This is a genomic window from Mycolicibacterium rhodesiae (genome assembly GCF_002086695.1).
In the GTDB taxonomy this organism is placed as follows: domain Bacteria; phylum Actinomycetota; class Actinomycetes; order Mycobacteriales; family Mycobacteriaceae; genus Mycobacterium; species Mycobacterium rhodesiae.
Genome location: NZ_MVIH01000022.1, coordinates 1 through 57671 on the forward strand (window position 1 = coordinate 1; position 57671 = coordinate 57671).

52 protein-coding genes (1 of these 52 running past the window's edge) are annotated in these 57671 nt (G+C 65.8%); 19 read left to right on the plus strand and 33 right to left on the minus strand.

Features of this window, described 5'->3' with window-relative positions; genetic code table 11:
- The 4 genes from BST42_RS26300 to BST42_RS26315 form a co-directional block, all read right to left on the minus strand.
- On the minus strand, positions 1 to 3831 hold a 3831-nt coding region (locus BST42_RS26300; RefSeq protein ID WP_083122652.1), incomplete at its 3' end, for a type I polyketide synthase.
- A gap of 50 nt (positions 3832 to 3881) precedes the next feature.
- Positions 3882 to 5492 carry a PfaD family polyunsaturated fatty acid/polyketide biosynthesis protein gene (locus BST42_RS26305; RefSeq protein ID WP_083122653.1) on the minus strand — a complete coding sequence of 537 codons (1611 nt, stop codon included), beginning with the start codon at positions 5490 to 5492 and terminating at the stop codon, positions 3882 to 3884.
- Between the two features lie 339 nt (positions 5493 to 5831).
- Positions 5832 to 6092 carry a hemophore-related protein gene (locus BST42_RS26310; RefSeq protein WP_237159599.1) on the minus strand — a complete coding sequence of 87 codons (261 nt, stop codon included), beginning with the start codon at positions 6090 to 6092 and terminating at the stop codon, positions 5832 to 5834.
- Between the two features lie 210 nt (positions 6093 to 6302).
- Positions 6303 to 7166 (minus strand): ion transporter, encoded by an 864-nt coding sequence (locus BST42_RS26315; protein WP_110918794.1) that lies wholly within the window; start codon positions 7164 to 7166, stop codon positions 6303 to 6305.
- A 102-nt stretch (positions 7167 to 7268) separates the two neighbouring features.
- On the opposite strand from BST42_RS26315, the gene BST42_RS26320 reads away from it, so the two are divergent.
- The 5 genes from BST42_RS26320 to BST42_RS26335 all read left to right on the plus strand — a co-directional run bounded on the left by BST42_RS26320 (position 7269) and on the right by BST42_RS26335 (position 11915).
- Entirely contained in the window at positions 7269 to 8591 is a 1323-nt protein-coding gene (locus tag BST42_RS26320; RefSeq protein WP_083122655.1) for a flavin monoamine oxidase family protein, read from the plus strand.
- 44 nt (positions 8592 to 8635) lie between these two features.
- Complete coding sequence (locus BST42_RS26325; protein WP_083122656.1) at positions 8636 to 9964, plus strand: APC family permease; 1329 nt, start codon at positions 8636 to 8638, stop codon at positions 9962 to 9964.
- A gap of 76 nt (positions 9965 to 10040) precedes the next feature.
- On the plus strand, positions 10041 to 10268 hold the full coding sequence (locus BST42_RS26330; RefSeq protein ID WP_083122657.1) for a hypothetical protein: 228 nt from the start codon (positions 10041 to 10043) through the stop codon (positions 10266 to 10268).
- Positions 10269 to 10295: 27 nt separating this feature from the next.
- On the plus strand, positions 10296 to 10442 hold the full coding sequence (locus tag BST42_RS29735; protein ID WP_165760936.1) for a hypothetical protein: 147 nt from the start codon (positions 10296 to 10298) through the stop codon (positions 10440 to 10442).
- A gap of 57 nt (positions 10443 to 10499) precedes the next feature.
- Positions 10500 to 11915: an MFS transporter gene (locus BST42_RS26335; protein WP_083122658.1), complete on the plus strand. Its 1416-nt coding sequence runs from the start codon at positions 10500 to 10502 to the stop codon at positions 11913 to 11915.
- Here the strand turns inward: BST42_RS26335 and BST42_RS26340 are convergent.
- From BST42_RS26340 to BST42_RS26350, 3 genes are read right to left on the minus strand one after another with little or no spacing between them, the layout of a single operon-like run.
- Complete coding sequence (locus BST42_RS26340; protein WP_083122659.1) at positions 11860 to 12537, minus strand: pyridoxamine 5'-phosphate oxidase family protein; 678 nt, start codon at positions 12535 to 12537, stop codon at positions 11860 to 11862. The two genes, BST42_RS26335 and BST42_RS26340, sit on opposite strands and share 56 nt — an antisense overlap.
- Before the next feature lie 4 nt (positions 12538 to 12541).
- Positions 12542 to 13711 (minus strand): lactate 2-monooxygenase, encoded by a 1170-nt coding sequence (locus BST42_RS26345; RefSeq protein ID WP_083122660.1) that lies wholly within the window; start codon positions 13709 to 13711, stop codon positions 12542 to 12544.
- Between the two features lie 19 nt (positions 13712 to 13730).
- The gene (locus BST42_RS26350) at positions 13731 to 14633 is read right to left on the minus strand and encodes an LLM class flavin-dependent oxidoreductase (protein WP_207569583.1); all 903 of its coding nucleotides are present in this window, start codon (positions 14631 to 14633) and stop codon (positions 13731 to 13733) included.
- Positions 14634 to 14731: 98 nt separating this feature from the next.
- Between BST42_RS26350 and BST42_RS26355 the strand changes: the two genes are divergently transcribed.
- Both BST42_RS26355 and BST42_RS26360 read left to right on the plus strand, forming a co-directional pair.
- Positions 14732 to 15145, plus strand: coding sequence for a VOC family protein (locus BST42_RS26355; protein ID WP_083122714.1), 414 nt, complete (start codon positions 14732 to 14734; stop codon positions 15143 to 15145).
- Positions 15146 to 15218: 73 nt separating this feature from the next.
- On the plus strand, positions 15219 to 16268 hold the full coding sequence (locus BST42_RS26360) for a cupin domain-containing protein (protein ID WP_083122661.1): 1050 nt from the start codon (positions 15219 to 15221) through the stop codon (positions 16266 to 16268).
- 83 nt (positions 16269 to 16351) lie between these two features.
- On the opposite strand, the gene BST42_RS26365 is transcribed toward BST42_RS26360, so the two are convergent.
- Positions 16352 to 17476: a TDT family transporter gene (locus BST42_RS26365; RefSeq protein WP_237159600.1), complete on the minus strand. Its 1125-nt coding sequence runs from the start codon at positions 17474 to 17476 to the stop codon at positions 16352 to 16354.
- A gap of 92 nt (positions 17477 to 17568) precedes the next feature.
- Between BST42_RS26365 and BST42_RS26370 the strand changes: the two genes are divergently transcribed.
- A complete protein-coding gene (locus tag BST42_RS26370; RefSeq protein WP_083122663.1) occupies positions 17569 to 17961 on the plus strand; it encodes a VOC family protein in 393 nt (130 codons plus the stop codon).
- Here BST42_RS26370 and BST42_RS26375 read toward each other — a convergent pair.
- The 9 genes from BST42_RS26375 to BST42_RS26415 form a co-directional block, all read right to left on the minus strand.
- Complete coding sequence (locus BST42_RS26375) at positions 17958 to 18431, minus strand: Rrf2 family transcriptional regulator (RefSeq protein ID WP_083122664.1); 474 nt, start codon at positions 18429 to 18431, stop codon at positions 17958 to 17960. The two genes, BST42_RS26370 and BST42_RS26375, sit on opposite strands and share 4 nt — an antisense overlap.
- A 36-nt stretch (positions 18432 to 18467) precedes the next feature.
- Positions 18468 to 19574, minus strand: a complete 1107-nt coding sequence (locus BST42_RS26380) for a hypothetical protein (RefSeq protein WP_083122665.1) — start codon at positions 19572 to 19574, stop codon at positions 18468 to 18470.
- A 223-nt stretch (positions 19575 to 19797) separates the two neighbouring features.
- Positions 19798 to 20910: a hypothetical protein gene (locus BST42_RS26385; RefSeq protein WP_133057516.1), complete on the minus strand. Its 1113-nt coding sequence runs from the start codon at positions 20908 to 20910 to the stop codon at positions 19798 to 19800.
- A gap of 386 nt (positions 20911 to 21296) precedes the next feature.
- Positions 21297 to 21896 (minus strand): cysteine hydrolase family protein, encoded by a 600-nt coding sequence (locus tag BST42_RS26390; RefSeq protein ID WP_083122667.1) that lies wholly within the window; start codon positions 21894 to 21896, stop codon positions 21297 to 21299.
- A gap of 9 nt (positions 21897 to 21905) precedes the next feature.
- The gene (locus tag BST42_RS26395) at positions 21906 to 22634 is read right to left on the minus strand and encodes a 3'(2'),5'-bisphosphate nucleotidase CysQ (protein ID WP_083122668.1); all 729 of its coding nucleotides are present in this window, start codon (positions 22632 to 22634) and stop codon (positions 21906 to 21908) included.
- Positions 22631 to 24481, minus strand: coding sequence for a sulfate adenylyltransferase subunit CysN (gene cysC, locus BST42_RS26400; RefSeq protein WP_083122669.1), 1851 nt, complete (start codon positions 24479 to 24481; stop codon positions 22631 to 22633). The genes BST42_RS26395 and cysC overlap by 4 nt, the downstream gene beginning before the upstream one ends.
- Positions 24481 to 25410, minus strand: coding sequence for a sulfate adenylyltransferase subunit CysD (gene cysD / locus BST42_RS26405; protein ID WP_083122670.1), 930 nt, complete (start codon positions 25408 to 25410; stop codon positions 24481 to 24483). Before cysD ends, cysC begins: the two co-directional genes overlap by 1 nt.
- Before the next feature lie 186 nt (positions 25411 to 25596).
- Positions 25597 to 25842, minus strand: a complete 246-nt coding sequence (locus BST42_RS26410) for a hypothetical protein (RefSeq protein ID WP_083122671.1) — start codon at positions 25840 to 25842, stop codon at positions 25597 to 25599.
- A 115-nt stretch (positions 25843 to 25957) separates the two neighbouring features.
- Entirely contained in the window at positions 25958 to 26164 is a 207-nt protein-coding gene (locus BST42_RS26415) for a hypothetical protein (RefSeq protein WP_133057517.1), read from the minus strand.
- 125 nt (positions 26165 to 26289) lie between these two features.
- Between BST42_RS26415 and BST42_RS26420 the strand changes: the two genes are divergently transcribed.
- Genes BST42_RS26420 through BST42_RS26435 form a run of 4 tightly spaced genes read left to right on the plus strand, consistent with a single transcriptional unit; the run spans position 26290 to position 31736 of the window.
- Positions 26290 to 27267 (plus strand): oligopeptide ABC transporter permease OppB, encoded by a 978-nt coding sequence (locus BST42_RS26420; protein WP_083122715.1) that lies wholly within the window; start codon positions 26290 to 26292, stop codon positions 27265 to 27267.
- A 29-nt stretch (positions 27268 to 27296) separates the two neighbouring features.
- Positions 27297 to 28193: an oligopeptide ABC transporter permease OppC gene (locus BST42_RS26425; RefSeq protein ID WP_110918797.1), complete on the plus strand. Its 897-nt coding sequence runs from the start codon at positions 27297 to 27299 to the stop codon at positions 28191 to 28193.
- Positions 28190 to 30040 carry an oligopeptide ABC transporter ATP-binding protein OppD gene (locus tag BST42_RS26430; protein WP_083122674.1) on the plus strand — a complete coding sequence of 617 codons (1851 nt, stop codon included), beginning with the start codon at positions 28190 to 28192 and terminating at the stop codon, positions 30038 to 30040. The genes BST42_RS26425 and BST42_RS26430 overlap by 4 nt, the downstream gene beginning before the upstream one ends.
- Positions 30041 to 30089: 49 nt before the next feature.
- Complete coding sequence (locus tag BST42_RS26435) at positions 30090 to 31736, plus strand: oligopeptide ABC transporter substrate-binding protein OppA (protein WP_435406071.1); 1647 nt, start codon at positions 30090 to 30092, stop codon at positions 31734 to 31736.
- Here BST42_RS26435 and BST42_RS26440 read toward each other — a convergent pair.
- Positions 31726 to 32997: an alpha/beta hydrolase gene (locus BST42_RS26440; protein WP_083122675.1), complete on the minus strand. Its 1272-nt coding sequence runs from the start codon at positions 32995 to 32997 to the stop codon at positions 31726 to 31728. The genes BST42_RS26435 and BST42_RS26440 overlap by 11 nt on opposite strands.
- 482 nt (positions 32998 to 33479) lie before the next feature.
- On the opposite strand from BST42_RS26440, the gene BST42_RS29740 reads away from it, so the two are divergent.
- A complete protein-coding gene (locus tag BST42_RS29740; RefSeq protein ID WP_165760937.1) occupies positions 33480 to 33623 on the plus strand; it encodes a hypothetical protein in 144 nt (47 codons plus the stop codon).
- Positions 33624 to 33787: 164 nt separating this feature from the next.
- The gene (locus BST42_RS26450; protein ID WP_083122677.1) at positions 33788 to 35152 is read left to right on the plus strand and encodes a wax ester/triacylglycerol synthase domain-containing protein; all 1365 of its coding nucleotides are present in this window, start codon (positions 33788 to 33790) and stop codon (positions 35150 to 35152) included.
- A gap of 22 nt (positions 35153 to 35174) precedes the next feature.
- Here BST42_RS26450 and BST42_RS26455 read toward each other — a convergent pair whose 3' ends face one another.
- From BST42_RS26455 to BST42_RS26495, 9 genes are read right to left on the minus strand one after another with little or no spacing between them, the layout of a single operon-like run.
- Complete coding sequence (locus BST42_RS26455; RefSeq protein ID WP_083122678.1) at positions 35175 to 36476, minus strand: M20/M25/M40 family metallo-hydrolase; 1302 nt, start codon at positions 36474 to 36476, stop codon at positions 35175 to 35177.
- A complete protein-coding gene (locus tag BST42_RS26460) occupies positions 36473 to 36937 on the minus strand; it encodes a RidA family protein (protein WP_083122679.1) in 465 nt (154 codons plus the stop codon). The genes BST42_RS26455 and BST42_RS26460 overlap by 4 nt, the downstream gene beginning before the upstream one ends.
- 49 nt (positions 36938 to 36986) lie before the next feature.
- Positions 36987 to 37733, minus strand: a complete 747-nt coding sequence (locus BST42_RS26465; RefSeq protein WP_207569582.1) for a cyclase family protein — start codon at positions 37731 to 37733, stop codon at positions 36987 to 36989.
- A 52-nt stretch (positions 37734 to 37785) separates the two neighbouring features.
- On the minus strand, positions 37786 to 39348 hold the full coding sequence (locus tag BST42_RS26470) for a purine-cytosine permease family protein (RefSeq protein WP_083122680.1): 1563 nt from the start codon (positions 39346 to 39348) through the stop codon (positions 37786 to 37788).
- A gap of 10 nt (positions 39349 to 39358) precedes the next feature.
- Entirely contained in the window at positions 39359 to 40588 is a 1230-nt protein-coding gene (locus BST42_RS26475; RefSeq protein ID WP_083122681.1) for an NADH-ubiquinone oxidoreductase-F iron-sulfur binding region domain-containing protein, read from the minus strand.
- 4 nt (positions 40589 to 40592) lie between these two features.
- Positions 40593 to 40964, minus strand: coding sequence for a (2Fe-2S) ferredoxin domain-containing protein (locus BST42_RS26480; protein WP_083122682.1), 372 nt, complete (start codon positions 40962 to 40964; stop codon positions 40593 to 40595).
- Positions 40951 to 41268, minus strand: coding sequence for an MmoB/DmpM family protein (locus BST42_RS26485; RefSeq protein ID WP_083122683.1), 318 nt, complete (start codon positions 41266 to 41268; stop codon positions 40951 to 40953). The genes BST42_RS26480 and BST42_RS26485 overlap by 14 nt, the downstream gene beginning before the upstream one ends.
- Positions 41265 to 42509: a ferritin family protein gene (locus tag BST42_RS26490; RefSeq protein ID WP_083122684.1), complete on the minus strand. Its 1245-nt coding sequence runs from the start codon at positions 42507 to 42509 to the stop codon at positions 41265 to 41267. Before BST42_RS26490 ends, BST42_RS26485 begins: the two co-directional genes overlap by 4 nt.
- A 41-nt stretch (positions 42510 to 42550) precedes the next feature.
- Positions 42551 to 44017, minus strand: a complete 1467-nt coding sequence (locus BST42_RS26495) for a YHS domain-containing protein (protein WP_083122685.1) — start codon at positions 44015 to 44017, stop codon at positions 42551 to 42553.
- Positions 44018 to 44303: 286 nt separating this feature from the next.
- Between BST42_RS26495 and BST42_RS26500 the strand changes: the two genes are divergently transcribed.
- Positions 44304 to 45218, plus strand: coding sequence for a cupin domain-containing protein (locus tag BST42_RS26500; RefSeq protein WP_083122686.1), 915 nt, complete (start codon positions 44304 to 44306; stop codon positions 45216 to 45218).
- Between the two features lie 17 nt (positions 45219 to 45235).
- Here BST42_RS26500 and BST42_RS26505 read toward each other — a convergent pair whose 3' ends face one another.
- Both BST42_RS26505 and BST42_RS26510 read right to left on the minus strand, forming a co-directional pair.
- Positions 45236 to 47857: an AAA family ATPase gene (locus tag BST42_RS26505; RefSeq protein ID WP_083122687.1), complete on the minus strand. Its 2622-nt coding sequence runs from the start codon at positions 47855 to 47857 to the stop codon at positions 45236 to 45238.
- Positions 47854 to 49005: a metallophosphoesterase family protein gene (locus BST42_RS26510; RefSeq protein ID WP_083122688.1), complete on the minus strand. Its 1152-nt coding sequence runs from the start codon at positions 49003 to 49005 to the stop codon at positions 47854 to 47856. The genes BST42_RS26505 and BST42_RS26510 overlap by 4 nt, the downstream gene beginning before the upstream one ends.
- 140 nt (positions 49006 to 49145) lie before the next feature.
- Between BST42_RS26510 and BST42_RS26515 the strand changes: the two genes are divergently transcribed.
- Positions 49146 to 49622, plus strand: a complete 477-nt coding sequence (locus BST42_RS26515) for a SixA phosphatase family protein (protein ID WP_083122718.1) — start codon at positions 49146 to 49148, stop codon at positions 49620 to 49622.
- On the opposite strand, the gene BST42_RS26520 is transcribed toward BST42_RS26515, so the two are convergent.
- Positions 49619 to 50137: a DUF3558 domain-containing protein gene (locus BST42_RS26520; protein WP_435406072.1), complete on the minus strand. Its 519-nt coding sequence runs from the start codon at positions 50135 to 50137 to the stop codon at positions 49619 to 49621. The genes BST42_RS26515 and BST42_RS26520 overlap by 4 nt on opposite strands.
- Positions 50138 to 50163: 26 nt before the next feature.
- Positions 50164 to 50721 carry a DUF3558 domain-containing protein gene (locus BST42_RS26525; protein ID WP_083122690.1) on the minus strand — a complete coding sequence of 186 codons (558 nt, stop codon included), beginning with the start codon at positions 50719 to 50721 and terminating at the stop codon, positions 50164 to 50166.
- A 166-nt stretch (positions 50722 to 50887) separates the two neighbouring features.
- Between BST42_RS26525 and BST42_RS26530 the strand changes: the two genes are divergently transcribed.
- From BST42_RS26530 to BST42_RS26540, 3 genes are all read left to right on the plus strand, one after another.
- Positions 50888 to 52642: an ABC transporter ATP-binding protein gene (locus BST42_RS26530; protein WP_083122691.1), complete on the plus strand. Its 1755-nt coding sequence runs from the start codon at positions 50888 to 50890 to the stop codon at positions 52640 to 52642.
- Positions 52639 to 54546 (plus strand): ABC transporter ATP-binding protein, encoded by a 1908-nt coding sequence (locus tag BST42_RS26535; RefSeq protein WP_083122692.1) that lies wholly within the window; start codon positions 52639 to 52641, stop codon positions 54544 to 54546. Before BST42_RS26530 ends, BST42_RS26535 begins: the two co-directional genes overlap by 4 nt.
- A gap of 114 nt (positions 54547 to 54660) precedes the next feature.
- Positions 54661 to 55827, plus strand: coding sequence for a hypothetical protein (locus BST42_RS26540; protein ID WP_133057518.1), 1167 nt, complete (start codon positions 54661 to 54663; stop codon positions 55825 to 55827).
- Between the two features lie 7 nt (positions 55828 to 55834).
- Here BST42_RS26540 and abmR read toward each other — a convergent pair whose 3' ends face one another.
- Together abmR and BST42_RS26550 are read right to left on the minus strand one after the other, a co-directional pair.
- Positions 55835 to 56404: an ATP-binding transcription factor AbmR gene (gene abmR, locus BST42_RS26545; protein ID WP_083122694.1), complete on the minus strand. Its 570-nt coding sequence runs from the start codon at positions 56402 to 56404 to the stop codon at positions 55835 to 55837.
- Between the two features lie 212 nt (positions 56405 to 56616).
- Positions 56617 to 57671: the 3' portion of an adenylate/guanylate cyclase domain-containing protein gene (locus BST42_RS26550; RefSeq protein WP_083122695.1), read on the minus strand. 70 nt of this gene lie beyond the right edge of the window; only the last 1055 of its 1125 coding nucleotides appear in the window; its start codon lies off the right edge, out of view; the stop codon is at positions 56617 to 56619.

Here is a 57671-nt window from a genome sequence, read left to right on the forward strand (position 1 = left end):
ACCCGGGAACTTCGCCTGCAACGCCGCCAAAATCTCGACCTGCTTGATCGAATCGATCCCGAGCTCAGCCTCCATCTCCATGCCCAACCCCAGCATGTCCACCGGATAACCCGTCTTCTCCGAAACAATCGACAGCACAACATCACCCGCAGCCAGACCAGCAGGCGCGGTCACAACGGCGACAGCCGGCGCGGCTGCCGAGGCGGGCGCCGCAAACCCGGCCACCGCATCCACCACGTCCTGCAACGTCCGCAAACCCGACAGCTCCGACGCCGGAATCTCCGGGGCACCCGGGAACTTCGCCTGCAACGCCGCCAAAATCTCGACCTGCTTGATCGAATCGATCCCGAGCTCAGCCTCCATCTCCATGCCCAACCCGAGCATGTCTACCGGGTAACCCGTCTTCTCCGAAACAATGGACAGCACAACATCACCCGCAGCCGGACCCGCAACCGCAGGCGCAGCCACCGGCGTAGGCGCGGGCGCCGCGACCGGCGCAGCAGCCACCGGAGCCGGTGCGGCCACTGGTGTCGCGACCACCACCGGTTCCACGACTGGAACCGGCGCCATCGGAGTGACGGCTACCGGCGGCGCGATCACCGGCGCAGCTACAACGGGAGCCGACATCTGCTGAGGTGCAACGCTCGGCACCGCACGCGGAGCCTGATCGACCACGACGGGATTGCCCACGATGTGGCTCATCATCTGGGTGGACATGTCCAGGAAGGCTTGATGACTTCGGGTCACCACGTCCATGTAGCGCTGGTGCTGCTCGGCGGTCTCCCGCTGAATGCTGTCGATGACGCTCCAGACATCGCCGGACAGCGGTGCTTCGATGACCTCTGCCTGCACTTCCACCTGCTGCTCAACGACCGGCACCTGCTGCTCAACGACCGGCGCCTGCTGGACGACCGGCGCCGCTGCCTGCACGACTGGCGCCGGTACGGCGGCGACGGGTGCCTCCATCCGCTGAACAGACGGGGCCGGCGCGGCGGCGACGGCAGGCGTCACGGCAGCAGCAGCAGGAGCAGTACTGACCCGGGTGCGCTTCGCCTTGATCGCTACCTTGCCGTCGGCCGGCGGGTAGGGCTTGCCGAGGTTCGCTCCGCCCACCTTGACCGCATGCTTGGGCGCGGGAACGTATTTCAGCGGTTCCTCGTAGTGATCGAACAGGGCACCGAGATCGAGAGCCATACCGTCGGCAGCCAGGGCCGCCAGGCCGCGATGCCAGCCCCGCAGACCATCGGCCTTCGGGTCGTCGAGCGCCACCGCGAAGTGCGCCGAGTCACCCAGGATCTTCCCGACCAGCCCGGTCAGGACACGGCTCGGACCGACCTCGATGAAACGCGTGACCCCGTCGCGGGCCATGGCCTCGATCATCTCGCGGAACCGCACCACCTGCTGGACCTGATCGCCGAGCTGTACGACGACGTCCTCGCTATACACCTGCGCAGTGGCGTTGGCGTAGACCGGGAAGTTCGGCTGCCCGATCTTCAGGGTCTTGAGGTATGCGGTCAGGGGTGCGCTACTGGCCGCCACGATCTCCGAGTGGAATGCCGAGGCCACCGGAAGGCGCACGGCCGTCCAGCCTTTCGCCTTCGCCTCGGTCTGGGCCCAGGCGATATCGGTCTCATATCCGGCGAGCACCACCTGGGTGGGCGCGTTGTCGTTGGCGATGACCAGCGATCCCGACTCCGGCTGGGTGGCCAGCAGCGCGCGCACGTCATCGGCGGTCGCAGACACGGCCAGCATCGCGCCGTCCTTGCCCTGGCCCGCCTCGTTCATCAGCGTGCCTCGCATGCGAGCCGTCTCGACCAGACTCTCGGTCGGCAGCACGCCGGCGGCCGCCAGCGCAGTGACCTCGCCGAAGCTGTGGCCGGCGGCGGCATCGGCGCTCACACCGAGGAGGTCGAGCAGCGCGAGCTGCGCGAGGCTGGTTGCGGCGATGGCCGGTTGCGCGTTGGCCATCGCGGTGAGTTCCTTCTTCTGCGCGTCGGCTGCGGCGGCGTCGAACACCGGTTCCGGGAAGACGACCCCGGGCAGGTCGGCCAGATCGCCCTGGAGTCCATCCCAGATCGCGAGGGCTTCGGGGAAGGCGAGCGCGAGGTCTCCACCCATCCCGACGTATTGGCTGCCCTGCCCGGGGAACAGGAACGCCGTCTTGCCGTCGCGCGCCGGGCCGAGGCCGACCGCGATGTTGGCGTCTTTGAGCGTCGCGACGGTGCCGTCGGCCAGCGCGGTGCTCAACCGGTCGGCAACCGTGGCTAGCGATTCGGCGTCGGTAGCCACCAGACCCGCACGCGCGTGCTGCGATGCGTCGAAGACCTCGGCGGCATCGAACGCGATGCGGGCGAGGCTTTCGCCGGAGCGGGCGGCCGCGGCGATATCGGAAGCCCGCTTCTGCAGCTCGGCCTCCGACGGCGCGCTGAGCACCACTAGCTCGCTGGGCAGGGTTCGCAGCCGCTTGGCGCGGTGCTCACCCTGATACTCCTCCAACGTCACGTGGAAGTTGCTGCCGCCGAAGCCGAACGAACTGACCGACGCGCGCCGGGGCTGATCACCCTTACGCACCCAGGGCCGGGTCTGCGCGTTGACGTAGAACGGCGAATCTTCGATCCCCATCGCTGGGTTGGGGCGATCGACCTTCAGCGTGCCGGGAAGCGTCGAATGCCGCAGCGCTAGAACGGCTTTGATGAGGCCGGCGGCGCCTGCCGCAGCTTTCGTGTGCCCGATTTGGGACTTCACCGATCCGATCGCGATACGAGCCGAATTGTCGGTGAACACCGACTTCAACCCTGCGAACTCGGCAACGTCTCCGGCTTTGGTGGCCGTGCCGTGTGCCTCGACGAGCTCGACCGTCGACGGGTCGTAGCCGGCGCGCTCGTAGGCGCGACGCAAGGCCTTGGCCTGTCCTTCGGAACGCGGCGCGTAAACGCTGGACGCCTTGCCATCCGAGGAAGAACCCAGGCCGCGGATCACCGCGTGGATCTGGTCGCCGTCACGCTCCGCGTCGGCGAGCCGCTTGAGGGCCACCATGCCCACGCCCTCGCCGATGATGGTGCCGTCCGCGCCTGCGGAGAACGGCCGACAGTCACCGGTCGCGGAGAACGCCGGCGTCTTGGAGAAGCACATGTACATCATCACGTCGTTGAGCGCGTCGACACCGCCGGTCAGGACCACGTCAGACTCATGCAGATACAACCGGTGCAGAGCCGACTGCAGCGCAGAAAGTGAACTCGCGCAAGCTGCGTCGGTCACGAAGTTGGCGCCGCCGAGGTTGAGGCGGTTGGCGACGCGACCGGCGATGACGTTGCCGAGCAGACCCGGGAAGGTGCTCTCCTGCCACGGCACGTAGTGATCGGCGATGTCCTGACAGATCTCGTCGGCTTCGCTCTCGGACAACCCGTTCTCCAGCAGCGCTTTACGCCAGATCGGCCGCTGCATCCGGGAACCCATCTGAACCACGAGCTCGGTCGTCGAGGCGACTCCGAGTACCACGTCCACCCGATCCAGGTCGACTTCGGCTCCGCTGCGCTGCACCTCATCGAGCAGCTGCTTGGCCGCCACCAGAGCGAGGATCTGGCCGGTATCCGTCGACGGTAAAGCGTTGGGCGGCAAGCCGAACTTCACCGGATCGAAGTCGACCGGGTCGATGAACCCACCGCGCTTACAGTAGGTGCGGTCCGGTGTCTTCGGATCGGCGTCGTAGTAGTCCTCGATCAGCCAATGCGAGGGCGGGACATCGCCGATGGCGTCGCGTCCGGTGGTGATGGTGCGCCAGAAGCCGTCGAGCCCAGACTCACCCGGGTAGATCGCCGACATGGCGACCACCGCGATAGGAGTTGCAGTGGGCTGGTGCGTGTTGTCAGTCAAGATAACCCTTATCCGAGAGGACGTGGACGGAAATCGAAGGAGGCAGCGGGCATTGCGACGCCGGCTGCACGTAACTGGCCGGCACGGGTCACAGTCGCAGCTCCCTCGAGCAGGTTGAGCGCGATCTGGCGGACCGTGCGCGCTTCCACTGGCTCGAGGAAACTCCCCCGAACCCATTGGTTGAAGGCCCCCATCGCGGGCCCGCACCAGATCTGGTAATCGCCGCGGCGGGCGGTGTTTCCGTCGCGCGCCCACTGCGAACCCGTGAAGAGATACCACCGGAACACCAGCGCCATGCGATGTTTCGGATCCGCCGCCGCACGTTCCACCTGCCGCGGGTCACTGCTGGCGAAGAACGCCTCGGTGTCCGCCCAGATGTCGGCGACGCTGCGGCCGAGGACCGTCTTCTCGAGATTCGCGAGCTCCTCGGCCGGCGCTTCCTCGAGAGAGGAGTAACGACGGTAGAAGTCGGCCAGCCGGTGCCCGCGCTGAGCGAACATGGTGCCGCGCTTGAGGACCTGCACCGTCACGCCCATCTCGAACATGTCCGCGGCAGGCGCCATCGCCACGTCGGTCGATTCGGCCATCGCCAGCAGCGCTCGCGCATCCGGCGCGAGACCGCTTTCCACCGCAGACTGGTTGACCGAACCGGTCAGCACATACGCGGCTCCGGCGGCGAAGGCGGCGGCGACCGCGGCCGGTGTCCCCAACCCGCCGGCGGCACCGACCCGCGGCAGAACCGGATAGCGATAGGTGGACGCGATCTCGTCGCGCAGACTGATCAACTGAGGGAGAAGTACAGTCAGCGCGCGGTTGTCGGTGTGGCCGCCCGAATCCGCTTCGGCGGTGATGTCTTCCGCGATCGGGATGCCGGCGGCCAGCGCGGCCTCTTCCGCGGTGAGCCGACCCTCGGCGACCAGTGCGGTCAACATCGATTCCGGGGCGGGTGACAGGAACTGGCGGGCGACTTCGTCGCGGGACACCTTGGCGAAGATGTGCCCGGACCGCACGATCTGTCCGTGTGCGTCGCGGCGCAGACCCTTTGCCGCATAGAGGACGACGGCAGGTGTGAGACGCATGAACGCCGACGCGGAGACGTAGCGGACACCGAGTCGGTGGAACAAATCCACCGTGGCGAGTTCGACGCCGTCACTTTGGACGTTGTGGATCAGGTTGGCGCCCCATCCGCTGGCGTTCGGACCCAGCGCGGCCTGTATCTCGCGCAGGCCCGCTTCCACGGTGGCCAAATCCAAGCCTGCACTTCCGTAGAAGGCCATCACCCCGGCGCGCACACCCTCGACAGTCATCTGGGGCGTCGCGATACCGCGGGCCATCTCGCCGACGACATAGGGGAACCGCACACCGTGTGTCGCGGTGAAGCTACGGTCGCCGAGCCATTCGGGATAGATCGGCGGCAGGACCGCGAGGACGTCCTGGCGCATGAGGTCCGGCGTCAGCACTCCAGCGCCGTCCAGAACCACGGTGCGGGGTCCGTGGGCCGACGCCACGACTGCGACCGGCCTGCGGATTGCGGCGAGCGCCTCGCTGACGTCCGACGCGTCGAGCAACGACGGAGCGGCGCCATTGGTCGGATGAGAGTTAGCCAACGTCGCCTGCATGAGGTGCGACTCTAGCTTTACGCGCGCGACAAATCTTGGTTTTAGAACACGTTCATGCGCCCAGCGCCCTACCCGGCGGTAACTCTGAGATGACCCTACGCCGCCGCTCGCCGACACCGTTGCCGAAATGACATGTCGCTGGCGCTTTTATCACCAGTTCTACGAATTCCGTTGTCGCGGGTGCAGCAAAACAGGTCGTGAGCGAATTCTCAGGAATCAATACCGCCCTGAACGGGGCCGTCCTGACGAACCGCAAACGCCATAACCACGTTTACGGTGTGCGGTTGGGCTCCCCGGCGCAACGGTCCCGGCCGGCCCGGAATCCGGCCGAACGCGGAGTCAGTAATTCATGCAGGTGTTCGCGACCTGCGTAATCTGTGGGCCGATCTGCGCGAAGATGAGCGCATTCAACTGTGGGTTTACTGCTTGCTGCTGCGCCAGCGCCTGCTGGCGTTGGTCGGTCGACATGGCGAGGAACTGCTGAATATTAGCCTGCATATCGGGCCGCCCGTTGAGCTGTTTACCTAGGGCCGGCGCCTCCGCATTCAAGGCGGCCGTCACCTGCGCGTAGGTGCACGACGTGTTAGCCAGCGCATCCATGATCGGATCCGCCGAGGCGGGCGTCGCCGGCGCGAACGGAAATAGTGCGATCAGACTTCCAACAACGACGACTCGTCGTAAGCATCGCGCTGAGTTCATGGACGAGTGCCCTTCTATTTGCCACAACTGCAAGATCTTGAGAAGCCGCCAGTTAATCACGGTGCTCTTGCGCGGTGCGGAAAACGCCTCAACTCACAGGCGGTGGCAGGCTCACAGCCCCGATTTCTGGTCGTCCCGGTGCGTCCGCTGCAGTTCCCGCTCGGCATCCTCGAGCGCCTGACGAGCCAGGCGCAGCCGCTCGAGCAGGTCGTCGCTCTCGTGCTTCCTGCGGTCGGCCGCCCGCGCCTCTTCCATCGAGTTCAGCACGATGCCGATGAACAGGTTGAACACCAAGAAGCTGAGGATGACCGTGTAGCTGATGAAGAACAGCACCGACCACGGCGACACCTTCAGTCCCATGTCCACGTTCTCGGGCAGGTTCTCCAGCGTCAGCATCACGTACATCGTCATCATTCCGCGGCCGACGTTTCCGAAGTGCTCAGGAGCGTAGTTGCCGAAGAACACCCAGCCGAGCATCCCGTAGATATAGATGAGCAGCGCGGTGGCGGCCGCGAGCGACGCGACGCCGGGGATGCTCCGTGCGATTGCGCCCATGACCACGTGCAGGTCAGGCAGGAACCGGATGATGCGCACGATCCGTGCCAGCCGCACGAGCCGCAGGAGCATGGCCGTTGTCCGCAGGCCCGGGATGAAGGACGCCGCGATCACGATGAAGTCGAAGATGTTCCACGGGGTCTTGGTGAACTCGCGGACGTTCCATCCGGCCGCCGTCAGCCGGATCAGCAACTCGACGACATAGATGGCGAGGATGATGTTGTAGCCCACGTCGAAGGCGTGGTCGAGTCCGCCCGACACCGAAGGGAAGGTCTCCGCCCCCAGCATCGCGGCGTTGATCAAAATGACGATCACGATCAGGGTCTCGAAGACCGGATTGCCGACCAGCTTTCGGCACAGTGATACGGCAGTCGGCACGGGCTCGGGTTTCAGCGGTTCGGGCGGCGTGTTGTGTTGCACATTCAGTGCATAGCAAAGGTCGGCAGCAACCGGCCGTCGACCCGCTGGGCGACATCGGTCAATCCGGCGTGACCGCCGGACACAGCGTCTAGCCTCACCGCCATGCGTGGGGTCGGGCGCCGCGGGTTCCTGTTCGGCTTCGGCGCGCTCGCGGCCGCCCCACTGTTGCCGGGGTGCGGCGGCACGACCGACAAGGATCGCGATCATGTCGTGGTCGTCGGCGCCGGATTCTCCGGACTCGCGGCGGCGCGGAAGCTCGCCGATGCCGGTCTGCGAGTCACGGTGCTGGAGGCGCGGGACCGGATCGGCGGCCGCACACGGACCGACACCTCACTCGGAGTGCCCATCGATATCGGTGCCTCGTGGATTCACGGCACCGAGAGCAATCCCCTCACCACGCTGGCCGCCGACGTCGGAGCCAAGACGGTACCGACCGATTTCGAGGACTTCGTCCTGCTCGACGATCACCGGCTGGTCGACAAGAAGGCCGCGGCGGCGTCCGCCGAGGACTGGCGCCGGATCGCCCGCGAACTCGACGATCGCAGCGGGGACGCCTCGCCGGAGGAGTCGGTGGCCGACGGACTTGTCGGTATCGCGAACCTCGACGATCCGTTGGTCGCGTGGAACGTCACCTCCCGCATCGCGAGCGAGTACGCGGCCGACCCGGCTCAGATGTCATTGCGCTGGCTCGGCAGCGAAGAACAGTTCAAGGGTCCTGACGTCATCCTCCCCGGCGGCTATACCCAGTTGTCCCAGCGCGTCGCGAAGGGTCTCGACGTCCGGCTGGGCACTGAGGTGACCCGCATTGCGCACAGCAGCGATCAGGTCCGCATCGACACCGCACAGGGCACCGTCACCGCGGACCGGGTGATCGTCACCGTTCCGCTCGGAGTCCTCAAGGCCGGGACCATCGTCTTCGACCCGCCGCTGCCCGGGCCGAAGCAAGGCGCCATCGAGCGCCTCGGGTTCGGCTTGTTGAACAAGGTGGTCGTGGCTTTCGACGCGCCGTTCTGGCCGGAATCCACCCCGATGATCGGCCTCGTCGGTGCCGACCAGCCGGTCACAGATCTGGTCAACGGGCTGGTCTTCGCAGGCACACCACTGCTGGTGGGGTTACGCGGCGGGCAGGCTGCCTGGTCGCGCGAATCGATGTCGGATTCCGATGCGGTGGCCGAACTCATCACCGCGATCGACGCTCCCAAGCCCACCGGGTCCATCGTGACGAAGTGGGGAACTGATCGATTCGCCCGGGGCTCTTACAGTTTCATCGCCGTCGGGTCGAGCCCGGACGACATGCACGCTCTGGGCGAGCCCGTCGGCGAGCGGCTGATGTTCGCCGGCGAAGCCACCAATCCCGAGTGGTTCGGCACGGTCCACGGCGCGTACCTGAGCGGCTTGCGGGAAGCCGACCGCGTCCTCGCATAGTTTGTCGGGATTTTTTTACCGCCCCAGCGGCTATCCCCCACGCCATGACTGCCGACGCGCTGGCGCCTGACACCGATACCAAGCTGAAGCGAAAGATCACCGGGCCGCTGCTCTACCTGTTCATCCTCGGCGACGTGCTCGGCGCGGGTGTGTACGCGTTGATGGGTGTGCTGTCCCAGAAGGTCGGCGGTGTGCTGTGGGCGCCGCTGCTGATCGCGATGCTGCTTGCGCTGTGCACTGCGGGCTCGTACGCCGAGCTGGTGACCAAGTACCCGCGAGCCGGCGGCGCGGCGGTCTTCGCCGAGCGTGCCTTCCGGCGACCGGCCGTCTCCTTCCTCGTCGGGTTCAGCATGCTCGCGGCGGGCGTGACCAGCGCGGCAGGCTTGGCCCTGGCGTTCGCCGGTGACTACCTCAAGACCTTCATCGACGTGCCGGCGGTGCCGGCCGCGCTCGTCTTCCTGTTACTGGTTGCCTGCCTGAACGCCCGGGGTATCAGCGAGTCGGTCAAGAGCAACACCGTGATGACGGTCATCGAGCTCAGCGGATTGATCATCGTCGTGGTCGCGGTGGCGATCCTGATGGGCCGGGGCGGCGGGGACGTCTCCCGGGTCACCGCATTTCCGCCGGACTCATCGCCGGCGCTGGCGATCCTGGGCGCGGCGATCGTGGCGTACTACTCCTTCGTCGGGTTCGAGACGTCGGCGAATGTGGCCGAAGAGATCCGAGACCCGAGTCGGGTGTACCCGCGGGCACTGTTCGGGGCGCTCGTCACCGCAGGTGTCGTGTACACCTTGGTCGGGCTGGCCAGCGCAATCGCTCTGCCCTCCGACGAGCTGTCGAAGTCGTCGGGCCCGCTGCTCTCGGTCGTCGCCGCCTCAGGCGTCGGCATCCCCGACAAGGTGTTCAGTCTGATCGCGCTCGTCGCCGTGGCCAACGGCGCGCTGCTGACGATGATCATGGCGAGCCGGCTGACCTTCGGCATGGCCGAGCATCGACTGCTGCCCAGTGCGCTGGGAGCTGTGCTGCCCAATCGGCGCACGCCGTGGGCAGCGATCGTCGCCACCACTGTCGTCGCCATGGCACTGACCACGATCGGCGAGCTGTCGACGCTGGCCGAAACCGTGGTACTGCTGCTGTTGTTCGTGTTCATCTCGACCAACGTCGCGGTGCTGGTGTTACGCCGCGACACCGTCGACCATTCGCATTTCCGGGTGTGGACGCCGGTGCCGGTGCTGGGCGTAGCGTCCTGCGTGCTCTTGCTGACCCAGCAGAGCGCCAAGGTGTGGCTGTTCGGCGCAATCCTGCTCGCGGTCGGGCTGCTCTTACATCTGGTCGCCGCGCGCCGTGGGGCGGACAACGGCCACACCGGATGAGCTCAACGAAGATTCGATGTTCAAGCAGCACCCGCTGGGGGTATAGCGGTATCTCCTTTCTCCCTAGGAGACGCCGATGACCGCGACCGCCGAAACGCCGACGAGCTCGGAAGCTGAGTCGTTGTTGGTGATGGTGGAGCGATTGCGGGCGAAGTTGATCCGGGAGCGGGCCGGGCTGGCGCGCCAGCTGCGCGAGTTGTCCCACCGGGTGGAAGGCATCGACCGCCAACTCGACGATCTGACCGTCAGCGCCGAGTGGTTGGCTGCCATCGCCTCGCAGCCGGCCGATGAGCTGTCCGCGTAGATCCGTTCCGATACGGTGGGCTACACCGTGACTGAACCGAACCCGCCCGAGCCCGATCGGCCCGACCAGCCGGCGACACCGCCGCGGCCGGAACACCGCGGCGAGGACGTCGCCTTTCCCGAGTGGTTCCGGAAGTTCTGGCGCACTCTGCTGGGCCCCAGAGACCCCAGCTGAACGGCGGCGCGACGGGACGTCGTCACTTACGATGCTCGCATTGTGAACCAGCCCGCCATGTCCGCCGAGACGGATTCCCTCTCTCGCAGGCAGATCGTCCTCTTGGTGGCGGCTCTGGTCTTCTCGCTGATGTCGTTCTCGCTGAACGCCACCATGCTGGCGCCGGCCGTCCGCGACATCAACGAAACCTTGGGACCTGGTGCCTTTGTCGCGATGTCCACCCCGTTCTATCTGGCCGGGGCACTCGCCAACGTCGTGCTGGTCCGCTGGAGCGATTACATCGGACGCAAGCGCCTCCTGATCGGCATCGTTGTCGTGATGTGCATCGGCACCGCGCTGTGCCTGAGCACCTCGCTCCCCATAGTGGTGCTCGGCAGGTTCCTGCAGGGCGCGTCCAACATCACCTACGGGCTGGCCTTCCTGATTCTTCGAGCACGCTTGTCCGGCGCGACATTTGGCGTGTGCTGTGGGGTGATGGCATCCATCAATGGCGGGGTCGCCGGCGGCGACGCGTTCCTGGCCGGCATCATGACCGACGCGTTCGGTTACCGTTCGATCTTCGCCCTGATCCTCGTGGTCGGGCTGATCGCCGTCGCCTTCGTATGGAAGTGGGTTCCGGGTGACGAGGGCACCCGCGCGGAGGGCCGGATGGATTGGGTCGGTGCCGTTTTCATCGGCCTGACCGTCGGCGGAATCACCATGTTCTTGTCCAACGGCGGGCACCAGGGGTGGGCGTCGACGCCCGCGCTGATCTGGCTGACGGCCGCCGTTGTGGGTTTCCTCGCCTTGGTGGTGGTCGACAGGCGGGTGGATAATCCCCTCATCGCGCTCAAGCACATGCGTTCGCGCGAGGCGTGGCCGCTGCTTGTCGTCACCATTCTGGTGATGGGCTCGTTCATGGTGGTGCTCGGCTTCATCGTGCCCACGATGGCCGAAGACCCGGACTCAGGCTTCGGCCTCAACGCGACGACGACCGCGCTACTGTTCCTGACGCCCGGTGCGGTCGTGCAGGTCATCACCGCACCGTTCATCGGGCGGTTGGCTGTTCGCATCGGATTCGTCACCGTTCTGCGAGCCGGGATCGTGGCCTCGATCATGGTGGTCGCGCTGACGGCGGTGTTCGCAGACCACAAATATGCAGTCGCAGCGCTGATGGTGGTCTTCGGATTCACCTGCACCGCAGTGATACTCACCCCGCTGAGCTCACTGGGCGTCCTGCAGGCAGCCGACGAGGCACCGGGGGCGCTGCCCGGCATCGCCAACGCCAGCTACGGAATGGGCTTCACCCTCGGGTTCGCCTGGGCCGGACCGATCGTCGGCTCAGGCACCGATTCCACGTTCCAGCACGCGTTTTGGATTGCCGTCGGAATCGGGGTGGTGGCACTGGCATTCAGCTTGATCCTTCGACCGAAACCATTCACTGACGAAACTGCCGCCCCCGCCGGTTCGACAACTCACCAGACATCGCCCTGACCGACGGCGGCACCGGCGTTGCGGGATCGCAGTCCGGCGCGCGGAGCGGCTCGCCGTAGACGCATGTCAGCGGGACCATGCCCGCCCATGCCCCGGCCGCCACGTCTTCCTCGCCGTCCTCGGGCCAGCCATCACCGATCTTTAGCGACCAGTTGTCATCGGTGATCGCCATCCGCAGCACCATCGTGGCGGCCAGCTCCTTGCGTGAGCTCGCGCGAAGCTCCGCCACCCGTCCCGGGATGAACGTGTCGGTCAGTGTCTCGAGGTAGCGGATCTTGTCGGGTTCCTCGATCGTGTCGAACGTTCCGAACAGTGTGGCGCTGCGGAATTGGAAGGACGACTCAAAGCCGCTGCGCGCCACCAGGACTCCGTCGAGGGTGGTGATCGAGACCGCGGCGGCCGCGCCGTCGGCGAGCTGGCGCAGCCAGGGCGAGCCCGTTGATCCGTGGATCACCAGTTCATCGCCGATCCGGGCGAAGCCTATCGGGAAGATCATCGGGTGCCCGTCTCGGATCAACGCGACGGTCGCCAACGGAGTGGCATCGAGAAGCTCGTCGAGGCGCGAGCGTTCGGTGTTCTGCTTCTCCGGCAGGCGGCTGACCCTGGTAGACGGTTGCGACATGGGATTACTGTCGCACGGCCCGCAGCGCGTCGGGGGTCAGGTCCCCCAGCGTCGGGTAGCCGTCGATGGCCATGATCAGGTCGGTCTCGGCCAGCAGTGAGCGCAGAACGTGCACGATACCGTCGGTGCCGGCCAGCGCCGCGCCGTATGCGTAGGGGCGACCGATACCAACGGCCTTTGCACCCAGCGCCAAGGCCTTGACGATGTCGGCGCCCGAACGGATTCCGGAGTCGAACAGCACCGGCACGTCACCGGCCGCCGCCACGACGTCGGGAAGGCAATCGATGGCCGGCACACCGCCGTTGGCTTGCCGGCCGCCGTGATTGGAACAGTAGATGCCGTCGACACCGGCATCGATCGCGCGCCGGGCGTCATCGGGATGGCAGATGCCCTTGAGGATCAGCGGCAATGACGTCAACGATCGCAGCCAGGTCAAGTCGTCCCACGTCAACGAATTTCCGAAGTTGCTGACCCAGGCCAGCACGGCGTTGCGCGGGTCGGCGTCGATGTCTGCGTCGACCTTGGCGCGGAAGACCGGATCGCTGATGTAGTTGGACAGGCACATGCCGCGCAGCTGTGGGAAGTTGGCGGTGGAAAGGTCGCGCGGCCGCCACCCGGGCACCCAGGTGTCCAGCGTGACCACGATCCCGGTGTAACCGGCGGCTTCGGCACGGCGGACGAAACTCTCCGCCATCTCGCGGTCTGTCGGGGTGTACAGCTGGAAAAGCCCTGGCGTGTCACCGAATTCAGCAGCGACGTCCTCCAAGGGATCCATCGTCAGCGTGGACACACACATCGGCACCCCGGTGCGGGCGGCCGCCCGCGCGGCGGCGAGGTCGCCGTGATGGTCTTGGGTGCACAGCCCGATCACCCCGATCGGCGCCATGAACACCGGGGCGGGCCAGCGCCGTCCCCAGAGCTCGACGGACAGGTCGCGCTCGGTCGCGCCGACCAGCATGCGCGGTATCAAGCCCCACTGTTCGAAGGCGCTGACATTGACCCGTTGGGTGCGCTCGTCACCCGCGCCGCCGGCGACGTAGGACCAGATCGACTGCGGAAGGGCTTGGGCGGCACGAGCTTCCAATTCGTCGAACGACATCGGCAGGCTGGGCACAGTGCCGGTCAAACCCTGGAAGTAGATCTCGATCTGATAGTTGCCGTACGGCTGGGTCATCGGTCATCCTCTCGCAGTTCTACGCCGAAACTCCCGTGTGGGCGGAGACCTCACCGACCAGCTCGGCGACCCGGCGTACCTGGTCGATGTCGCTGCTGGTCGGGATGAGGTGCACCTCGTCGGTCCCGATCTCGGCGAAGCCGCGCAGCACAGCGACGAGCTCCTCCTCGGTCCCGGCCCAGCCGCTGGTCGGGGCGATCACGTCGACGATCTCTCGCGGTATCCAGTTCATGTAGTGACGCAGATGGTCGACGATCTGTTGGCGGGGCGCGTCGCCCTCGCCGAGGGCGAACCAAAACGACGTCGCCAGATGGGGTTTCGGCCTTCCCGCCTCAGCCCACGCGCCACGGGCGACGTCGAACAGCGCGTTCTCCTTCTCGAGGTCGAGATCCATCGAGATGCCGGCGAGGCCTTCAGCCCAGGGCGCGGCACTGCGCACCGTCTTGGGCCCGGTGGTGCCGACCAGCAGCCGTGGTCCGCCATCGCGGGCGGGGCTGGGTCCGACCGGCAGCACCGAATCGGTGATCTTCTCCCCCGCCCACACCCGCTGCATGATCGCCACCCGGTCGGCCATATCGCGCATGGTCTGCGTCTTCGGGTCGGCACCGACGGCGCGGTAGTCCTCGTGCCGGCCTCCCACGCCGAGACCGACGGTCAGCCGTCCGCCGCACAGCAGGTCCCCGGTCGCCAGGCCCTTCGCCAGCATCACCGGATCGTGCAGCTGGGGTACGACGACGGTGGCCACCAGCGGCACCCGCTCGGTCCAGCCGGACAGGGCCCCCAGCAGCGTCAGGGAATCGGGGTTGCCGAACGCAATCCGCTCCCCCCAACACAGTGAGGAGAACGGTCCCTCGTCGATCGTTTGCGCCCAGCGCTTGAGGATGTCTGCGTCAACGTCCGGTTCCATCACCGGCAATGTCATGCCAATCTGCACGCTCGCGATTCTGGCACGGCGCAGGCGGCTGCCCGCGCCGATCCGACCTACTGACATAGATCCGGGCTACTGCCAGGATGGAGCACATGCCGATCGCCGCTTCCGCCGTCGCCCACGTGCGGCTGACCGTCACCGACATCGACGCCTCGCGCCGGTTCTACGACAGCGTGTTCGGCTGGCCGGTCTACGCCGAGTTGCCGGCGAACGCCGATGCCGCCACCCGTGAGCAGCTTTCATTCCTGTTCGGCGGCGTCATCTACAACATCGGCGACAACCTGATCGGGTTGCGACCCACCGGCACCGGCGCCTTCGACGAGGACCGGGTCGGCCTCGATCACCTGGCGTTCGTCCTGCCAGACCTGGACGCCATCGAGCAGGCCGCCGCCCACCTTGATTCCCTGGGCATCGAGCACGAGCCGGTCAAGGACATCGGCGTGGCCTACATCCTCGAGTTCCGCGACCCCGACAACATCGCCCTGGAGCTCACCGCGCGCAAGTAGCGCCCGGCCGAACGTCCTTGTGGAGTGAGCTTGTCACGTCGTCACGTTTGCCCAACGAGAGGTGCAGTCAGAGATGTCCAGACTTGAGCGCAGCGAACACTCGATGTCATTGCTCGACGGTGAAATCGTCGAAGAATCGGATCTCGGTTCGATCCGTCGAGTCACCGCCGACAACTTGCCCATCCTGTCCGGGCTCTCGATCAAACGCCTGGTGATCAATCCCGGCGCGATGCGCACGCCGCACTGGCATGCCAACGCCAACGAACTGGCGTACTGCGTGTCGGGGACATCGCTGGTATCGGTGCTCGACAGCGGCAGCCAGTTCTCGTCGTTCACGATCGGTGCCGGCGAGATGTTCCATGTCGACTCAGGTTCGTTGCACCACATCGAGAACATCGGCGAGGAACCTGCCGAGTTCATCCTCGCGTTTCGCAGCGAACGGCCGGAGGACTTCGGCCTCGGAGCCGCGTTCGGCGCGATGACGGATGCGGTGTTGGGCAACACCTACGACCTGCCGGCTTCCGACTTCGCAAAGATCCGCCGCGACACCACCGACCGCAAGCTCGCTGCACGCGTTGGGGATCCGTCGGTTCCGAGCACCGCCCACTTCAACGATCCGCACAAATTCGGGGTCGAAGCCCAGAGTCCGCCGGTCGGCAGCGCAGTCGGATCGGCGCGCCTGGCCCGTGTCCAGTTCTGGCCCGCCCTCAAGGACATGTCGATGTACTCACTTCGGATCCGCGAAGACGGGATGCGCGAACCGCATTGGCACCCGATCACAGCGGAGATGGGCTACGTAGCGTCGGGAAGTTCGCGGATGACCGTCATGAACCCGGACGGGGCGCTGGACACCTGGTATCTGGAGCAGGGTGACATGTACTTCATCCCTCGCGCATACCCTCACCACATCGAAGTGTTCGATGCTCCCGACCTGCATTTCGCGATCTTCTTCGACCAGCCCACCCCCGGCGATATCGGGTATCGGGCGTCGGCGAGCGCGTATTCGCGCGAAGTGCTCGCTGCGACGTTCAACGTCCACATCGACGACCTGCCCAATTTCCCGTTCACCAAGGCCGATCCGCTGATCGTCAATCGGGTCAATCCGCTCGACCCTCGCGGCTAGGTGTCGAAGCACCGTAGAGTTCGACGTTTTGCCGCGTGGCACTCGAACTTTCGCGGCGAAACGTCGGTCTGGGCGTGGGGGCGTTAGCGGGCGGGGTCCTTCTGGGCACGGATCGGCCCGCCGCCGGGCGGCGGGTTGAGCAGATTGCCCCGCAGGCTGCCTCGTGCGGTACGCACCGCAACCAGCAGCCAGGTGCTCAGTAACGCGGCGTAGGCGATCACCGCCGCGACCTTGAACGCCGGCAGGTTGGTGTGCACCGCCAGTTGGGTGGTGCCGGTGACGAACGTGCCCACCGGGAAGGTGAGGCTCCACCAGGTCAGGGCGAATGGCATACCCCGGCGCAGCGTGCGAATCGTCAGCGAGGCGGCGAGCGCGATCCAGAGGATCGCGAAGCCCCACACCGGAACTCCGAAGATGACGGCGAAGGCATTCAGGCTCTCGGCCAGCCCGTGCTCGACGGCCAGCGCCGCGACATGGCCGAGAAGCCCTGCGGCGGTGATGGATTGGCCGAGCGGGCCGAGCACGATCCACAGCGTGGGAACTCGCGCGGTTCCGGACGTTCCGTAGAGCGCCAGGCGGCTCCAGATCAGCGTGATGATGATGAACGCCGCAACCAGGGACAGCCCGAACATCGCATAGCAGCCGTACAGCATGGTGGTGCGCCCGGCGCCCGGCGCCATGTGCGGGATGAGCAACGCCCCCGCGGCCGCCGAGACCATCGGCGGCACAACCGGCATCAGCCAGCCGCCGAACGCGGCGTCGGGTTCGACGTTGTGCTGGGTGAACATCAGGAACGGAATACTCACCGCGGTGAACAGCCCACCCACGGTGCCGGCTGTCCACAGCACCCAGTCGAGGTCGACGGCGAGCCGCTCGCCGATCAGATCTCGGCCGATCAGCACCGCACCGGTGCCGACGGTCAGTAGCGCCATCGGCGCCGCACCGTAGAAATGCGCCATCTGCGGATTGCGGGCGTGGGTGCGGGCGACTGTGGGATGGCGCAGCCAATGCAGGCCGACGATCGCGATCAGCACGACGAGTAGCACCGCGGCGATCACCCACACCACCTCGGTGAACCCGCGCAATCCAGGGAACTGGAGCGGCAGCGTCGCGCCCGCGGTCGCCACGATCCCGGTGCCCATCACCGATGCGAACCAGTTGGGCCCGATGTTGCCAAGCACTTCGACACGGGTCTGCGGTGTTGCCATAAGCAACAGACGGTACGGCATCCCATGGCCCTGACCGGGCGGGCGGACGATCATTGCACGGGGTGACCCAAAGTGCTTGACTGGCAAGGGTAATGGCAATCGAACTGAACCACACCATCGTCGCCGCACATGACAAGCAGCAGTCCGCCCGCTTCCTGACCGAGCTGTTCGGGCTACCGGATGCGGTGCCGTTCGGACATTTCCTGGTTGTCACCCTCGAGCACGGGCTGAGCCTGGACTTCGCCGACGTGCCTGCAGACGAACCGATTCACCCGCAGCACTACGCCTTCCTGGTCTCCGAGGACGACTTCGACGCGATCTACCGCAAGATCGCCGACCGAGAACAGCCGCACTGGGCCGATCCCCGCGCCACCCGGCCCGGCGAGATCAACCACAACGACGGCGGTCGCGGCGTCTACTTCCGCGATCCGGTGGGCCACTACTTGGAGATCATCACCCGGCCCTACGGGTCGGGCGGCGGCTAACCGTTGTGGCCGCGCCGGTTCTCCTGCCTCAGGTAGTCGAGCGCCAGATCGGCAACGTGGGCCGGCAGTTGCCCGCCGGCGACATCGGCCACGCTGGTCTCCTCCAGCACTGAGCGCATGCTGGCGCGCAGCGCCCGCCACACATCAGTCAACGCCGCCGTGGGCCCGCTGTAGGGCAGGTCGCCCAGGCCGATGTCACGCACGCTCGCCAACGGCCCGTCGATGCAGCGCAACACGTCGGCGATGCTGATATCCGCGGCCTGGCGACCCAGTTCGTAGCCGCCGTCGCGGCCACGGTGACTGCGCACCAGCCGGTCGGTGCGCAGGGCGGAGAGGATGTCGACCAGGAATTGCGCCGGGATGCCCTGTGCCTTGGCCAGATCCTCGGTCTTGACCAGCGCGCCCGAGTCGACTGAAGCGAGCTGGATCATGGCGCGGACGGCGTATTCCGCCTTCGCTGACATCCGCATCCCGCGAATTCTGCCACTGCCTGGTCGGCAGCAGGCTCACGAGGCGTCTGATGCCGGTGCTGGTGTGGCGCCGGGGCGCTGCGGCGGCCGATGCGGAGTGAGCGCTTTGCGAAGGGTGTCGGCGAACCGGTCCAGCGAGGTACGGACCCGGGTGACCGGGGTCTGGGCCCGCTGCTGGACCGGGGACTGGGAAGCCGTGGTGCTCGGCACCGCCTTGTTGCCGTCGCTCAAATCCGTCGCACCGTTGGCGGCCGTCGGCTTCGCGTCGGGACCGGTGACCGTGCCGGTGTCCGTGACGTCGGTTGATGTATCGGACTTGATCGATGTCTCGGGCCCGGTGGACCTCCCCGGCTTCGAGGATGCTCCCGGTTTGGCCGTGACGGTCAAGCCGCGGCGGTGGCCCAGCGTGCGGCGCAACGATGCCACGCTGTCAGCGACTGCCGAGTGGGTGGCCGTCCGGGTCGCCTTCGGCCGGGACGGCGCCGGCCGCCGCAAGATGTTCGTCAACTCGGTCAGCCGCTGACGGACCTCGCTGCGGATCGCCTTGACGATCTTCGACGGTGGCCCGACCGGCACCGCGACGACGCGAAGGGCAGTGGTGATCGCGGCGTCGACGTCACCGTCGGTGAGCGCAGCAAGCGTGTCCGCGATCAGCCGCGGTTTGGCCACGGCGATCCGGGCGGCCGCCACGGTGGCCTCGACGACCTGCACGCTGACGTAGCCGACGTAGTCGGCGACCGAAGTCACAGCGTGCTGCAGGGCGCGATCCTCGATGATCGCGGGGGATGCATTGGCGGCCGACGTCGTGACCGGCTTACCGCTCAGCAGATCGGCGACCGCTGTCGGCGGCACCGGCGACGGGACGCGCACCGGCGTCGGCGTCCCGGGAACGTCGCTCCACAACGCTTCGTCCACCGCTCGACCGCTCAGCATCGTGACATTGGTGACGACGCCGGCGACCACTCGCTTCAGCGGGTCCGACGGACTTGTGCCGGTGGCGTGTTCTCGCGTCAAGGTCTCGAGCAGAGCCCGGTCGAGTGCGGTGGTCGATGCCGTGCTGTCGGCCGACAGTTTCACCGGGGGAACACGAACATCTGACTGGGGTGCCGATACCGGGTTGGCGACGACGACCGTCGCGCCCACGAGGGCTACCCCAGTCGTGAAAATCGCACCAATGCCGCGCCGCACCGCGTGCTCACCTCCCGGCACTCAGGCCAATTGCGGCCTTAAGAATACCTGAGAGGAAACTTAGAGAGAAAGACCCAATTACTATTCGAGTAATTCACTTAATTTGACGAACGGGAAAACAGGAGCCCCTTCTTTTCGATGACTTCGAAAAGAAGGGGCATCCCATCGATGCCGTGGACTACCCCGCGGACTTACTGGCCGAGGCCTTCGCGGGCCGCTTCGAACCGGCGACGCCCTTCTTGGCGCCGGACTTGCCTGCGGTTCCACTCTTCGCGTTGCTGTTGTTGGAGTGATCGGACGCGGAAGCATCGCTGCCGCTACCCGACTTGGCATTGCCGCTCTCATCCGCGGACGACGACTCCACGGCCGCGACACGCAGTGCCGATGCCGACGGAGATGCGGTCTTCGCGGCGGCGGCCGGCGGCGGAACCGGCGGCGCAGATCCGGTCTGCGACAGCGCGTCGGCGACGCCGTGCACAGCGGCTTGGATCACGCCACGGACGCTCGGCACCACGGTGGCCGCATCCGTTTGCACACCGGCGCCGACCGTCAGGTTCAGGATCGCGCCCGGGATGCCCCGCGGTCCGAAGAATCCGTCGACCGCGGCATTCCAGGCCTCCTCGGCATTACCGTTGGTGATGCCGGTGATCACGTTCTGCACGACGGCGCTGAATGTGCCCGCAAGCACCTGAGCTTGCCCGATGGAACTCTGAACGACCAGGTTGACCAGGTCCGGAACAGCACCGAGCAGGGCGGTACCCCGCGCGACCGCGTTGTCCAGCATGTAGTTGGCGCTGGCGAGGGCGACCTGGCCGGCGGCCACGAACGGTCCCACGATCGCGGACTGCAACGTCGCGATGGCACCGGGGATGTCACCTGACAGCGCCTGCTGAGTGGCCGTCACGAATGCGCCGGGCAGGTTCCACAGGCCTTCGCTGGCGATCAACCCGATCGTTGTTGCGGCGTTGGCGGCGCTCCCGAGGGACGCTGCCCCGTTGTACCCGAGCTGGCTGATGATCGGCAGGTGGTCGTTGATGATCTGGGGAAGCAGACCGACCGCGTTGAACTGGTAGCCGCCCTTCGCGATGGCGACGCCGCCAGCGCTGACCAGCCCGCCGAGATCGGTGTAGCCAGCGGTCGTGTTATCGGCGCTCAGCACCCACTGATTGAGGGAACTGAACGTGCCGAGGAGTTCCGAAAGCGGGCTGTCGAACCCGGCCAGAGCCACCTGGCTGACCGAGGGCATCTGGAGGTCGGGCAGAGCGAGATTGGCCTGCGTTACTGGCGTCATTGCAATCGCGCTGGCGCCGACGACGGCGGCGGTTCCCGCAATGAGCTGAGAGCGTATGGAGATTTGCATTTCAATCCCTCCCGGGCTGGGGTCAACACTGACAAAGCTGAAGGTACCTGAGAAAAACCTGAGGGAAACGGTTATTGACGATTTTGTCGAAAAAATTTCCTGACGGAAACGTCATATTTGACGTGGCACGTCAGCCAGCGAAGATGTGTACCTCACCTGAGGTGCGTAAATACGCACCTTGCGCAGGTTCAGCAAATTCACGCCACTTCGGGAAATGCCCAGCAGACTCCACGATGCGCGTGTCGCAACGCGAAGTCGCGCCGTCCGGCTCTCAGGTTCAGGGCCTAAATCTCTCAGGAAAGAGCCCCGGCTCGGCCTCAGGCCGGGATGGCACCCGAATCGGCGACGACAACAGCGAACAAATCCTTGAGAGCGGCAAGACTCGCGGCGTGCAGCGATGCCGCCGGAACGGCAGAACCGTCCACACCTGGCAACGACCTTGTGGCGGTGGCAGAGGCGACCACCGTGGGTGCGTAGCCGAGGTTGAATGCACCACGCGCGGTCGAATTCACGCACATATGCGTCATGAATCCGGCGATGATCAGGTTCTCGGCAGCCACCGATTTGAGTCGCTCATCCAGATCGGTGTGCACGAACGAGTTGGGGTAGTTCTTGACCACCACCGGCTCCCCGTCGCGAGGAGCGACTCGGGGCACGATCGCACCGCTCTCGCCGCTGATGTCGTACAGCGACCCGGGGCCGTCATCGTGCTGGATGTGAATCACCGGAACGCCCGCCGTCCGTGCACGATCCAACAGCGCGGCCACCTCGTCCAGCGCGGCCTGAACACCCTCGAGTTCCATCACGCCCTGGGTGTAGGTGTTCTGGCAGTCGATCAGGATCAACGTCGACGTGGCCAGACTCGGCGGGTCGAGCGGAAGGCCCGCGAGCGCCCGCAGGGTGTTGAGTTCAGTCATGGCGCAACGTTACTGCGTTGCGGCCAGCACCGCCTCGGCCAATTCCGGCCGGCACACCACGACGTCGGGCAGCAGCGGGTCGGGCCGGTTGTACCGAAGCGGTGAGCCGTCGATGCGTGAGGTGTGCAGTCCGGCGGCGCGGGCGACGGCAACCGGGGCGGCCGAATCCCATTCGTATTGGCCACCCGCGTGCACGTACACGTCGGCACGGCCCTGAATCACGGCCGCGACCTTGGCTCCGGCAGAACCCATCTCGACCAGCACGCCGCCCAGCGCGTCGCGCACCTGCAGCGCAACCGCCGGGGGCCGGGTCCGCGACACCACGATCCGCGGCGCGCTCGGCGCAGCCGGGGGCGGCGACACCGCAGGGGTTGCCAACGTAACGCCTTGGGCGGGAAGCGCAACCGCACCGGCGATCAGTTCGCCGTCCTCCCACAGCGCTACGTGCACCGCCCAGTCGTCACGGTCGAGTTCGGAGAACTCGCGCGTCCCGTCCAGCGGATCGACGATCCACACCCGTTGGCTGCGAAGCCGGATCGGATCGTCGGCACCCTCCTCCGACAGCACCGCATCCTCGGGCCGTGCCGCGGCCAGTGCTTCCATCAGATAATCATGAGAACGCTTGTCGCCCGCGGCCTTTCGTTCCGCACCCGAGGCGTCGGCCAGCTCGACGCGAACGTCGAGCAGCAGCTTGCCAGCCTGCGTCGCCAGCTCGGCTGCCAGATCGTGGTCGCTCACGCCTGACCCTCCAGCAGATCGACGACCTGCTGGGCCAGCTCATCGCATTCGTGATCGGGGGTCAGCCGCAGATCCGGGTTCTTCGGCCGCTGATAGGGGCTGTCGATTCCGGTGAAGTGGGTGATCTCCCCCGCCCTGGCTTTGGCATAGAGCCCCTTGGGATCCCGTCGCTCACAGTCTTCGAGCGGAGTGTCGACGAAGATCTCGTAGAACTCCACGCCGGAGTCGGCGTGCACCTTTCGGGCCAGCTCCCGGTGCTCCTCCAGCGGACTGATGGCGGGCACCAGGACCGTCAGGCCGGCATCGGCCATCAGCGTGGCGATGTGGGCCAGCCTGCGGAGGTTTTCGGCCCGGTCCGCCATCGAGAAGCCGAGGTCGGCGTTGAGCCCGTGGCGCAGGTTGTCACCGTCGAGAATATAAGCGGGGCAACCATGTTCGAGCAGCTTCTGCTCCACCAGCACCGCCACCGAAGACTTTCCCGAGCCGGATAGACCGGTGAACCACAGGGTGCGCCCCTTCGTCAGCCGGTCACCGGAGTCCACCAGCGACTGGTGGCGCACGGTGTTGGGCGACGCGCTGCGCGCGGCCGTCGGCGCGGTGTCGCGGACCATGCCCGCAGCCACCGTGACATTGGTGTCGGGATCGATCAGGATGAACGATCCCGTCGCGGCGTTGCGGGAGTACTCGTCGAGCAACAGCGGCACCTGGGTGCGCAGGGTGACCCGGCCGAGTTCGTTGAGCTTCAACGCCGTTGCACTCTTGTCGCGGTGCAGGGTGTTGACGTCCAAGCGATAGTCCAGCGCACCGACGCGGGCCCGCGTCGTGCGGGTGGTGTGCTTGATGATGTAGTCGCGTCCCGGTTCCAGCGAGGACTCGTCAGCCATCCAGCAGACCGTTGCGTCGAATTCCCGGGTCGCCACCGGTTGGTTCTGCGGCCGGGCCAGCAGGTCACCGCGGGAGATGTCGATGTCGTCGGCGAGACTGATCGACACCGCCATCGGCGGGAACGCCTCCTCGACAGGACCGGTCGGGCCGTCGATTGCGGTGATACGACTGGTTTTTCCGCTCGGCAGTACGACCACCTCATCCCCGGGGCGCATCACACCGCCGGCGATCGTGCCCGCATAGCTGCGATGGTCGGCGTGCTCGACGGTCTGCGGCCGGATCACGTACTGCACCGGGAAGCGCACGTCGACCAGGTTGCGGTCGCCGGCGATGTAGACCTCTTCGAGGTGGCTGAGCAGCGGAGGCCCGTCATACCAGGGCGCCTTGTCGGACTTCGTCACCACGTTGTCACCCTTGAGCGCCGACATCGGGATGGTGGTGACGTCGTGAATGTCGAGGCGGGCGGCGAAGGCGTGGAACTCCTCGCGGATCCATTCGAAACGCTCACGGTCCCAGTCGATGAGGTCCATCTTGTTGACCGCCAGCACGACGTGCTGAACGCCGAGCAGCGAGGCCAGGAACGCGTGCCTGCGGGACTGCTCGAGCAGACCGTGCCGTGCGTCGACCAGCACGATCACCAGTTGCGCGGTCGAGGTTCCGGTGACCATGTTGCGGGTGTACTGAATGTGGCCCGGCGTGTCGGCGATGATGAACTTCCGCTTGGCCGTGGCGAAGTAACGGTAGGCGACGTCGATGGTGATGCCTTGCTCGCGCTCGGAGCGCAGCCCGTCGGTCACCAGCGCAAGGTCGGTGTAGTCGTTACCGCGTTCGCGTGACGTTCGCTCGACGGCGGCGAGTTGGTCTTCCATCACCGCTTTGGAGTCGTAGAGCAAGCGGCCGATCAGGGTCGACTTGCCGTCATCGACCGAACCCGCGGTGGCAATCCTCAACAGAGTGCTCATCAGAAATACCCCTCGCGCTTGCGGTCTTCCATGCCGGCTTCGGAAATACGGTCGTCGGCGCGGGTGGCGCCCCGTTCGGTCAGCCGTGACACCGCGGTCTCGGCGATCACTTCCTCGACTGTGGAGGCCGTGGACTCCACACAGCCGGTGCAGGTCACGTCGCCGACCGTACGGAACCGCACCGAGGTCTCGAAGACCGGTTCGTCGGGGGTGGGCTGGAGGAACTCGTGGACGGCCAGCAGCATGCCGTCCCGCTGGAAGACCTGCCTGGGGTGGGCGTAGTAGATGCCCGGCAGCGTGATCTCTTCGGCACCGATGTAGGCCCAGATGTCGTACTCGGTCCAGTTGGACAACGGGAAGACGCGAATGTGCTCACCCTTGCGGTGACGCCCGTTGTAGAGGTTCCACAGCTCGGGGCGCTGCGCCTTGGGATCCCACTGGCCGAACTCGTCGCGGAAGCTGAACACCCGCTCCTTGGCCCGCGCCTTCTCCTCGTCGCGGCGAGCACCGCCGAATGCGGCATCGAACTTGTTCTCCCGGATGCCCCGCAGCAACGTGACGGTCTGCAGCGGGTTGCGCGACGGACCGTTGTCGACCACCCGGCCTGCCGCGATGTCCTCCTCGACGCTGGCCACCACCAGGCGCAGGCCGTACCGCGCGACCAACTCGTCGCGGGTGGCGATCACTTCCTCGAAGTTGTGACCGGTGTCGACATGCATCACCGGGAAGGGCAGCCGGCCGGGCGCGAACGCCTTGATCGCCAGATGCAGCATCACGATCGAGTCCTTACCGCCGGAGAACAGCAGCACCGGCCGTTCGAACTCGGCCGCGACCTCGCGGATGATGTGAATTGCCTCGGCCTCCAAGGACCGAAGGTGGCTCAGTTCGTACTGCCCCGGCTTGGGGCGTTCGACCACCGGACTCGCCATGATTTCCTCGTAAAGTTGGTAGGTTTGACCATAATTACAAAGCTAACCCGGAATCTAACCAGCTAGACGGATCAAGTCAAGGTTTGAGCTCAGAAGACCTACCACGGTGATGATCGGCGGCGGTCATCGTCGCAATGCTGGCGGCGACGACCGCCGCGACCACGAACGGCCGGGCTGACTCAAGTCTCAGGGGGCCTCAGGGGTTGTGGCGGTGACCGGCGGCGCCGCGACCTCCGGTGTTTTCGTCGGCTCCACGGCGGTGTCCTTCGTGGTCTCCCCCGTCGTCATCGACGACGTCACGGGCGAGGTGAATGTGCCGGGATCCGACACGATCGTGCCGCTCCCGTGATCGGTCACCGCGATGCCCAGCGCACCCATGGCCACAATCGCACTGCCGCCGACCACGGCGGACAGCGTTTTGATGTTCGTCATCTCGACACTTCCAATCGGTCTCGGACCAGTTCCGCGGACCGGCTTCCCTGCCAACCGCTGTGAATTGGTTAACCCGACCTCCTGAGCCCAAACCTGCGAGCCGTTGACGTGCGCATTAGCCGCCACTCGGTGTCGGTGGTTGCGGACTCGCCGATGCCACCGACGAACTCGGCAGCATCGGTTTGGATGTCTGCACCGTCGTCGGGCTGGGACTGGTGGTGGTCGGATCGACGCTGGTGCCCTTGTCCTGACATGACGCGAGTACCGGGACGGCCACTGCGACGAGCAGGGCGGGAGCCAGTCGGTGTGTGATCTGCTTCACGTGCACACCCGCAGTCTTCCCGGGCCGCACGCGGCTAAACCCGGGCCGCCCGAAGGGTCTTGACGTCGTGTCGACCGACCATCTCCTACCCTGTGCTGCATGCACCCTGCGCCGGGCAGCGGCCCATGACGCGTTTCCTGGCGCGCCGGCTGCTCAACTATGTGGTGCTGCTGGCCTTGGCGTCGTTCCTCACGTTCACGCTGACGTCGCTGACGTTCGCGCCGTTGAACAGTCTGATGCAGCGCAATCCGCGTCCGCCGCAGGCGGTGATCGATGCCAAGGCCGCCGAACTCGATCTCGACAAGCCGATCCCGCTGCGATACGCCCACTGGGTGGCCGGCGCGGTGCGCGGCGATTTCGGCACGACCGTCACCGGTCAGCCGGTCTCCGACGAACTGGGCCGCCGCATCGGGGTCAGCCTGCGACTGCTGGTGATCGGTTCGGTGCTGGGCACCGTGATCGGCGTCGTGGTCGGCGCCTGGGGTGCGATTCGGCAATACCGATTATCGGATCGGGTGATCACTCTGCTCTCGCTGTTGGTGATCAGCACGCCGACGTTCGTCATCGCCAACTTGGCGATCCTGGCCGCACTCCGGGTGAATTCGATTCTCGGAGTGCACATTTTCGAATACATCGGGGAAACGTCGCCTGACGCCGTCGGCGGCGGCTGGAGTCAGTTCGTCGACCGGATGCAACATTTGATCCTGCCCTCGGTCACGCTGGCATTGGGCGCGATCGCGGGTTACAGCCGCTACCAACGCAATGCGATGCTCGACGTGCTGGGCCAGGACTTCATCCGCACCGCGCGGGCCAAGGGACTCACCCGGCGCAGAGCGCTGTTCAAACACGGGCTGCGGACCGCACTGATCCCGATGGCTACGCTGTTCGCTTACGGCGTCGCGGGTTTGGTCACCGGAGCGGTGTTCGTCGAGAAGATCTTCGGCTGGCATGGCATGGGTGAGTGGGTGGTCCAGGGCATCGCGACCCAGGACACGAATATCGTCGCGGCGATCACGGTGTTCTCCGGTGCGGTCGTGCTTCTGGCCGGGCTGCTGTCCGACGTCATCTACGCGATGCTCGATCCCCGGGTGAGGGTGACGTGACCGAGACGACCGATAGCGCCCGCTCGGGTGTGAAGCCCGAAGAGTTCGCCTCCAGGCGCACCCTGGTGCTGCGCCGCTTCGCCCGCAACCGGGCCGCGATGGCGTCGCTGGTGATCCTGATCGTGCTGTTCATCGGATGCTACGCTCTGCCTCCGCTGTTGCCCTGGTCCTACACGGATCTCGACTTCTATGCGCTGCAGGAGCCGCCCAGCGCCGACCACTGGTTCGGCACCAATGCCTTGGGGCAGGACCTGTTCGCTCAGATCCTGCGCGGGATGCAGAAGTCGATGCTGATCGGCGTGTGCGTGGCGGTGATCTCGACAGGGATCGCCGCGACCGTCGGCTCCATCGCGGGTTACTTCGGCGGTTGGCGCGACCGGACGCTGATGTGGCTGGTGGACCTGCTGCTGGTGGTTCCGTCGTTCATCCTGATCGCGATCCTCACCCCGATCACCAAGAGCTCGGCCAACGTCATTCTGCTGATCGTGCTGCTGGCCGGGTTCAGCTGGATGGTGAGTTCCCGCATGGTGCGGGGTCTCACGATGAGCCTGCGGGAGCGCGAATTCGTCCAAGCCGCAAGGTATATGGGTGTCTCGAGCCGGCGCATCATCACTCGGCACATCATCCCGAATGTCGCCTCGATCCTGATCATCGACGCCGCACTCAACGTGGCGGTGGCAATCCTCGCCGAGACCGGACTGAGCTTCCTGGGTTTCGGAATTCAGCCACCCGATATCTCGCTGGGCACGCTGATCGCCGACGGCACCCAGTCGGCGACGACATTTCCGTGGGTGTTCTTGTTCCCCGCCGGGGTTCTGGTGCTGATCCTGGTGTGCGCCAACCTCACCGGCGACGGGCTGCGCGACGCGCTCGACCCCGGCAGCGCCACACTGCGCCGCGGCCGCAAGAAGAAGCCGAAGTCATGAGTGAAACCCTGCTGGAGGTAACCGACCTCGCCGTCAGCTTCCCCACCGACGGCGACGACCTGACCGCCGTTCGCGGCCTGACCTACCAGGTGCGGTCCGGCGAGGTCGTCGCGATGGTCGGCGAGTCCGGGTCGGGCAAGTCGGCTGCGGCCATGGCGGTCATCGGCCTGCTACCGGAGTACGCCGACGTGTCGGGCTCGGTCCGGCTGTCCGGTCGGGAGCTACTCGGCCTGTCCGATGGCGAGATGTCGAAGATCCGCGGGCGGCGCATCGGGACGGTGTTCCAGGATCCGATGTCGGCGTTGACGCCGGTGTACACCGTCGGCGACCAGATCGCCGAAGCCATCACCGTGCACCACCGCGACGTCGGCAAGCAGGCGGCGCGCACGCGCGCCGTAGAACTGCTCGAGTTGGTCGGCATCGCCCAGCCCGAACGGCGGGCCCGCGCCTTCCCGCATGAGTTGTCCGGCGGTGAGCGCCAGCGGGTGGTCATCGCGATCGCGATCGCCAATGATCCCGACCTGCTGATCTGTGACGAGCCCACGACGGCACTGGATGTGACCGTCCAGGCCCAGATCCTCGAGGTTCTCAAGACCGCCCGCGACGTCACCGGTGCGGGCGTGCTCATCATCACCCACGACCTTGGTGTGGTCGCGGAGTTCGCCGACCGGGCTCTGGTGATGTATGCCGGGCGCCCCGTCGAGGTCGCCTCGGTGGACGAACTGTACCGCGACCGTCGAATGCCTTACACCGCAGGATTATTGGGCTCCGTTCCACGACTGGACTCACCACAGGGCACCCGGCTGGTACCGATCCCCGGTGCACCGCCATCGATGGTGGACCTCCCGCCCGGCTGCCCGTTCGTCCCGCGCTGCCCGCTCGCCATCGACGAGTGCCGCTCAGCAGAACCGGCACTGTTGCCCGTCGACCCCGCGTCCGCGGGCCACCTGGCGGCGTGCATCCGGACCGACCAGGTCACGGGCCGCACCGCGGCGGAGATCTACGGCGTGTCCACTCAGCCGGTGGCCGTCGACGACCCTGCGGAACCGGCGCCGGTGATCACGGTGCGGGACCTGGTGAAGACCTATCGGCTGACCAAGGGCGTGGTATTTCGCCGCAACATCGGCGAGGTTCGCGCCGTCGACGGCCTCAGCTTCGACCTGATGCGCGGGCAGACCCTGGGCATCGTCGGTGAGTCCGGCTCCGGCAAATCCACCACACTGCACCAGATCCTCGACCTGGCGGCGCCGGAGTCCGGCTCCATCGAGGTTCTGGGCAATGACGTCGCCGCCCTGACGGCTGCCCGGCGCCGGGAACTGCGCCGTGATCTGCAGGTGGTGTTCCAGGACCCGGTGGCATCCCTGGACCCCCGGCTTCCGGTGGCCGAACTTCTGGCCGAACCATTGCGCGCCAACGGTTTCGACAAGGCCAGTAGCGACAGCCGGGTCGCCGAACTGCTCGAGATCGTCGGGCTGCGCCGCGCCGACGCCAGCCGCTACCCGCAAGAGTTCTCCGGCGGCCAGAAGCAGCGGATCGGCATCGCCCGGGCATTGGCGCTGCAGCCGAAGATCCTGGCGCTCGACGAGCCGGTGTCGGCGCTGGATGTGTCCATTCAGGCGGGCATCATCAACCTGCTGCTGGACCTGCAGCGCGAGTTCGAGCTGTCCTATCTGTTCGTCTCGCACGACCTGTCGGTGGTCAAACATCTCGCCCATCGCGTAGTCGTGATGTACCGCGGGGCGATGGTGGAGTACGGCGACGCCGACGACATCTTCGCCAACCCACAGCACGACTACACCAGAAAGTTGCTGGCCGCCATCCCGCAACCGGATCCCACTCGCCGTTAGCATCAGTGGCGTGACCCGATCGATCCGCCGGAGCGCCGGCCGAATTGCAGTGCTGGCAGTCGTGGCAAGTCTGGTGGTGGCAGGCTGCTCAGGCAGCAAGCGCGACGTCCCCTCAGCCGGCGGCAACGCCGAACTCGGCTCGACAAGCGATATCAATCCGCAGGACCCGGCGACCTTGCAGCGGGGTGGCAATCTGCGGTTGGCGTTGTCGTCGTTCCCGTCGAACTGGAACACCCTGAACATCGACGGCAATGAGGCCGACACCGGCGCGATCCTGCGGCCGACCATGCCGCGCGCATTCGTCATCGCCGCCGACGGTTCGATGAAGGTCAACACCGATTACTTCACCAGTGTGGAGCTGACCGGCACCGACCCGCAGGTGGTCACCTACACCATCAACCCCAAGGCCGTCTGGTCCGACGGGACCCCGATCACCTGGGAGGACATCGCCTCCCAGATCAACGCAACCAGCGGCAAGGACAAGGCCTTCGCGATCGCCTCACCCAACGGCAGCGATCGGGTCGCCTCGGTCACCAAGGGTGTCGACGACCGGCAGGCCGTCATCACCTTCGCCAAGCATTACGCCGAATGGCGCGGAATGTTCGCAGGCAACACCATGCTGCTGCCCAAGGCCATGACCGCCAACCCTGACGTGTTCAACAAGGGTCAACTCAACGGCCCGGGACCGTCGGCAGGCCCGTTTTTGATCTCGTCACTGGACCGCACCGCCCAGCGGATCGTGCTGACCCGCAACCCGAAATGGTGGGGCACCGAGGCGGTGTTGGACTCGTTTACCTTCCTGGTCCTCGATGACGCGGCGAGACTGCCTGCGCTGCAGAACAACACGATCGATGCCACCGGTCTGGGCTCACTGGACGAACTGACGATCGCCCGGCGTACCGCAGGCATCTCGATCCGGCGGTCGCCCGGCCTGAGCTGGTATCACTTCACCTTCAACGGTGCGCCCGGCTCCATCCTCTCGGACAAGGCGCTGCGGCTGGCCATCTCCAAGGGCATCGACCGGCAGGCAATCGCCGATGTGACCCAACGCGGTTTGGTCGACAAGCCCGTCCCGCTGAACAACCACATCTTCGTGGCGGGCCAGAAGGGCTACCAGGACAACAGTGAGGTGGTCGCCTTCAACCCGGAGAAGGCCAAACAAGAACTCGATGCCCTGGGCTGGAAGCAGGCCGGGCAGTTCCGGGAGAAGGACGGCAAACAGCTGGTCATTCGCGACGTCCTCTACGACGCGCAGACCACGAGGCAGGTGGCGCTCGTCGCGCAGAACAGCCTTGCCCAGATCGGGGTGAATCTGCAGATCGACGCCAAGCCCGGTAACGGATTCTTCACCAATCACATCATCCCCGGCGACTTCGATATCGCTCAATTCTCCTGGGTCGGTGACGCTTTCGCGTTGTGCTGCCTGAACCAGATCTACACCACCGGAGCCGAGAGCAACTTCGGCAAGATCAGCAGCCCCGATATCGACGCCAAGGTGGAGGAAGTCCTCAACGAGCTCGACCCGGGCAAGGCCCGCGGCCTGGCCAACGACGTGGACAAACTGATCTTCGGTGAGGGGTTCAGCCTGCCGTTGTTCCAGTCCGCAGGCAACGTCGCGGTGCGCAGCAATCTGGCCAACTACGGGCCGGCCGGGCTGGGGGACTTGAATTACACCGCAATAGGATTCATGAAGTAACGGGCTTGGGGATAGTCCTGGCGACCACCCGCGGAAGCGCTGCGGGCAACGCCGCCTCGACGCGGGCCGCCACTGCCAACGCGGAGACCATCAGCCGCACCGCGGGCACGCTCGGCATCCCGTCGAGCTCCGCCTCCTGTTCCCGCAGGGTATAGGTCCGGCCGATGGCTGCCGCCTCGGCGATTCGCAGGGCTGCTCGCTCCTTGGTGTCGAGCACGCTGTGACCGGTGGTCGGTAGTCGCACCAGCACCGAGCCGGGAATCAGGTCAGCGATCCGATCGGCGACCGCGGGCGGCGTGATCAGATCGCGCCCGCCGGAGACGATCACGGTGGGCCAGGTGAACTTCGGCATCTCCGCCACCAGGTCGAACGGCTCAGCCTCGAACCGCGTCGCCTCGCCTGCGGCGAACTCGCGCATGGCCACCGCCGGATCCAGCGGCAGACCGTCCGGATCAGCCGCGTAGTTGAGCTCGCGATAGCCGATCCGTCCGACGAGGTCGCTCTCGTTGCGGTACGGCGCTTTTCGGTTCACCATCAGATCCCCGAAGTGCCCCATCGCCGTCCAGACCAGGGTGCGGCCGGCCAGCAGCAGGTCCAACTGCCGGTCCAGCAGCCGCGCACCACCGAAGCCGTACACGGTGGCGGCCAGCTGCGCCCCGGCCGGGGTCATCACGCCCTCGTCGGCCAGTCGGCGGACCTTGTCCGCCAGCTCCTCGGTGTCGGGCTGCCGCCCGTGCCACAGCACGCTGCGCACGGTCTGGCGGACCACCTCGATGTCGTCACCGGCCAGCAGCGGCGAATCCAAGATCATCGCGAACGCCCGAGACGGGTGGCGCACCCCGACCCCAGCGGCGATGTATGTGCCGTAGGACGTGCCGTAGATGACGGCGCTGTCCACCTGGGCGTCGTCGAGCACCGCGGCGACATCGTCGACCACCTGCTCGATGGTCAACGCCTCGGGTGGCAGATCGGCGCCGTTGTCGTCGTGACGCGACATCCCGATGCCCCGGTGTTCGATCATGATCACGTCGAGGCCCTCGGCGGCGGCCCGGCGGCGCAGGCCCCGGTAGAGCGCGATCGAGGCGGCACCCGGCCCACCGGGGATGATGACGAGCGGATGTCGGGTCTTGCGGCCGGTGCGCACGTAATACAGGTCGAATTCGTCGGATCCGGTCGCCGTGATCGGGCGGCGGATCGGCCGAACCCCGGGTAATGCGGCGAGTTTCTCGTGGGCGCGGCGGCGCTTCTCGTTCAGAGTCATCGCCGCCGGCCTGTCATGCCGTCGATTCTGCCTCGCCGGGCGCGGGAATGGAATGCGCCGTCGCGTTCCTCAGGTTCGGTCTGAGGCAAAGCGGTGCCCGCCGGAGCGGCTCCGGCGTAGAACCAGACCACGACCACAGTGCAGCCTGTCAACCGCGTCTTGCCCGGCACAGCGCAGTTCGATGATCTGCTGAATCATATCCGAGCCGACGCCAGGGACCGAGACCCCAACGATGAGAACCGCTTTGACCAGTTCAACCGGCTCAAGCAACTAGGGTTCGACACCTTGCGACTACCGATCGAGATGGGTGGATCGAGTTTCACTGTCCGTCTTCTGTTTTCGACCATCATCGATGTTGCTGGAACGGATCCCATTGTGGCCCAGATCTTCCGGACCTTTCCTGATCCGTGGAGCAGCGGCTTCGCACCCTCTCGGAGCCCCGGTCGCGACAGTGGCCGGCCAGGGTCGCCGACGGTCACTTCGTGGGCAACGCTCTCAGCGAGAAGGGCTCGACCAGAGTCGGCGGCCTGGTGTTCAACGCCCGACTGCTGCCCGTTCCCGGCGGCTCTCGGCTCAGCGGCGACAAGGCCTACAGCGCCGGGAGCACGGCGAACGCCTACTTCTGACTCGCGATCTGGGAGCGCAAACCGCCGCTGAGTGAACGTTTGTGCCCCGAATTGGCAGTAAAGCCCCACCTGAGGTCCCCAGTGTTAGGGAACAAAGTCACCACCTGGCCCGGTCCCATATTGGCCCATACCACGGCGTCGTACGTTCATGGTGGGAGCAGATCATGACCGAATTCATGCGCAACACTGACGCGTTCACCTGGTCGATGGAAGCCGATCCACGGCTGAGGTCCACGGTGGTGACGGTGCTACTTCTCGACCGGTCCCCCGATTGGGACCTGGTGCGGGAGCGGTTCGATCTGGTCAGCCGCGAACTGCCGATGTTCCGGCAGCGGGTGGTGAACTCACCGCCGCCGACTCCGCCGCGCTGGGAGTATGCCCCCGACTTTGATCTGGACTATCACATGCGCCGGGTGTCGGCGCCGGAGCCGGGAAACCTCGATGGAGTGCTCGAGATGGCCCGACTGGCCGCGATGGCCGACTTCGACCGGGCCCGGCCGATGTGGGAGGTCACCCTGGTCGAGGGCCTCGAGGATGGTGCGGCCGCCGTGTTGTGCAAATTCCACCACTCACTGACCGATGGCGTCGGTGGTGTTCAGATCGCGATGCGGCTCTTCGATCTGAGTGAGGATTCCGCGGCCGTCGACGCAATGCCTGTGGTGCCGGCCGCACCGGTGCGCCCGCCCATGTCGAGTTACGGCGATGCCCTGCGCTACGACGCCGGCTTGGTCGGCACCCTGGTCAGCGAGTCGCTCAAGATCGCTCCCAGGTTGTTGTTCAACATCATTCGCCAGCCCCGGAAGACCGTCGAGTCCGCAGGCGAACTGGCCGCGTCGGTATACCGGACCGTCCGACCGGTCAACAAGCCCGGCTCTCCGCTGATGACGGAGCGCACGTTGGTTCGCAAACTCGGGGTGCTCGATGTTCCGATGCCTCGACTTCGCGAAGCCGCCCACCGCAGCGGTGGCGCACTCAACGACGCGTTCGTCGCCGGGGTGGCCGGCGGCCTGCGCCGCTACCACGACAAACACGGGGTCGGTGTCTTCGACCTGCATCTGACGATGCCGATCAACCTGCGTACCGAAGACGACCAGTCCGGCGGAAACCGGATCACGTTGATGCGCTTCGACGTTCACGCCGGGATCACCGATCCGGCACGACGAATCCAGAGCATCCACGAGTGCACCGGCCGGGTACGTAACGAAAAGTCGATTCCGTATACCCAGTTGATCGCGGGCGCGCTCAACGCGATGCCCCGCTGGTACATCGGGTCGATCCTGCGGCACGTCGACTTCCTCTGCAGTGACGTACCGGGGGTTCCCGTGCCGGTCTATCTGGGTGGCGCGCGAGTTCTCAAGCAGTACGCCTTCGGCCCGACCATCGGCTCGGCGGTAAACGTGACCCTGCTGACCTACGTCGACACCTGCGCCCTCGGCATCGACGTCGACGCGGGCGCGATCCCGGACTTCGACCTGTTCTGCGATTGCCTCGCCGACAGTTTCGACGAGGTACTCGCACTCGCCGACTAGCTGCGCACCCGCCTCAGGGCGTTTAGTAGCGCGCCAACAGCCGGCTGAGCACGTCGACGCCGAAGCGCAGTGAGTTGACCGGGACTCGCTCGTCAGCACCGTGGAACAGCGCCGTGAAGTCGAGGTCGTCGGGCAGCCGCATCGGAGTGAACCCATAGCACTGAATCCCCAAGCGGTGCAGCCATTTCGCATCTGTGAAGGCCGTGCTCATATAGGGCAGCACGGTGGCCATCGGGTCAGAGCTGCACAGCGCCTCGGCGATGGCGCCCAGTAGCGGGGTGTCGACTACGGCTTCGACGGCAGGACCGTGGTACAGGGTTTCGACGGCGACGGCGGGGCCGACGACGTCGGTGAGCTGCCGTTGGAAGCTACCGGCGTGGCCAGGTAGGAAGCGCGCATCGATCGTCGCACTGGCTTCGGCGGGAACGACGTTGGTTTTGTAGCCACCGCTGATCTGGGTGGGATTGACCGTGTTGTGACGTCCGGCCCGAATCATCCGATCGAAGTGGCCCAGGCTTGCCAGTAACTCGTCGTCGTCGACGTCGGGCTCGGCCAGAACCTCGCGCAGCCGCTCGATCAACGCGTCAGTGGCCGCGGTCTTGATGACAGCCGGTTCGGACTGGTCGGCGAGCCGGACCAGGGCCTGCGCCAGCGTGCTGATGGCGTTGCGCGAGTTGATCATGCTGCCATGTCCGGCGGTGCCGCTGGCACGCAGCCGTGCCCACCAGACGCCCTTTTCAGCGGTCGAGACGAAATAACCGCGGCTGCGGGACGTCAAGGTGCGGCTGAACCCGCCCACTTCCCCGATCGCCTCGGCGCAATCGGCGAAGAGCTGCGGGCTGCTTTGAGTCACGTAGCCGGCACCCAACGCTCCGCCGGCTTCTTCGTCGGCGAAGAACGCCAGGACTACGTCCCGCCTCGGTTGTTGTCCCTGCCGCCAAAGCCGTTGCAGTGCAGCCAGTGTGATAGCAACCGGACCCTTCATATCGACAGTGCCACGGCCCCAGACATAGCCGTCGTGCAGGTCGCCGCCGAATGGGTCGCGGGTCCAATCCGAATCGACGGCCGGCACCACGTCGAGGTGGGCATGTAACAGCAGAGCCGGTAGCGACGGATCTCGGCCGGTGAGCCGACCGACGATCGAGACCCGTCCCGGTTCCGGTTCGAACCATTCACAACCGATCCCGATGCCCGCCAACACGTCGGCGACCAGTTCAGCGGCCGGCTTCTCCGGGCCACCCGGGTTGGAAGTGTTGATGCGAACCAACTGCTGGGTCAGGGCGACGACATCCTCGCCACCGGAGCCGGGCTCCTCGAAGGTCACGGGGCCAAGAACTTGCCGCTGCCAACGACGGCGATGGCCTCCACCTCGATCAGGAATCCCTCGTACATCAGTCCGGCCACCCGCACGGCGGTGCCGGCGGGCCCGGGCGTGGGGAGGTACTCCAGCCGAACCCGCGTCATCTTCTCCCAGAACTCCCGGACGGCATCGCCTGTCTCGTTGCAGCAGTAGTAGGTGTTCAGTTTGACGACGTCGCTCCATGTGGCTCCGCCCTCCTCGAGGACACGGGTCACGGCGTCGAAGACGTTGCGTGTCTGGACCTCGATGTCACCTTCGCCGACGACGTTGCCGTGTTCGTCCGCCGACAACTGCCCGCCGACGAAAATGGTGTCACCGACTCGCCATCCTTGGGAGAACGGTGTCGGAATGTGCCAGTCCCACGAGCCCGGCGGCATGAGGCGCTGACGGGTGAGCGGATTGAGGATGTCGTCGACCTGGGTCATGAAGTTTCCCTTCGTTGAAGCCCTGCTGAACAAGCAGATTCGAGGCGTCCTAGTCGTTGAAGACGGCGACGGCGCGGATCGGCGAACCCGTGCCGTTGCGGATGAACAAGGGCAGCCCGAAGTACAGGAACCGCTGGTTGACCACCTGGTGCAGGTTGGCAAGGCCCTCCGTGTTGACGATGCCGTACTCACCGCACACCTTGTGGCCGGAGAAGTCACTGTCGTCGGCGTGATCGATGGCGACATTGTCCACCGCGATGTTGACCACGCCTTTTTCGGCCAACCACAGCGCCGCGTCGCGGTTCAGACCGGTGTGCTTTTCGGTGTAGGCCAGGTTGGGATACGTCGCATCGCCGTAGCCGGTGTAGAGGATGACGGTGTCGCCCTTACGGATCTCCTGCCCGCTTGCGGCCAAGGCCGACTCCAGATCGGCAGGAGTGATGTATTCGGGGTACCGGACCGAGCGCAGGTCGAGGCAGATCGCCTCACCGTAGTAGTACTCCAGTGGCGACTTGTCGATGGTGGGCCCGTGCGGGTCATATTCGAACACGGCATCGGTGTGGGTGCCCGCGTGTTCGCTGATCAGCAGATTGTGCGCCTCGAAGCCGAGATGCGTGTTGTACGTGGTCTTGAACTGTTCGTGGGTTTGGTTGGTGTTAATAAAAGTCTTCTGGTGGCCGAACCACATCGGCATGCCTTCGAAGATCTCACGGGTGAGGTCAACCACTCGCAATGGGCGTTGCATGATGTCGGCACCGAACTTCGGGTAGCTGCGGGGCTCGTCAACAGTCGTCATATCTGTTCTCCAATTATGTTGTGATTGGGTCGATCTAGGCCTATCGGAACGGTCAGGTGGCGTCGGCGACCGGCACCGCGCGGGCGATCGGCTCTCGCTCCGGGGTGACGGTGGCCACCTGCGACATCAGGGCGTGCAGCCGTGCGACGTCATTCTCTTCGCTGACCGTGTCAGGGACGACAATGCTGCCTGGGATCGCATGCGCCAGGATTGAATAGAGCACTCCCCCGATGACCGCGGCGGAGATGAAGCTCAGGTCGATCCCGCCGGCCGCGTTGGCCCACGGCCCGACATAGAGAGTCGTGTTGACGAACATCATGCCGATGACGGTCGAGACCAGCCACGCTGCCATGCCCGCGATGTTCCAGCCCCGGCTGAACCAGTAGGCGCCACCGGCGATTCGCGGCTGCAGATTGAAAACCTGGAGATCCTGCGTGTAGTAGCGGCCGCGGGTGAAGGCATACCCCAGCAGGTTGATGACCAGCCACGGTGCGGTCACAACCAGCAGAAGGATCAGGAAAGCGGTGGCCGCTGCGACAAGGTTGTAGACGAAGGCCCCGATATAGACCAGCACCGTCCCCGCGGCTCCGATCAACAGCGTGGCGGGAACCCGCTTGAGCCGCGGAAAGATCGACGAGGTGTCCAGGCCGGTGCCGTATACGCAGAGGGCGGCTTGTGCGCAGGAACCGATCAGGGCGATGACAACGATCGCGGCGGTGAAGGCCGTCGGTGACACCGACACGAATCCAGCGACCCAGTCCGTCACGTCGGCGGGGAAGGCCATGGCGACGTAGATGGCGAAGCACAGCGCCACCGCACAGCCGAAGAACATGCCCCCACCGGCGGCGGCCACGACCACGCCGGGCCGGTAACGGCGAGCACTGATGTAGCGGGTGTAGTCCCCGACGTAGGGCGAGTACGAAATCGGCAGGGAGGCTGCCGTGGTCGCCGACAACAGCCAGGTGGCGGGATAACTGCCCAGCAGCAACTCTGTACCGGGTCCGGCGGCGACGAACTTCGGAGCGAGCACGACGACACCGACGAGCAGCAGAATTCCCATCGTCGGAACCAGAATTCGGTTGGCGAGTACGACGTTGGCATGTCCGTAGATCGCCACCAACAGCGTCAGGGCGGCGATGAGGGCGTAGGCCACAGCCGACACCGCGGCGCTGTCCGGCAACCCGACGAGTCTGTTCAGCCCGGCCACGAGCGCTTGGCCGCCGGTCCACACCGTCAGGGCGTAGAAGCCGATGGCAGTAAAGATACCCACCAGTGAGCCGACGATACGGCCGACCACCCCGAAGTGGGCACCACTGCTGACAGCACTGTTGGTGCCGGTGCGGGTGCTCAGCAATGCGAGCGGAGCGAACATCGCCGATCCGACCGCCAGACCGACCAGAGTGGAGGTGATTGAGCCCCACCACCCCAGCCCGAAGGAGACCGGCAAGTAGCCCAAAACGATGATCCCGAAGCACAATTGGGTTCCGAAGAAAACGGCGGTCAGCTCCCGGGGTCTGGAATGACGTTCGGCTTCGGGTATGTAGTCGACGCCACGGGTTTCGATGCGGCCGACCTGGTCGACGCCGCCGGCGGCGGGTGGTGTTGAGACAGACATGTCAAGCTCCTTAATGGGCGGCGGGGGTAGCGGTGAGGTTCGCAGCACAGTGACCGTGTTCGATGTGGGCTGCGAAGTCGGCGGGAAACAGGGAGCGGGCTGAATCGACCGGCGGCGTCGGCATGTCGATGAGGGAACACTTACGGGGCATGTCGACGACGAACTCTTCGACGTGGGTGAGTTTGTCCAGCAGCTCCCAGGATCCCTTTCCTGAGGCAACCTGCTGGACGGTCCGGTGATACGTCTGGGTTTTCATTCGGCAGGGCGGGCATTGCCCGCACTGTTGGCGCGCGAAGAAATCGGTGATCTCTTCGCAGATCTCGACGACACAGGTGCTGGTGGCCACAACCCGCACCGCCAGGCAGCCAGGTTGCGAACCGGCCGATCGAATGTCGGCGTCACACACCGCGATGTCGGCGGCGTCGGCCGTAATGAAACTGCTCGAGGGGCCCCCAGGCTGCACTGCCTTGAGTTCGCCATATCCACTCAGCCCGCCGGCACGGGCGATCAGGGTCGTGAACGTGTCCACGTCGGGCCGGATTTCGTATACCCCCGGGGCGACGACATCCCCTGTGACAGTTGCCAATCTGGTCCACACCGGGTCCGCGCCGCGCTGGGCTGCACGGATGATGCGCGCCAGATTGGCGAGCGTCTCCGCGTTGGCGACCAGGGTGGGCCGTCCGCCAATTCCTCGTTCGCTCGGGTACGGCGGCTGTCCGGTCGGTTTACCCTCGCCTCCGTCGACGACGTTGATCGCCGCGCTGGCCTCGCCGGCGACGTACCGATCCGGCGCAGTGACGACCCGGACCTCGACGTCGGGCAGCAGCAAATCGATGCCGCTTTCGGCCAATGCGGCTGTGAGGCTCTTCAATTCAGTCGTCGAAGTCGCGCTGACGTAGAACACCACATCAGTTGCGCCCAGAGCCGCCGCCGCGATCAGAGTGCCTTCGATGACGACGTGTGGATTGATGGATAACAGCGCGCGATCCTTTCCGCTGCCGGGCTCATCCTCAGCGGCATTGCACAGCACAGCACGTGGTGCCAGCTGGTCGAGCACTGCGGTGAACTTGCGGGCGAACGAAAAATGCGCTCCGCCCAGACCCGAGAGGGTTGTGCGGGCCAGCACGGCCTGACCCAGGTCAGGGTCGGCCACCACGGCGCCAAGGACGCGGTAGCCACCCTGGGCAAGGTAGTCATCGAGGCCGTACCTGCGTGGCGGCAACAACAGTTCAGTGGTCATCGGGTCAGTCCGACAGGCTCAGGTCGCCCGGCTTGAACCCTGCGTCGAGCATGTTGAAGATTTTGCGGGCGATGAAAGTGGAACTGCGGTCGATGCTTTCGATGGCAGCACCGCCATCGGCGTGGGCGATGATCGCCTCGGCGTGGGAGGGATCGACATCGCTGTAGAAGGCCCGCCGGTGTTCGATCAACAAGTTGGGACCCTGTTCACACGCGGCGAAGCAGATGTAGTCGTTGACCTCCACGTCGGAACCCGCCTCTTCGGCCGCAGCCCGGAGCCGGTCGCGAAGCTCCTCGGAGCCGCGCATGGCACAGTCGACGTTGACGCACACGTGGATGATTCGATCCTCGGAACTCAGGTCGTCATACACGGACATCGTCTCCGGGATCGTCAGCGTCCCAGGACAGCACGACCTGATCGGCGTCCCAGCGGGTGAAGTAGCCTCGGTAGGCCGAGACGACCTGGTTCAGGTCGCGACTGTCCCAGTCTCGACCCAGGTAGTCCGAGACGGTGGTGGCGTGGATCACCATGCGGTCGGGGACGTCGAGCAACACCATCCCAGGCATCTGGACGACCGACGCCGTGGGAATGTCTTGGACGACGGCAGCGACGATGGCATCGCATTCCTCGCCGGCCATCATTTCGATGCCCACCACCGAGCGAGCGACGTGCGAGCTCATACCGATACCTCCTCGAGTGCTGAAAGCATTGGCGTGGTGATGTGACAGTCCTTGAGCTGCGAGGAGATCCAGCTCAGCGGTTCGGCGAACACGTCCGCACTGGCCCCGCCGACGCCGGCCAGCTCAATCGCCGCTGAATGCGCTCGGGGGAGCAGATCGGCGACCCACTCGCCGATCAGGTCACGGTTGTGCACAGCGTGGAGCTCGTCACCGGTCAGCAATCGCAAGAATGCTGCCGCACTCTCCCGATGACGGGCCTTGTCCTCACCGATGCTTTGACATACAAAGGGCGTGAGACTGTCTCCGGCCGCCAACGACCCGGTAGTCAGAAGGGCGTTCGCGGCGGCGGTGTGCAGCGGTTCGAAGACGATGTCGGCCAGGATGATCGCCTTGCCCCAATCGAGGGTCGCCATGATCTCCTCGACGAGTCTGCGAGTGGGCTGGAATACAGAATTTTCCATCCACGCCGGCGCCGGATCGTCGAAACCGTCGTGGTGTTCGCCGTAAGCCATCGCGAGTCGGCCATAGAGCTGGGCGTGCCGAAGTTCGTCGAACATCATGAACGACGTCGCCCCGGCGATCCATGACGAGAGGGCGAACCGCGTGGTGTGCTGGTGCGTCACACACAGACCCCAGTCGGGATATTGCAGGGGCCCCAGCACATTCCGCAGCAACGTGACCCGGTCCGCCGTCACCGAGCCGAGTTGCGCATCGGCGGCAGCGAATTCGAACGCGGTGGCCACGCTGCGCCCCGCTCGGGATTGCTTCGTTGTGTAGGTGCGGTAGTAGAGCTTGTCCGGGCTGCGGTAGGCCTCCCAGTCGGTGCACCTCAACGCGGTGCTGTCGGAAGTCCAGACCTGATGGGCCGGGCGGTCGCCGTCGATGTGGTAGGGGGCATGCCACTGCAACAGCCGGGTGGCTTCCTCATATTCGTTCAGGCGACGAGAACCGTTGATCGGCATCCGAATTGCCTCGATGTCGATGTCCGGCTTGGCGGGTGCAGTGGTATCGGGAACAGGCTCGCCAATAGCGCGGACGTCGACGAGAGCACCATCGGTGATACCAAGATCGGCCAGCGTGGCGGTGGACACCGCACCTGGTACCACGAGCTCGACGACGCGTCCCTGTGCGGATCGGGCTGCGCCGACTCGGCCGAGTAGGTCAGCGACAGTGGGGTCGTCCCCGGCCAGAACGAACGCTTCCGGCGCGGCCTCCCCCACAATCCTCGAATAAATCAGCATGAATCAGCTCTCTGTGAGATAGGGCGTTTGGGCTTGGGTTACTAGATGGTGGCCGGCACCGGCATGGCCGGGAAGTAGCCGTCGGGCGCATGCGTGCCGCCTAGCGGCGTGCCGTCGGGGGTGATGTTGAGGAACTGTGCCACCCAGGTGGGGTCCTTATCGGCCAGCAGCAGCGCCGAGGGCTCGTTGCTGCGAACGTATTTCGCCGACTCCCGTCCGAAGATCCACTGGCATCCCTCGGAGCAGAACCAATATCGCTGTCCGGCATAGTCGACCGGATACGCCTTCGCGGTGGCCGGCTCGGGGAATGTGCACGGGAACTTGCACAGGTCACAGATCATCGGAAGGGTGTCTGCATCGACGACCGCGCCGTCGGCCGCCGCCCGCCAGAATGCCGCATGGCTGGGCCCGAAGGCCGGGTACTTGTCGTGCAACCAGGCCAAGTCATCCTCGGTTGGTTGGTGCACGTCGAACCACAACTGGTCACGGGTGGTGTAGAGGCTTCGCCAGATGGTGTGCGAGCCGTGCTCAACCTCGGCGAGCGCTTGGGCGAGATGGCGTGGCGGTTGCAGTCCGAACTGAGACAGTTCGGACACGTAGCCCTCGATGAAATCCTCGAGGACATAACGGCGGAACGCCTCCTTGTAGGAGATCGGCTTCTTCTTGGGGAAGTAGTCGAGTACCGGGCTGACCACGGCCAGCAGCAGGCGGTGGCAGCGCCAGAACCACTTGTCCATCCAGTCCTGGATGAGCGACAGGTTCGTGTCACCGAATTGCAGCATGGCTCGGGCGACCGACTGTCCGAGCGCCATATGCCGGGTCTCGTCGCTCTGAATGGTCAGGTGCGCCTGCCCGAATCCGAAGTCTCCGTTGGCAACTCCGGCGGCCGGGGCCGCGATGAACAGCAGGTTCGTGAACGCCGTCTCGAAGACCAAGTTGGTGCCGATGATCGCTTCGATCGGGTCCGTGGTGATCAGGTCCTCGAAGAACGAACGGTCACCTTGGAAGTACCAGTGTCGTTCGAAGAAGGTGATGCGGTCTTTGGGTAGCAGGAATCCGCTTTCGTGGTGTTTGGCGTAGTCCTTGGCTTGATAGATCGCCTCTTCGGCGTGACGGCGCTCATCCATGGCTTGGACCATCGACGCGATCCGGATCGCAGGCGCGGGGGCGAACCGTGCAACCCGAACATGCCCGCGATAGTTGTAGTACTCGCTGTAGGTCAAGGCAGTGTTGAACGACTTCATCGCCTCCACCCACCGAGGGTCGACGCGTCCGATATGCCCGAAGCGGGCTCCGGCGTCGCGCACGGCGTGAAACTTGTCCTCCTTCTCGGCCTGGATGCGGATGTAGTCCTCGAACAAGATCTGGAAAGGATCGTTGAACTTCTTCCAATCGGGCATCGAACAAGCTGTGCGCCACTCTTCTGGGATATAGGCGTCATCGCCGACATAGGTCGGATCCCAATGCAGGGAATGCGTCAGCCGCTGGTATTGCTCGCGGGACTTCATGAAAGCTCCAATCTCGGTTTATGCGCGTCGCCTGTACGTCAACCTTCATAACTTGAATCAAGGTTGTTCATATGGAGTTGCCGGTCAAAGGTTGTTGGAATTACTGAAGGTTAGAGCGCAGGTGTTACGGCTGCGTTCGCGAAAGTTTCAATCATGTTGCGGTAGATCCGTCCATTTGGGCTGCTCACGCCGTTCAGCACGAGTCGCATCACCGTCGACGGGGCGTGCGGCGTTAGGCTCGGTGAGCTGAGCGCACGGCTGACAGCACCGCGAAGGGAGGCCGGACGTGACGACGGATGTCACGGCAACCAACGGCCATCACGACGGCCATGTACCGCGCCGTTCGGGCCGCCCTCGGGCCGCCGCCAAGGAGGTTAAGCCACCTGCCGCCGACGGCCAGGGCATCTACATTCAGCAGGCCGCCCAACTTGTGGGCGCGACCCCCGTGCAATTGCGCGCGTGGGAGCAACAACAGCTCGTCACGCCGTCCCGTACGCCGTCAGGGTATCGGGTGTACTCGATCGCCGACATCGAACGCATGCAGCGCATCCAGTCGCTAACGGCTGGTGGGGTCAACGCCGAGGGCGTACGCCGGATCCTGAACGGACCGGGCTACTCGGCAGGGGTTCCTGCCGCGCTGACCGCTCCGTCTTCCCAATCGCGCAGCATCGGCAGCGCCATCCGCGACCTCCGTAAAGAACGCGGCCTGACACTGCGAGACCTGTCCAGTTCGACCGGGCTGAGCGCGTCCTACATCAGTTCGGTGGAACGAGGGGCTGCCGCGCCGTCGATCGCGTCGTTGCAGAAAATCGGTGCCGTTTTCAACACCAACGTCCTCGGCCTGATGTCCGAATCGTACGAAGCACCGTGCTCTCCGCTGGTTCGGGTCCACGACCGCCGCGTACTCGACAGCGACAAGGGTGTGCGGATCGAGGACTTGTCAACGGCCGGAAGCAACCTCGAGCCACTGCTTTTCACGTTCCAGCCCGGTTGCGGTAGCGACGGTGCGATCTCACACGAAGGCGAGGAGTTCTTCTACGTGATGAGCGGGCAGCTGTACCTATGCCTCGACGGCAGCGACGAGTACTACCTTAACCCCGGCGACTCGATGAGCTATCGCAGCGAACGCGCCCACGAATTTGGCAATCCCGGCGACGAGCCGACCACCGTCCTCTGGATCAATACGCCGCGCACCTTCTGAGCGCAGGCCGCACCGCCTCAGGCGATGAGTTCGATGACGTGGGCGTCCTGCACACCCAGGTAGCGGGCCGGCGTGCAGGTCAGCACGATCACCTGTCCGTTGTCTCCGACAGAGTCGAACACCGCACCCATCTTCGTCAGCCGGTCCGGGTCGGTGAAGCCGAGCGCGTCGTCGATGACAACCGGTACGGAGTCTTCCTTCGCGACCAGCGCCGCACCCGCCAGCCGGGCCAGAATGCCGAGTTGTTCTTTCGCCCCGCCGGACAGCGAGTCGTAGGGAACAGTCCGACCGTCCAAGGTGCGGTTGCAGATTCGCAGATCGCTGTCGATCTCGACTTCGAAGCTCGGCCCGAACACCGGACGGCCCAGCCGCTCGATCTCGCTGCGGAACGGTGCGACGTATCGCTGCCGGGTGTTGTCCCGGTGACGGGCCATCACCGACCGCAACAACTGTGCAGCCCGCGCCCGACGAGACACCCGGGAATGCTCGGCGAAGGCATGTTCGCGGGCGATCTGGGCGGTGTCGAGGCTGCCTTGTCGCCCCTCGTTGCCGATGATGCCGAGCTCGACGGTGATGTCATTGAGCGCCTGGCCCACCTGCGCGTGCTCACCCTCCAGCGCGGCGGCTGCGGAACTGGCCGCGGCGAGCTCCGCTTGTACGGCAGCGGGGTCGCAGGCGGCATACGCGCCGGCCAGCTCGGCCACCGCGGCATCGGCCTGGCGTTGAGCCTCGACGTCGGCCGCCGCCTGTGCGGCCAGCTGCTCGTCATCACTGCCGGCCCGCACCGCTGCCAGCCGCTCTCTCGCCGCCTCGAGTTCAGCACTGGCGTCGGTCACCTTGGCGCGCAGAACCGTTGCCGCAGTACTGCTTTCGGTTAGCCGAATGTTGGCACCCGCCATCGCCCGTTGATGCAAATCGGCGTCGGCACGTGCGGTTTCACGCGACTCGATGGCGCTCACGAACGCCGCGCGCGCGGCGGCGCCGTCGACACCCGCGGTCAGCAGGACAGGCGAGATCGCCTCACGCAGAGATGCCAGCCGCGCGCGCATCTCCACCGCCCCTTCGTCCTCGCACAATCCGGCCAGTGTCGCGGCCAACTGATCGCGATTGCTGACGAGTTCTCTGCGGCGCCGGTCGAGATCCCGCGCACCCTCGAGATCGCCGGCGCCGCCCTGCCGCAACGCTTCAGCCAGAATGTGCTGGGCCGCATCCAGTTTGGCCTGAACACTGGAGGTGGTTGCACCCGGATCGATCCGCACGCTGAGCACTCCGGGCAGCTCGACTGCTGTCGGCGACGAGGTCGGCGGCGCCCAGCTCTGCCCTGCAGCCAGCCGGATGGTCTGCTCCCCCACCGTCAGCTCGAGGTCGGTGGCCGCGGTGAACTCCACCGTCGTCGCGGTGGCGGTGAGCTGTGCCTGGATCCGCTCGACGAGCGCTGCAGCCGACTCGACATCGGCCATCACGTCGGCAGTCAGCGTGATCCCGGAGAGCTCCTGGGTCAGGGTGGCCAGCTGTTGCTCGATAGTCGCGATCCGCTCCAACCGCGCGGCGAGGCGCTGCGCCTGCTCGTCGGCGGCCAGCGCATCCACCACCCGCCGGGCCTCGTCGACGGTCTTCTCGGCGGCGGCGAGGGCAGCGGTCGACTCCGCCGTTGCCGCACAAGCCATTTCGACGACTTCGCGGGCAGTGTGTTCGGCCTCGATCGCGGCTGCCAGCCGCGACTGGATCTCGGCAACGGCCGCGGTGCGGGCTGCCACATCCTCGCGCAGGCGAGCCCGTTGCGCCTGCGCGGCGCTCGATGCGGCACAGGTGCCCTGCGCCGCGGTCGCCACCAGCTCAGCTTGGCGCAGCTGGTCGCCGAGCGCGGCCAGCGCGGTGGCCGCCGTCTGCGCGTCGGTCAGCCGCTGGGCGACACTCGGGCCGCGATCGGTGAGCGCGGCTTTCCGCTCGGCGAGGTCGGCATGCCTGCGCACCCGTTCATCGACTTCGGCGACCGCGGCCGCGCACCTGGCTACGTCCTCGTCGGCCGCACGCAGCTGCGCGATCGCCGCCGCCCACTCACCGGTCGGCCGGCCGGTCGCCGTGAAGTACTTGCCGTATTCGGCGTCGATCCGTTCGATCAGCAGGGGTTCGGTGCCCGAGAGTGCGGCGTCGTCGCCCGCCGCCAAATCCAGTGCCCGCGAGAGGGCGTCGCATTCGGACAGGTCCACCGCCGCCGTCGAGCCGGCCTGCAGAACCCGTTGCGCATGCCACAACTCGGTGTCCACCGTCTCCCCGAGCATGGCCAGGACCCGCTCGTGCGCCTCGTCTCCGGTGAGCTGTTCGCGTCGGGGCGCCGAGATCGTGAGTTCGGTCTCGCACTTCTTGTGGAAACGTTTCCGGTAGACGAAACGGTATGGCCCGGTGCTGATTTCGGCGAGCACCTCGGATCCGACGTCGGCGTGCGTCGGCTTGACCTGCTTGACGTCTTTCTTCGTCGAGCGGTCCTTCGATTCCAGCAGCAGGTCGAGCGCCTCGATCATCGACGTCTTGCCGATTTCATTGGCACCGCACACGACGACAACGCCATGGTCGGGAAACTGGATGTCGCGGTGGGTGATTCCGCGATAGTTGGTCAGGGCCAACCGGTGCAGTTTCATGCAGCACTCCCGCCCGCCAGCCGCAGCAACAGCCCGAGCGCGCTCTGGGCATCCTGGGCGGCTTCGTCGTCACCGGAGCGGGCGGTGCTGACCAACTCGTCGACGGCGGCCGCGGCGAACCCACCGATGCCGAGATCGTCGAACTCACCGTCGGCAGGCATGACTGCGATGTTGGTATGCCGTTCCCAGGTGCCCAGCCAGGCGAACAACCGAGCGTACTTGTCCAGGCAGGCATCCAGCGCCGCACGGTCGGTGACGGTCAGCGAGCCGGTCAACCCCAATCGCACGACAGTGCGGTCCTTGTCTGCCAGCAGATCCAGGTTGAGGTCGAGATCGGCGATGTCCCGGGTGTCGTCGACCTGGCGGTGCAACGTGACGAACCGCCACCGTCCGACATGGTGGGATTCGACGGTTACCTGATGCGCAGGGTCCGCCTCGTCGATGTCGACCAGCAGGACATGACCAGGATCGGCCTCGACGTCATCGAAGTTGGTCACTTCCGGCGAGCCCGAGTACCACACCCTGCGACTGTCACCGACGCAGGTGCGGGAGTGCTTGTCCCCCAAGGCGACATAGTGGACCGCGCCGCGATCGACAGCCTCGGCCACGGCGGCCATCCGGATCAGCGAGGACTTACCGGGATCGGGATCGAGCACGTCGACCCCGCCGTGGGCTACCAGCACGCGCGCGGTGCCGTCGGCCGGAAGGCCCGCCAGCACCGCGGCGGCCAGGTCGGTGGTCGGCGCCTTGGTGCGCCACGGCGCCGCGACCAACTGCACCCCGGGACGCACCTCCCAGACCCCGTCGCGATCCAGCACAGTGACGTTGTCCGGGCATTCGGCTCGGAACAGAGCACTGGTGTACACCGACGACGCGTCGAGAGGATCGTGGTTGCCCGGCAGCAGGTACACCGGAACACCGATGGCGCGCATCGCTTCCAGGGACTGGCTGACCACCTTGGGCGCAAGCTGGTTGTGCTCGAACACGTCACCGGCCGCGACGACGAACTCCGCGGAGGTCTGCCGCGCCAGCGCGCCGAGGCCGGCCACCGCATCGCGCCGGGCGGCCGAGTACCGCGGCTGGGCTTCACCTTCCAGGAAATGCCGCGTCATGCCGAGTTGCCAGTCGGCGGTGTGCAGAAATCGCATTCGCGGGCTCCTTCCTGTTCTCGGTGGGTGCTGCGGCGAGTGTAGGGCGCGGCGCCGACAAGTCCGTGGACCTCGTCCGGCATGTACCGATCGGGGTTTAGCCTGGGCCGGTGACTGCCGGAGAACGCACGCTCGTCCTGATGCGCCACGCCAAGTCGGACTACCCGAACGGGGTGCCCGATCACGACCGGCCGCTGGCGTCCCGCGGTATCCGAGAGGGCGGTCTCGCCGGCGACTGGCTGCGGGCCAACATTCCGGCGATCGATCTGGTGCTGTGCTCCACGGCGACCCGCACCCGCCAAACCCTCGAGCGCACGGGTATCACCGCGCCGGTCACCTACTCTCAACGGCTCTACGGCGCCACTCCGGGAACGATGCTCCTCGAAATCAACCAGGTGCCCGACGATGTCGCGACGCTGATGGTGGTCGGCCACGAACCGACGATGAGCCAGCTGTCACTCGGCTTGGCCGATCCCGACCGCTCGGATCGCGCCGCGGCCGAGGGCATCGCTATCAAGTACCCGACGTCGGCCATCGCGGTGCTGCGGGTGCACGTCGGCTGGGCGGCGCTGGAACTCAGCAGCGCCGAGCTGACCTCATTCCACGTGCCGCGCTAGGAGTTGGTGGCCAGCGTCAGTTCCATCAGCTTGATGGCCTGACCGCACGCGTCGATGCCGGGGGCCTGCGGGTTGACCCACCATCCGACGACACCGCCTGCATCGCTGGCGACGCCGCAGCCACCGTTGGGATCGCTGGTCCGCATCACGATCGACGGCACACCGGCGATCGACCGGTTCTCGATCTGGTACTTGAGGAACTGACCGACCGAACGCTCATTGTCGAGGCTGCCCTGCTCGTACCAGAAGCGGGTGATGTCGACCAGGCCGGCCGGGTTGGCGGCCTGCCAGCGGCAGACCGCACCGACGAAGGTGCTCTGGATGTCGAGCGGATCGGCGCCCACCGTCTTGGCCAGGATGTCGGTGGTGAGGACGTCACATTCCTTGAGCAGGTTCGGGTACTGCTGCGCCGAGTTGTCGTTGCGCGGCACGCTGCCCGAGCCCGACTTGGCCGCGGTGCCGTCCACCGTCTTGGCGCAGCCGCTGACCAGAACCAGCGCTGAGACCGCCGCCATCAACCCGGCGACCGACCGGCGCGGGCTCATTTGGAATTCACGATCGATTGGCGGGTCAATTCCTTGGCCACGTCGCAGGCCGGCGGGAAGGGCTTCTCGTTGAAGCTGACCGACCATTCGATGAAGTCGTCGTTGAACTGGATGCCGACCTCGCACAGGTTGTCCCCCAGAGTCGGATCGGTGCCGACGGCGATGAACCCGCTGTGGCCCTCGATGTTGATGTCCTCGACGCTGGTGCGCGACAGCTCCTCGGTCTTGCGTTCCCGCCCGATCGGGCTGCCCCGGTACCAGGTGAAGGAGAAGTGCGGCCCCAGGATCCCGCCGCCGGCCAGCCACTGGCAGCCGACGGAGTTCTTCGCCGTGTTCACCAAGCCGGTCACCCGCGTCTGCTCGGCCATCGTCTGATCGGTGATGCCACCGCATTCGGGGAACATCGGACCGTGTTTGGCGTTGGCCGACTGCGGCGCGGGAGCCTGCGAACTCTGTGGCTGGCCGGGGCCGCTGCCCGAGTCCGAGCATGCGCCGATAGAGGCCGCGATGGCTACCACCCCGGCGGCCAACGCGAGTTTGCGCGTCCCTGTCATGCGCACCTGCTGCAAGTCACAGCATGCACTGTAGCGGCAGGCCCTCGACACAACCACCGACAGGCCGCTTGACCTGGCGCTTTGCCGGAACCTTGGTGCAACAACTCCGGACACGGGTGCAACAACTTCGCGCGGCCAAGTTGAGGCGGTGTGCAACAGTAGCGAAATGCTCCTGGCACTGCTGAGACAGTATGTCCGGCCGTACCGGTGGCTGGTCGCCGCGGTGATGGCGCTGCAGACCGTCAGCACGCTGGCCTCCTTGTATCTGCCGACCGTCAACGCCGCGATCATCGACGACGGGGTGGCCAAGGGCGACACCGGACTGATCACCGAACTCGGGCTGGTCATGCTGGCCGTCACCGGACTGCAGGTGGTGTGCGCGGTGGTCGCGGTCTACTTCGGTTCCCGGACCGGCATGGGGTTCGGCCGCGACCTGCGCTCGGCGATGTTTCACCACGTCACCACGTTCTCCGAGCGGGAGACCGCGCGGTTCGGGGCGCCGTCGCTGCTGACCCGGACGACCAACGACGTCCAGCAGATCCAGGTGCTCATCCAGATGACCACGACGACACTGGTGACGGCACCGATCATGTGCGTCGGCGGCATCATCATGGCGATCCATCAGGACGCCGGGCTGTCGTGGCTTCTACTCGTCAGCGTTCCGATTCTGGCGCTGTCCAACTTCTGGATCGTGTCGCGGATGCTGCCGATCTTCCGCAGCATGCAGCGGCTGATCGATGGCATCAACCGGGTGATGCGCGAACAGCTCTCGGGTATCCGGGTGATCCGGGCGTTCGCCCGGGAACCGTTCGAGCGCGACCGGTTCGCGGTCGCCAATGCGGCCGTCTCCAACACGGCGCTGGCCGCCGGCAAGTGGCAGGCGCTGATGCTGCCGGTGACCACCTTGACCATCAACATCTCCAGCGTCGCCCTGATCTGGTTCGGCGGCCTGCGCATCGACTCCGGACACATGCAGGTGGGCTCGCTGATCGCGTTCCTGTCCTATTTCATGCAGATCCTGATGGCCGTGCTGATGGCCACCCTGATTCTGGTGATGCTGCCCAGGGCCTCGGTCTGCGCCGAACGCATCACCGAAGTTCTGAACACCGAGCCTGCGATCAGCAGCCCCGCCTCGCCACAGCTCCCGGACGGCGGTATCCGCGGTGCGGTCACTCTCGACAATGCGACGTTCTGCTACCCGGGTGCGGAGCGCCCTGTGCTGGAGGATGTTTCGCTGACCGCGCGGCCCGGGACGACGACGGCGATCGTCGGGAGCACCGGGTCCGGGAAGTCGACGCTGATATCCCTGATCTGCCGGCTCTACGACGTCACCGACGGCGCGATCCGGGTCGACGGCATCGACGTACGCGACTACGACCCCGAGCACCTGTGGGCCACCCTGGGTCTGGTTCCGCAGCGGGGGTATCTGTTCTCCGGCACCGTCGCCGACAATTTGGCGCTCGGCGCGGCCCCCGGACAGGTGGTGGACGACGACGAGATGTGGTGGGCGCTGCAGGTTGCCGCGGCCGACGACTTCGTCCGCGCCCATCCCGACGGTCTCGAGATGAGGGTCGCGCAGGGGGGCATCAATTTTTCCGGCGGGCAACGCCAGCGGCTGGCGATCGCGCGCGCGGTGATCCGGCGTCCGGCGATCTACCTGTTCGACGACGCGTTCTCCGCACTCGACGTTCACACCGACGCCCGGGTGCGAGCCGCGCTTCGTGAAGAATCCGCGACGTCCACGGTGATCATTGTCTCCCAGCGCATTTCGACCGTCATGCACGCCGACACCATCGTCGTGATGGATGGCGGCCGGGTGGTCGGGGCAGGAACCCACGACACGCTGCTCGCCGAGTGTCAGACGTATGCGCAGTTCGTCGACTCCCAGTCGGTCGACGTCGGCGTCGGGGGCGGCCAATGACCGGGCCGGCGTTCCGTGGCGGCGGCATGCGCGCGATGAGCCAAGACCCTCGACAGGCCCGATCGCGCGACTTCACCGGTTCCGCGCTGCGGCTGATCCGGCGGCTGACACCGCACCGGTGGCCGACCGCCGCCGTCATCACTTTGTCCATCGCCGGGATCGCGCTCGGTGTCATCGGTCCCCGCATCCTCGGGCACGCGACCGACCTGTTGTTCAACGGAGTCATCGGCCGGCAGCTGCCGGCCGGGATCACCAAAGACGAAGCCGTCGCGGCGGCCCGCGCGCGCGGTGACACCACGTTCGCCGACCTGCTGTCCGGAACCAATGTGGTCCCCGGCCGTGGGGTTGACTTCACCGCGGTGGGCCACACTCTGCTGTTGGCGCTTGCGCTGTACGTGGTTGCCGCACTGTTGATCTGGGCGCAGGCCCGGCTACTCAACGTGATCGTGCAGCGCACCATCACCGCGCTGCGCGCCGAGGTCGAAGACAAGATCCACCGGTTGCCGTTGTCCTACTTCGACTCCCGGCAGCGCGGCGAGTTGCTCAGCCGCGTCACCAACGATGTGGACAATATCCAGACCTCGGTGTCGGTGACGATCAGCCAATTGCTGACATCGGTGCTGACCGTGCTTGCGGTGCTGGCCATGATGCTGAGCATCTCGCCGCTGCTGGCATTGATCACCGTCGTGACGGTTCCGTTGTCGCTGTGGGTGACCCGGGTGATCGCACGCCGATCGCAGCGGATGTTCATCGCCCAGTGGACCAACACCGGCAGGCTCAACGCTCACATCGAGGAGACGTACAGCGGCTTCACCGTGGTCAAGACCTTCGGGCACCGGGCCGCCGCCCAGGAGAAATTTCGTGAGTTCAACTCGGACGTCTACCACGCAAGCTTTGGTGCACAGTTCTTTTCCGGCCTGGTCTCCCCCGCGACGACGTTCATCGGGAACCTGAGCTATGTCGCGGTTGCCGTGGTGGGCGGTTATCAGGTCGCCACCGGCCAGATCACGCTGGGCAGCATCCAGGCCTTCATCCAGTACGTCCGCCAGTTCAACCAGCCGCTCACCCAGGTCGCCGGCATGTACAACACGCTGCAGTCCGGGGTGGCCAGCGCCGAACGGGTCTTCGACTTTCTCGACGAGCCCGAAGAACCGCCGGACGTACCAATGGTGTTGGCCGGCAACGGTGGCGGGCGCGTCGAATTCCAGAATGTGTCGTTCAGCTATCGACCCGACACTCCGGTGATCGAGGACCTGTCGCTGGTCGCCGAGCCGGGCAGCACAGTCGCGATCGTCGGTCCGACCGGGGCAGGCAAGACCACCCTGGTCAACCTGTTGATGCGGTTCTACGACGTCGACGCCGGGAGGATCCTGCTCGACGGTACCGATATCAGAGACGTCAGCCGGGAGTCGCTGCGCTCACAAATCGGGATGGTTCTGCAGGACACCTGGCTGTTCGGCGGCACGATCGCCGAGAACATCGCCTACGGAAGGCCCGGCGCAGGTGAGGACGAGGTCATCGAGGCGGCGCGGGCGGCCTACGTCGACCGATTCGTCCACACGCTGCCCAACGGCTATGAGACCCGGGTCAGCGATGACGGCGGCAACATCAGTGCCGGCGAGAAGCAGCTGATCACCATCGCGAGGGCGTTCCTGGCCCGCCCCCAGCTGCTGATCCTCGACGAGGCCACCAGTTCGGTGGACACCCGTACCGAACTGCTGATCCAGCATGCGATGACCAAATTGCGCCGGGACCGAACCAGTTTCATCATCGCCCACCGACTATCGACCATCCGCGACGCCGACAGCATCCTTGTCATGGAAGCGGGCCGGATCGTCGAAACCGGAAGCCATGCTGAATTGCTGGCCCGGCGCGGGGCCTACTACGCAATGACGCAGGTTTAACGGGCCACTGCGGAAATTGTCGTAAACACGCAATTTCAGCAAACCTCTTATACGCTGCGAATTCGCTGGTCGCGACTTCGTGAACGGTGCCAATCATGCGAGAGGTGCTCACTGATGCCGATAATGCAGACCGTCCTGGCAGGGATGGCCACGAGCGTGCTGGCAGCGGGACTGGTCACCGCAAATTCTGATGTGGCGCGTCGACCGAGCGCTCCGGCACAGCCTCAAGTCGCGCTGGCTGCGACCACGATCCCGATCATCGATTTCGACTGGATACTGGGTCCGCTGAGGGTCGCGCGAAAGCTCACCATCGGTTCCGGTGTTTCGCCGAACGGGCTGGTAAGCCTCGACGGTGCCGCAGATACGTGGTGGGACGCCTCCGTCGGCCCCACCGGCGAGGTCAAGAGCAGCTTCACTCTTCCCGTCACGTTGGCGCAGACCGCACCGACCGCGGATCTCGGTTTCGAACCGGAATGGAAGAGTTCGGTCGTGTTTTCGCCGCTTGGCGCGGCCGGTCCGACCATCGACTTTGCTCCCGACCTCACGTCGAAGTTTCATCTCATCGAATATCGAGGCGGAGTCGAGGGATACGGCTTCGGCGTCACCGGCACGCTTCTTCAGGCCGGCCTACAGGGCGGCGCCACGTCACCCGTGACAATGTTCGGGGGCAGCGTCACTCTCGGCGAGTACAAGACGCAACTGTCGGTGCTGCCGTCCGGCGGACTGAAAGCTTCTTTTGGCTTCGCGCCCTATTTCGGCGGTGGCGGCGGGTCGATTCAGTTGGGGACAACCAAGATTGGCACGACACTGCCGAGCGGACAGTTCAAGGCCGAGACCAAACTGTGCCTGGGTTCGGCCGCCGCCTCGTGCGGCGGTGTGATTGCCGGGGTATCGATTTCAGCCATGCTGGGCGGCGCTCTATTGGCGATCAACAGCAAAGACGTCCTCAGCATCGACTTCCCTGATTCGCTGACGGTCGAACTGAAGACCGGCTCTCTTGCCGTGACGGGCAATATCGGCGGCACCGTCACGATCGGAACGACGAAGCTCGGCGGCGTCATCCCGATCAACATCAAGATCTCACCGCCGGCCGCGGCCAGTGCAAGCAGCACCGCGCCCACGGCTGAGACTGCCGCCGCGCAGAAATCGGTGAAATCGGCGTCGGCATCGTCGAACGCGACATCCCGAAAGGCTGTGGCCGGAAAGGGAACCGCGTCGACCAAGAGCCCGAAGGCTGGCACCAAGCGGGGCGCCAAGACCGGTCGATCAGGTCGGGACTGATACTTCTCTACAGTCCAGGACCCTCAGCCCGCAGGTCGTCCACCTCGGCCATCGCCGAGCGCAATTTGGCCAGCCATTCCTCGGCGTGTTCACCGACGAGTCGCACGCTCCAGGCGAGTGCATCCGAGCGCGACCGGGCAACGCCCGCGTCGACCAGCGTGTCGAGGACCTGGCGTTCGGGTTGCTTGAGGCGGGTCATCACCGGAACGGCGATGTGCGTGAACAGTATTCGTTCCGATTCAGACCCTTCGGCGCCGATGTCCAAACCCCAGGAAACCTTGCGGCCGTACTTGTCCTGAGCCTCCTCGGCAATCCGGATTCGCTCGGAGCGAGTGTCCTCCCGGAACCGGGAAGCGCGACCCGCTGCGCGGGCGTCGCTGTCCGGTGTGTCGGTAGCGGGCAGGCGCCCGATGACGGTGATCTCTTCACGGTCGACGATGACCGTCGGGTCGCCGACGAACCATCCGTCGGGCAGTCGACCGGCGAACCACTCGCCGGCGTCTGTCGCGTCGGGCTGGTCGGCCTGTTGCCAGCCGCCGGGGCGGCCGGGACGACGATGTGTGTGCTGATGTTTCATGAATTACATGATTACACCGTTGCAAACCAAGCGCCAGTCATTCTCTCTCGGCGAACGCCCACCACCCAGCCGGTACGGATAACTGGCGGAAGGTCTCGATCCCGACCGCGCCCGTGCTGCGCGCGACGTGGCGCGGATGCACCCGGCAAGGGCGGCGCTGGGCCGGCCGGTCGTTGCTGCGCTATCGCAACCGACGCTAAAGCGTCTGCCGCTCAGGGGTTTTCGGCGCGTCGGGCCCGGAACAGCTTGACTTCATCCTGGATGCCCTTGAGGTGCCGCGCCCGGGCAAACGACCAGCTGAAGGACGGGTCATCGCCGATCTGTTCCCGCGCTGCTTCGGACAACAAGACCGACCCGGGCCGGGCCACCGAGGTCACCCGACTGGCCAGGTTGACCGGGCTACCGAACCAGTCCCCGGCGCGGCTGACGGCCTGTCCATGAGACAGACCCACCCGCAGTTGCGGCAGCGCGTCATCGGCTTCGGTGGCTTCCACGAGGGTCAACATCGCATCGAGCAGCGCCGCGGTGTCCGTGGACACCATCATCACCGCGTCACCGATCGTCTTGATGAACCGCACCGGCGGCACCGCCACCTCGCGGGCGGCGTCCGCGAGGCGGTTGGCGAGCTGTTCGAGTTCCTCAGGCGGAACCGTCTCACCCAGCCTGGTGAATCCGACGAGATCCGCGAAGGCGACCGCGACATCGCGCGCGCCGGGAAGCGATGCGCCAACTGCCCGTTCGTTGGCGTTTATCGCCTCGGTCTCCATGGCGTGGCGCAGCTGCAGCATCAGCATGTCCTGCACCATCGGGCCCAGCAGCGGTGCCGCGGCGCTGACCAACACCTGCGCGCTCTGGGCCATCTCGAGTTCGGTGGTACCGGGATGCTGCATCGTCGTGGCGACCGCGGTGTAGCGCATGGCCTCGGCCGCACGCGAAAGACCTTCTGCCAGAAGTCGGTACACGGTCAGCAGCCGCTCGGGATCGAACCCCAGATCGAGAAACCGCTTGACGTGCACGGCCGTCTCGGCATCGGGTTTGAGGAATACCGCCGCATCGGGGTCGTCGACCGTCGCGAGCCCGCTGGCGCGCTGGAAGCGCCGGAGCAGATCCAGGTCCAGCCCGGTCTGCTCGCTGATCTGCCGAGCCGACAGCCTGGTTCCGTCATCACCGAAGATCCGGCGGCCGGGTAGCAGCATCGGCGCGAACGCCGCCCGGATCTCTTCGACGGTGATGCCCTGCTGCACCAGCCAGGGAATCAGTTCGGCCC

Bases quoted from the DNA above. Each gene is read 5' to 3' on its own strand.
- BST42_RS26440 (WP_083122675.1), bottom strand. From the start codon at position 32,997: ATGACTCTGAACGAGAAGCGCCGCCGCGCCCACGAGAAACTCGCCGCA.
- BST42_RS26510 (WP_083122688.1), bottom strand. From the start codon at position 49,005: ATGCGATTTCTGCACACCGCCGACTGGCAACTCGGCATGACGCGGCAT.
- BST42_RS26335 (WP_083122658.1), top strand. From the start codon at position 10,500: ATGTCCGCCGAGACGGATTCCCTCTCTCGCAGGCAGATCGTCCTCTTG.
- BST42_RS26520 (WP_435406072.1), bottom strand. From the start codon at position 50,137: ATGGCGGCGGTCTCAGCGCTGGTTCTGGTCAGCGGCTGCGCCAAGACG.
- BST42_RS26505 (WP_083122687.1), bottom strand. From the start codon at position 47,857: ATGAAACTGCACCGGTTGGCCCTGACCAACTATCGCGGAATCACCCAC.
- BST42_RS26310 (WP_237159599.1), bottom strand. From the start codon at position 6,092: ATGGATGCGCTGGCTAACACGTCGTGCACCTACGCGCAGGTGACGGCC.
- BST42_RS26535 (WP_083122692.1), top strand. From the start codon at position 52,639: ATGACCGGGCCGGCGTTCCGTGGCGGCGGCATGCGCGCGATGAGCCAA.
- BST42_RS26515 (WP_083122718.1), top strand. From the start codon at position 49,146: ATGCGCCACGCCAAGTCGGACTACCCGAACGGGGTGCCCGATCACGAC.
- BST42_RS26495 (WP_083122685.1), bottom strand. From the start codon at position 44,017: ATGAAGTCCCGCGAGCAATACCAGCGGCTGACGCATTCCCTGCATTGG.
- BST42_RS26360 (WP_083122661.1), top strand. From the start codon at position 15,219: ATGTCCAGACTTGAGCGCAGCGAACACTCGATGTCATTGCTCGACGGT.
- BST42_RS26470 (WP_083122680.1), bottom strand. From the start codon at position 39,348: ATGTCTGTCTCAACACCACCCGCCGCCGGCGGCGTCGACCAGGTCGGC.
- BST42_RS26525 (WP_083122690.1), bottom strand. From the start codon at position 50,721: ATGACAGGGACGCGCAAACTCGCGTTGGCCGCCGGGGTGGTAGCCATC.
- BST42_RS26375 (WP_083122664.1), bottom strand. From the start codon at position 18,431: ATGCGGATGTCAGCGAAGGCGGAATACGCCGTCCGCGCCATGATCCAG.
- BST42_RS26430 (WP_083122674.1), top strand. From the start codon at position 28,190: ATGAGTGAAACCCTGCTGGAGGTAACCGACCTCGCCGTCAGCTTCCCC.
- BST42_RS26460 (WP_083122679.1), bottom strand. From the start codon at position 36,937: ATGACCCAGGTCGACGACATCCTCAATCCGCTCACCCGTCAGCGCCTC.
- cysC (WP_083122669.1), bottom strand. From the start codon at position 24,481: ATGAGCACTCTGTTGAGGATTGCCACCGCGGGTTCGGTCGATGACGGC.
- BST42_RS26465 (WP_207569582.1), bottom strand. From the start codon at position 37,733: ATGACGACTGTTGACGAGCCCCGCAGCTACCCGAAGTTCGGTGCCGAC.
- BST42_RS26540 (WP_133057518.1), top strand. From the start codon at position 54,661: ATGCCGATAATGCAGACCGTCCTGGCAGGGATGGCCACGAGCGTGCTG.
- BST42_RS26450 (WP_083122677.1), top strand. From the start codon at position 33,788: ATGACCGAATTCATGCGCAACACTGACGCGTTCACCTGGTCGATGGAA.
- BST42_RS26370 (WP_083122663.1), top strand. From the start codon at position 17,569: ATGGCAATCGAACTGAACCACACCATCGTCGCCGCACATGACAAGCAG.
- BST42_RS26365 (WP_237159600.1), bottom strand. From the start codon at position 17,476: ATGGCAACACCGCAGACCCGTGTCGAAGTGCTTGGCAACATCGGGCCC.
- BST42_RS26355 (WP_083122714.1), top strand. From the start codon at position 14,732: ATGCCGATCGCCGCTTCCGCCGTCGCCCACGTGCGGCTGACCGTCACC.
- BST42_RS26490 (WP_083122684.1), bottom strand. From the start codon at position 42,509: ATGCTGATTTATTCGAGGATTGTGGGGGAGGCCGCGCCGGAAGCGTTC.
- BST42_RS26480 (WP_083122682.1), bottom strand. From the start codon at position 40,964: ATGTCCGTGTATGACGACCTGAGTTCCGAGGATCGAATCATCCACGTG.
- BST42_RS26485 (WP_083122683.1), bottom strand. From the start codon at position 41,268: ATGAGCTCGCACGTCGCTCGCTCGGTGGTGGGCATCGAAATGATGGCC.
- BST42_RS26345 (WP_083122660.1), bottom strand. From the start codon at position 13,711: ATGACCCAGCCGTACGGCAACTATCAGATCGAGATCTACTTCCAGGGT.
- BST42_RS26410 (WP_083122671.1), bottom strand. From the start codon at position 25,842: ATGACGAACATCAAAACGCTGTCCGCCGTGGTCGGCGGCAGTGCGATT.
- BST42_RS26385 (WP_133057516.1), bottom strand. From the start codon at position 20,910: ATGACGCCAGTAACGCAGGCCAATCTCGCTCTGCCCGACCTCCAGATG.
- cysD (WP_083122670.1), bottom strand. From the start codon at position 25,410: ATGGCGAGTCCGGTGGTCGAACGCCCCAAGCCGGGGCAGTACGAACTG.
- BST42_RS26320 (WP_083122655.1), top strand. From the start codon at position 7,269: ATGCGTGGGGTCGGGCGCCGCGGGTTCCTGTTCGGCTTCGGCGCGCTC.
- BST42_RS26475 (WP_083122681.1), bottom strand. From the start codon at position 40,588: ATGACCACTGAACTGTTGTTGCCGCCACGCAGGTACGGCCTCGATGAC.
- BST42_RS26305 (WP_083122653.1), bottom strand. From the start codon at position 5,492: ATGCAGGCGACGTTGGCTAACTCTCATCCGACCAATGGCGCCGCTCCG.
- BST42_RS26530 (WP_083122691.1), top strand. From the start codon at position 50,888: ATGCTCCTGGCACTGCTGAGACAGTATGTCCGGCCGTACCGGTGGCTG.
- abmR (WP_083122694.1), bottom strand. From the start codon at position 56,404: ATGAAACATCAGCACACACATCGTCGTCCCGGCCGCCCCGGCGGCTGG.
- BST42_RS26420 (WP_083122715.1), top strand. From the start codon at position 26,290: ATGACGCGTTTCCTGGCGCGCCGGCTGCTCAACTATGTGGTGCTGCTG.
- BST42_RS26325 (WP_083122656.1), top strand. From the start codon at position 8,636: ATGACTGCCGACGCGCTGGCGCCTGACACCGATACCAAGCTGAAGCGA.
- BST42_RS26350 (WP_207569583.1), bottom strand. From the start codon at position 14,633: ATGACATTGCCGGTGATGGAACCGGACGTTGACGCAGACATCCTCAAG.
- BST42_RS26390 (WP_083122667.1), bottom strand. From the start codon at position 21,896: ATGACTGAACTCAACACCCTGCGGGCGCTCGCGGGCCTTCCGCTCGAC.
- BST42_RS26340 (WP_083122659.1), bottom strand. From the start codon at position 12,537: ATGTCGCAACCGTCTACCAGGGTCAGCCGCCTGCCGGAGAAGCAGAAC.
- BST42_RS26330 (WP_083122657.1), top strand. From the start codon at position 10,041: ATGACCGCGACCGCCGAAACGCCGACGAGCTCGGAAGCTGAGTCGTTG.